The organism is Oryzihumus sp., from assembly GCF_054325275.1.
Map to the genome: position 1 here is coordinate 1 of NZ_JBTCWL010000005.1, position 55,247 is coordinate 55,247.

Below are 55,247 nucleotides of genomic sequence, written 5' to 3' on the forward strand. Positions count from 1 at the left end.
TGGTGGTGCGACGGGCACCACGTCATCCACTGGGCCAACGGCGGGGCCACCGACGTCGGCAACGCGGCCCTGCTCTGCGGGCGGCACCACACGATCGTGCACCAAAGCGGCTGGACCGCGACCGTCACGGCGACCGGGGTCCACCTGGCACACCTGAGGCCTCCGCCCCGCACCCGGCCCGCGACGGCCGGGCCAGCGGCATGCCTGACGTCCCTCGACGACCTCGAGGCCCAGGACGGTGCGCATCAGGTGAGCGGCGTGCGCTTTGCCGTCCCCCCGCAGCCGGCCGACCCAGGAATAACGCCGGGCGCGACGTCAGCGGCGGCGCCGGGCGGTGCCGAAGAGGCTCCGGGTGATCTCCCGGCCGATCACCGTGCCCGCCGACCGCAGGACCGACTTGAACATCGGGGACTCCACGACCTGCTCCACCACGGACTCCTGCGACTTCTCCGTCCGTCGGGGGGCGGGCGCAGGAGCAGGAGCGGGCACCGACGGCGCCGGCTCCTGCTCCGGCGTGGGCGCCGCCGCCAGCCGCGCCTGGAGCTTCTCGTAGGCCGACTCGCGGTCGAGGGCCACGGCATACCGCGCCTGCAACGGGGACGCCGCGATCGCCTGCTGCACCACGTCGTCCGGCGAGGGCGCCATGAGCGACTGCGGGGCCCGCATCCGGGTCCACGCCACTGGCGTCGGGGCGCCACGCTCGGAGAGCACCGTGACCACGGCCTCACCCGTGCCGAGCTGGGTGAGCAGCTCCTCCAGGTCGTAGCCGCTGTGCGGGAACGTCGACACCGTCGCCTTGAGCGCCTTGGCGTCGTCGGGGGTGAACGCGCGCAGCGCGTGCTGCACCCGGTTGCCCAGCTGGGCCAGCACGCCCGGCGGGACGTCCTTGGGGGTCTGGGTCACGAAGAACACCCCGACACCCTTGGACCGGATCAGCCGCACCGTCTGCTCGATCGCGGCGAGGAAGGCCTTGCTGGCCCCCTCGAACAGCAGGTGCGCCTCGTCGAAGAAGAACACCAGCTTGGGCTTGTCCGGGTCGCCAACCTCGGGCAGGTCGTGGAACAGGTCGGCGAGCATCCACATGAGGAACGTGGAGAACAGCGCCGGCCGGTCCTGCAGCGAGGGCAGCTCCAGGCAGGTGACCATCCCGCGACCGTCGGCCGCCACCCGCATCAGGTCCGCGGTGTCGAGCTCAGGCTCGCCGAAGAACACCTCAGCACCCTGATCGGAGAAGGCGATGAGGTCGCGCAGGATCACCCCCGCAGTCGCCGCCGACAGCCCGCCGAGCTCCTTGAGGTCGGCCTTGCCCTCGTCCGAGGTGAGGTAGCTGATCACCGCGCGCAGGTCCTTGATGTCCAGCAGCGGCAGCCCGTTCTTGTCCGCGAAGTGGAACACCAGCCCCAGGCTCGACTCCTGGGTGTCGTTGAGCCCGAGCACCTTGGCCAGCAGCGTCGGCCCGAACGAGGTCACGGTCGCCCGCACCGGCACCCCACGCCCCTCCCCGCCCAGGGAGAGGAACTCCACCGGGTATGCCCTGCCCGCCCACTGCTGCCCGACCTCACCCGCACGGGCGGTGACCTTGTCGTTCGCGACCCCGGCACTCGCCATACCGGAGAGGTCGCCCTTGATGTCGGCGAGGAAGACCGGCACCCCCTGGGCGGAGAGCTGCTCGGCCATGAGCTGGAGCGTCTTGGTCTTGCCCGTGCCGGTCGCGCCGGCGACCAGTCCGTGCCGGTTGAGGACGCCGAGCGGGATGCGCACCGGGACGTCCGGATGGGCGGTGCCGTCGGTGACGGCGGCACCGAGGTCGAGGGCGGCGCCGGTGAAGGCGTAGCCGGAGCGGATCGTCTCGAGCTGGCCCTCGGCCGGCGTGGCTGCGCTCACGATTCGACTGTAACGACGACCGACCTGCGGCTCTGCCTAAACTGACGCAGTGATCTTCAAATCCGTCGGCGACGGCCGCCCCTACCCCGAGCACGGGAAGCAGTCCGCGAAGGACTGGTCCGACGTCGCGCCGCGGATGGTGCGCCTCGACGAGCTCGTGACCACCAAGAAGGTCCTCGACCTCGGCCTGCTGCTGGCCGAGGACTCCACCTTCTACGGCGACCTGTTCGCCCACGTGGTGCAGTGGCAGGACACGCTCTACCTCGAGGACGGCCTGCACCGGGCCCTGCGCGCGGCCCTGCACCAGCGGCCGGCGCTGCACGCCCGGGTGCTCGTCCTCGACTGAGGCGTCGGTGCTTGACACCCGGCGCGGGCGCGACATGATCGCGGGGTAGCACCCGACCCTGGGGAGGTGGGCGTGACGGACCTCGACGAGGCCGACGTCGCCCTGCCCCGGCGCCGCGGCCGCCGGCGCGCCGCGATCACCCTGACCGTGGTGACCCTGCTCCTGGCGGGGGCGTTCGCCTATGCCGGGGCGTGGTTCGAGGGCTGGGTCGGCGACCACCCGGCGAAACCGGCGGCTGCGCCGGCGTGCCCAACGGCCACCCCGTCGAGCACGCTCACGCCCGGGGACGTCACGGTCAACGTCTACAACACGACCACCCACAAGGGCCTGGCCGGCGAGACCGCGTCCCGACTGAGGGATCTGGGCTACCTCGTGGCCACGGTGAGCAACGACCCGCTCCACCAGGTCGTCGCCGGCACCGCCGTGGTCAGGTACGGCCCCAGCGGGGCCGAGGCGGCGCGGGTCGCCTCCAGCCTGGTCCGCGGGGCCACGCTGCACCGGGACGGGAGGCCGGACTCCTCCGTCGACCTGGTGATCGGCGCGAAGTTCACCGGGCTGTCGAGCCCGGCGGTCGCGACCGCCCCGGCCGGCTGCTGACCGACCACCTGGTGAGGCCAGCCGGCTGCCGGGCCGCCGGCCTCACCCCAGGCTGAAGCCGAGCGCCGGCCCGGCAAGGGCCCGGGACACGATGCTGGCCGCCGCGGCCAGGTCCGGCAGCACGCCCGCGAACCGGCGGTGGTCGGCCTCGACGAGCATCAGCGAGACGTAGGTGTCGGCCGCCTGCCGCCGCCGCAGCCGGTCGAGGGTGAACGGGCTGGCCGCGTCGAGCACCTGCTCGGTCAGCTCCACCAGGGCGGTGCGCAGCCGGAACCGGTGCGCCAGGACGGAGGGGTGGGAGCCCAGGTCGCGGAACAGGACCGCCCGCAGCACCCGGGACTTCCGGCCGCCGAGGTCCAGCGCCCGGGCGAGCCGCACCAGGGAGCCCGTCAGGTCGCCGCGCTGGGCCACCGAGCCGACCCGGCACATGGGCTGCTCGGGCAGCCGCTCGGCGATCAGCGCCTCGAGCAGGCCGTCCTTGCGCGGGAAGTAGTAGAAGAGCAGCGCCTTGGCCACCCCGGCCTGCTCGGCGATGCGGGAGGTGGGGGTGGCGTCGAAGCCGTCACCGGCGAACAGCTCCTCGGCCGCGTCGAGGATGCGGGTCCGGGCGTCGGGCGCACCCGTGCCCGGCACCTCGGGGGCCGAAGTCTCGAGCGCCGAAGTCTCGAGGGCCGAAGTCTCGAGGGCCGATGCCTCGGAGACCGACGTCTCGGGGGCCGGGGGCCCGTCACCCGCGCGCGTCCCTGCTTTCCGGGCGCGGTGACGGGCCCGCCCGGTGCCGTCCGTGCGAGCCCGCACCATGGTTCCTCGCTAGTGCGCCGCAGCCACCCCGCCGCCACGGTGGGCGGAACGGGTCATCTGCAGGTCACGGGCGCCGACGGCGAGGGTGACGATCCCGACGATCCACGACGTCCAGGCGAGGGCTCGGGTGCTGGAGCCGCTGTAGCTCATCACCCATGGCGCCACGATGAACGCGATCCCGAGCACCGCCAGGGCACCCTCGGACGACATCATGTCGGGACGGGCCAGGGAGGCGATCGCCACCGCGGCCGTGAGGACTCCGAGGACGACCATGGTCCAGCTCGCCCTGGTCGTGGTCGACGTCCAGATCGGGGACAGGGCCGCGTAGACGCCAGCGATCAGCGCGACGAAGTCCTGTGGATGGGTCCACTTCCTCATGCGGACCAACCACCTTCCTGTGACTGATGGCCCGTCGTTCCGAGGCGGACCGGACACCTCCATGGTGCGCCTGCCTGACCGGTCGGTCAACGGCCGCAAAAAGGGATTCTGACCTGCGGTTTCAACCGGTATCCCGGGCGCCCGGGTCAGCCCCTCGGCGTCAGCCCCAGCCGGGCCACGAGGGCCCGGTGGTCGCTGCCCGGCAGGTCGACCACAGTGGTGTCCGTGACACCGAACGCGTCGTCGACGAGCACGTGGTCGAGGTGCAGCAGCGCCGGCAGCCGGGGCGAGGGGCTGAACGTGCGCAGCAGGCCGCTGCCGGCCAGCTCGGAGGCGTCCCGGAAGCGGGTCCCCATGAGCTCGCGCAGCTCGCTGTTGTCCACGGAGGCGTTGAGGTCGCCGAGCAGCAGGGTCGGTGTGGCGTCGTCGAGCCCGGCGGCGAAGTCGGTGGTGGCCGCGTAGTCGTCCCGGTAAGGCCGGCCGCCGTCCAGGACCACTGCCGCGGGGTGCAGGACGCCGACGACGACGGGGCGCCCCCGCAGCTCGATCGTGGCGGTGGGGGTGCGGCTCCAGGTGTGCGACCAGGTCACCGCCGCGACCGGGGTACGGCTCCACAGGCCTGCGCCGTCCGCGCCCTGCACCGCCCGCACCGCCCGGTGGGGCAGCTCACGGTCCAGCCCGGCCCGGTGCAGCGCCGAGACCGCCTGCGGGGTCAGCTCCTCCAGGGCGAGGACGTCGACCCGGTGAGCGCGGACCGCCGCGACCACGGCGGTCGGGTCGGCCTCACCCAGCCTGAGGTTGGCCGTCATCACCGTGAGGGGGGTCGCGCCCGAGGCCGGGGCCCGGTCCGGCACCCACAGGGGCACCAGCCAGGCCAGGTTGAGCGCCAGCACCGAGGCGATGGCCGCAGACGCCCGCCACGCCCGCCCCCGCAGCAGGAGGGCGAGGGCCACCGCGAGGGGCGGCACGGCATACGGGGTGAGGGACGCGGCCGCGACCAGGGCAGGGAGCGCATGGTCCCCGAGGAAGCGCACGACGGTGGGGACGACGAGCACCGCGACTGCCGCGACGGCCAGGACCCTGCGCACCACCACTCCGCTCCCCCGGCGCCAGAAGCCGGGTGCACATCCTCACCCGGGACGGCCGGGATGCGGCGGCAGCGCGCCGGGGACCTACGACTCTGGCCGCCCAGGGGGCGCCGGGCGACCGTGGCGGCAGACCGCGAGCCGTCGCGGGGCGAGCCCGGGGAGGCGTGATGGGTCTGGAGTCCGTGCCGCGCGACAGCATCGTGGTGGGGGTCGACGGCTCGCCGCACAGCCACGACGCGATCGCGTGGGGCGCCGCCGAGGCGGCGAGACGCAACCTGGCGCTGCACCTGGTGCACGTGATGCCCAACCACGAGCACGGCGCGCCCGGCCCCGGCGACCCGGACGAGCGGCGCGCCGAGGGGGACGTCGTCGCCCAGGGCTCGATCAGCCGGGCCCGGCTGGTCGAGCCCGACGTCCGGGTCACGGCACAGGCGCCCTACGGGTCCGCGGCGGCCCTGCTGGTCGAGGCCTCGGACGTCGCCGACACCATCGTCGTCGGCGCCCGCGGCCGGGGCGCGGGACGATCCGCCGTGCTCGGGTCGGTGTCCCAGCAGGTCGCCATGCACGCGGCCTGCCCGGTCGTGGTGACCCGGGAGCACGCCAGCCAGGACGGGGCCGGGGCCGGCCGGGTGGTGGTCGGCGTCGACGGGTCGGAGCTGTCCAACGCCGCGATCGCCTACGCGTTCAACCACGCGTCGATGACCAACGCCGGGCTGACCGTCGTGCACGCGTGGTGGTGGGAGTACGTCGAGGGCGTGCTGGCCGAGTCGCCCTGGGCCGGGGACTGGGAGGAGATCCGCTCCGACGAGGAGATCGTCGTGGCCGAGTCGCTGGCCGGCTGGCGGGAGAAGTACCCCGACGTCGACCTGGCCGTCCACATCGTCCGTGGCCACCCCGTCGAGCTGCTGGCCGAGGAGTCCGCCGGCGCCGACCTGCTCGTGGTGGGCAGCCGCGGCCGGGGCGGGTTCCGGGGGCTGCTGCTTGGCTCGGTCAGCCAGGGCGCCCTGCACCACGCCGGCTGCCCTGTCGCCATCGTCCGCAACCGCTGACCGGCCTGGGCCACGCCAAAGGTCAGGACCAGGGCGAAGACTTCAGCACATCCGGACGTGGTGAACCCTTCACCCGGCCGCCGGGCGCCGCGTGACGACCCAGTCGATGAGGGCCGGCCAGTCGCGGACGACCAGGCCGAGGGTGAGGCCCATGGCCGCCGCAGCGGTCGAGGCGGCGAGGGCACGCAGGTGGACGGTCATGGCGACCCCCTTCCGGCGGGTGGCCCGGGGCGCTCGCCCGGACTGGTGTGACTCAGCCTGCGGCCCGGCCGGTCACGGTGACCACCGACCCTGGGTGTGGACCCGCCCCACCCAGGTGTCGGCCAGGCGTACCAAGCGACGATCCTCGCGGCGGTCTCGGCCCGTTCTCGCGCACGAAAGGCCGCGATGATCGTCGCGTTGAGCCAGGCGGTCAGGCGCCGGCGAACTCGGCCCGCACCCCGACCAGCCGCACCGGACGGTGCTCGGCGAACATCGCCAGCGCGGCGGCGGCGCCGTCCTCGATCACCGTCGCGTCCAGCGTCGGGCCGGGCAGCGGGTGGCCGTGGGTGTGCGTGGTGAACGGCGCATAACGCACCTTGACGGTGACCCGGTCCACCGGCCGCTGCTCGGCGGCCACGTCCTGCGCGACCTGGCGCGCGACCCGAGCCACCTCTGCCTGCACCTCGGCCCAGTCGGCCACATTGACCTGGAAGGTCACCTCCCGGCTGCGGGACCGGGCCACCCACGGGGTGCCGGTCACCCGCGCCCGGCTCAGGCCCCGGCCCAGGTTGACCAGCCACGGCCCGGTTTTCGGCCCCACCTGCGCGGCGAGCGCCTCCGGGTCGGTCTCCGCGAGCTCGCGGACCGTGGTGATGCCGAGACCGGACAGGCGTTTCGCGGTCTTGGCGCCGATGCCCCACAGCACGTCCGTGGGCCGGTCGCCGAGCAGCCCGAACCAGGAGTCGTGGGTGATTCGGAAGACTCCCGCCGGCTTGCCGAACCCCGTGGCGAGCTTGGCCTGGAGCAGGTTCTGCCCGATGCCGACGCTGCAGTCCAGGCCGGTCGCCTCGCGCACCCGCCGCTGCACCTCACGCCCCAGCGCCTCCGGGTCGTCAGTGCGCACCCCGAGGAACGCCTCGTCCCAGCCGAGCACCTCGACGACGGCGTCGAACGTGCGCAGGGTGTCCATCACCGTGGTGGACGCCGCCTCGTAGACCTCCCGATCCACCGGGAGGAAGACCGCGTCGGGGCACTTGCGCGCGGCGGTGCGAAGCGGCATACCGGAGTGCACGCCGAAGGCGCGGGCCTCGTAGGAGGCGGTGCTCACCACCCCGCGCTTGCCCGGGTCCCCGTCGCCGCCGACGACGACCGGGCGACCGCGCAGCTCGGGTCGGCGCAGCACCTCGACCGCAGCGATGAACTGGTCGAGGTCGACGTGCAGCACCCACCGCGGCGCCGGCTCCATGCCGCGATTGTGGCCCGAGCAGCCGGCGCGCGCCGCCCGAACGGGCTCAGTCCTGCGGCGCGTCGGCGCGCGGGACGCAGGGGAAGTAGACCTCGGTGCGCGGGTTGGCCACGCCCGGCTCGTCGAGGTAGCACTCCCACGGGTCGCCGCTGGGCGCCATGCCCTTGGCGACGATCCAGTCCGCGACGGCCCGGTATGCCGCGCCGAGGTTGCCGTAGTCCCCGACGTGGGTCGTGTGGGCGGCCGACCCGGCGGGCAGGGTCGCCGGTTGCACCCGGCCGGTCTCGGTGGACTCGGCAGAGACGGGGAAGCCGGCCTCGACGTCCCAGCCGCCATCATCGGTCGGCCGGTAGCGTCCGAACGGTGGCCCGGCCGGGTGCAGGCCCTGCTCGCCGACGCTGCTCATCACCTCGCCGAAGGCCTGGCCGAGGAAGTCCCCGATCCCGTTGTGCCCGACGTGAGCCCGGACCACGGCGGCCGGCTGGGCGGGCAGGTGCACCAGGTCGATCTCGTACCCCATGCCCCCACCCAACCGGTCTCGCCGGGCAGCCGCCACCCCCGAAGGTCCCCCGCGCCAGCAGTCCGCGGCGACACGGACACGCAAAGCGGACACATGACACAGCAATCACGAGTAGCCCATTACGGTCAGCCCGCGCACCGGCGAGATCCGCCCGGTGCCTGACCCAACAGGGGAAACAGGTCTCGCCACCTTGCCCGCACCGTGGGGGGGCTCGCCGCCGCTGTCGTCGTCACCACCGGCTTCGCCACCTCGGCGCAGGCCGCCACGTTCCCGCACGACGGCAACCGGGCCGACGAGGACGGGGGCCGCGCGGACCAGCAGGTCATCTTCCACAAGCTCATCAACAACGGCGCCGGCAACGCTGTCGGCTACGTCGACCTCATGTACTCCGTCAACTGCCACACGGCGTGGGCCCACGTGCACAGCAGCACCACGCAGGTGAACCAGACCTGGGTCACGCACGGGACCATCCACCGCAACTACGACGACAAGGAGTACGGCTGCACCGGCACCGAGGGCTCCAACGACTGCTACACCCCGATGGTCTACGACAAGGGGATGACGTCGTCACGCCGTCGGCGCGGTCGACCCTAACGGGGCGACCGGCGCCTACTACCAGGCCAAGACCTCGAGCTACTGACCTGCCCGACAAGGGGCCGGCTCCCTTGCGGGCCCGCCCTCGGTCGCACCGGCAGGGCCACCGGCGTCGTAGCCCGGTCAGGGCAGGAAGCAGGCACAGGGCTGGATCGTGTTGCGCACGTCCTGCTCCCGGTCGGCCGCCGCGACCGCACCGCCGGTCGTGACCACGAACAACGCACACGTCGCGGCGACGAGCGCGGTGGACCTGCCATCGCGGCGCGCCCGGACGACGAGGCCGATCGCCAGCACCGCGGCTGCGGCCAGGACCAGCCAACCCAGTGCGTGCATCGGGGCGTTGCGCTCGTGGCCAGGCATGTCGTGGTCGTAGCCGGCCGTCACGGCGTGCAGCCCCACGAGCACCAGCACGACGTTCGAGACCCAGGACAACCGGGTCAGCGCCGTCAGCACATCCGCCTGGCGGTAGCGCGCAGTCGCCGGTGCGGACGTGCCGGCAAAGGCAAGGCGTCGCAAGACCTCCGTGAGCCCGCACAGCCCCGCCAGGAGCGCCCCGGCGAACAGCTCGGGCGGACCGAGCCGGGAGAAGGACAGGAGGAACAGCAGCGCGAGCGCCTCGCACGGCAGGAGGGCGAACGCGTGGCGACGCAGTGACCCCATCGCTCCCCCGGACATGACCGAAAGGTAGCGCTCAGTCGATGGTCAGGGCGGCGTCCTCGGCGAAGTCCACGCGGATGGCGGCGCGACCCGGCGCCGCACCGACCGGGATGGTGACCTCGGCCGACACCTGCCCCTGCGCGTCGCTGTCGACGGTTGCGAGCACGGTGACAGTCGCCCCCTGGACGAGGGAGACCCGGACGGCGCGCCACGCCTTCGGCGGCGACGGGGGCCCAGGGTGGTTGGTGTCCACGCACTCGCGGTCCAGATCCACCTGAACGGTGAGCCGGTCCCCCGGAGCGGGGTGACCGGAGGACAGGACCGGGCGAGGGAGGGCGCAGCTCGCTCCTGAGCCCGCGGAACACGCGGCGACCAGCAGCAACCCTGCCAGCGACGCAACGGCCCGGACCCGCGACAACCCCACCACGCCGATCGCCACCACCGCTCGAGCTGCCATCGTCGCATCACGATGCCTGCCTCGTGACGGTCCCAGCGCGAAGAGTTGACCACACCCTGACGTGGTCAACCCTTCACCCAAGCCGTATGCCGGACCTCGGCGTCACCGGCTCGAGGGGGGCGGGCGCCGGACGGTGCGCACCGCGACCGGGCTACCCGAGGTCACGTCGAACACACCCCGCGACCCCAGCGCCCGCGCCAGGTGCACCGTCACCACGTCGGCACAGTCCGGCTCGGCGGTGCCGGTCTCCGGGGTGCCTCCGCTCACCCGCAGGCTCACCCGGGTTGCCGTCTCGGCCACCGCCATCGCGTACGGACCGTGATGGCAGCGGTCCACCGACACCTGCAGGGTGCGCCCGTCCGGGGCGGGCGCCTCCGCCATCATGATCCGCAGCCGCTCTGGCTGCCCCGGCCCGGACCCACCCGGCTCGGCACCCGCACACCCCGTCGCGAGCAGCACTGCGGCCGCGACGAGGACGCCCCCACCCACGCTTCGCGACCTCATGACCCGACAGTAGTTTCCCCGCGCAGGCACGAAGCGGTTCGACATGAGCCTCCTTCTCCGGCGTCCACATGACCGGTGCACTGTTGCCCTGACGAACGTCGACTCGGACCCGCCCTTCGTCAGAGCGCCGTCACCGAGAGCGCGCTGTCTGGGGGCCCACTGCTTCAGCAGACGTCGCAGCTCTGGCCCGGTCCCGGTCCCGGTCCCGGTCCAGGTCCACTGGCCGTGCAGGCGTTTCCATCCGAGCACGGCTTCGACTGCGCAGAACGCGGCGGACACCAGGGCCCAGACCCACTTGTGGTCGGCGGCCGCGTAGACCGCGGCGCCCCCAAACAGCACGGGCACCCCCACGTACAGCGAGCACAAGACGTACAACCAGCGAGCACAAGACGTACAACGAGAACCGCAGCAACGCCTTGGGCGCCGGGTGCTCCTGCGGTCCCTGCACTGGCTCAGCCATGGGCACCCCACCCTCTTGCCCGCCCGACGCGGTCACGCGCCCTCCTCCCCGGACTGGCCGGGTTCCAGGCTTGTCCGCCCGCGGTGGGCGGTGGCGTAGGACTCCAGCGCGGCGTGCCGGTCCCGCGGGATGTGGGTGGCCACCTGTTCGCCGGTCGTCGTGGTCAGGGTCAGCGTGTCGGTCACGGCCCATCGGCCCGGGTCATGGACGGCGCGATCTGATCCCAGGTCAGAATGCGGGCACGGATGTCGCTCCTGACCCAGACACCGCTGCGAGTGACCACGGTGCGCTGGAGGCGGTACAGGCCCAGGAGCATCAGGAAGCACAGACACGCCGCAGCCTCGACCGCGCCCAGCCCCGTTAGTCATACGCCCCCCCGTCCGGGCCGGGGGGCTGCCCTGATCCGGAGGCAGCTACGCGGGGCGGCCGATCCTTGGCCCCTGGTGTGGAGGGGTGGCGGAGGGAGCCGACGTCTCACTGCCGTTCGACGTCTCCCGGCATCCACCCGCCACGCGCCAACAGGAAACCCCCGGTCGCAGAGCTCCCGGGGGTTTCCAGTTGGCGGTGGCGGAGGGATTTGAACCCTCGGTGGACTTCCGCCCACAAACGCTTTCGAGGCGTTCTCCTTAGGCCGCTCGGACACGCCACCGCGCGGAAGGCTACTAGAGACGGTGCCCCGCAAAGAAATCGAGGAGCAGCTGCGAGCACTCGGACTCCTGCACCCCACCGATGACCTCGACGCGATGAGTGGCCCTGCGGTCGCGGACCAGGTCCCACACCGACCCGCACGCCCCCGCCTTGGGGTCCCACGCCCCGAGCACGAGCCGGGCCACCCGCGCCAGCATCAGCGCACCCGCGCACATTGCGCACGGCTCCAGCGTGACGACCAGCGTGCAGTCCTCCAGCCGCCAGGTGCCGAGCTTGGCCGCGGCTTCCCGCATGGCGACCACCTCGGCGTGGGCGGTCGGGTCGCCCTGGGCCTCGCGCAGGTTGCACCCCCGGCCGATGACCTCACCGGCGGGCGAGACGACGACCGCACCGACGGGCACGTCGCCCGAGGCCAGCGCCCCGGTGGCGACCGTGAGCGCCTCCCCCATCCACGCGGCATACGCGGGGTCGTGCACTGGACCGCCTCGGAGACTCACACGATAAGTTTCGCCCATGCGCGTCCACGTTGCCGACCACCCGCTCATCGCCCATAAGCTCACGGCCCTGCGGGACAAGGACACCGACAGCCCGACCTTCCGTCGGCTCGCGGACGAGCTCGTGACGCTGCTGGCCTACGAGGCCACCCGCGACGTGCGCGTCGAGCCGGTCGACATCGTGACCCCGGTCGCGCCCACCCGCGGCATCAAGCTGGCCTCCCCCAAGCCGCTGGTCGTGCCGATCCTGCGCGCCGGGCTGGGCATGCTCGACGGCATGGTCCGCCTGCTGCCGACCGCCGAGGTGGGCTTCCTGGGCATGGTCCGCAACGAGGAGACGCTCGAGGCGACGACCTACGCCAACCGCCTGCCCGACGACCTGTCCGGCCGCCAGTGCTACGTCCTGGACCCGATGCTGGCCACCGGCGGCACCCTCGCCGCGGCGATCCGCTACCTCGTCGACCTCGGCGCCGACGACATCACCGCGATCACCCTGCTGGCCGCCCCGGAGGGCACGGCCCGGCTCGAGGAGCAGATCGCGGACCTCAAGGTGCCGGTCACCATCGTCACGGGCGCCATGGACGAGCGGCTCAACGAGCACGGCTACATCGTCCCCGGCCTCGGCGACGCCGGCGACCGCCTCTACGGCGTCGTCTGAGCCGCGTCCGAGCCAGCCCACGCCCCTCCCCCCGAAGGCCTGAAACCGTTGCGCTCCCGTCGCTTCCGCCTGCCCGCGTCCCTGCTCGCCACCACCGGTATCGCGCTCAGCCTGGCCGGGTGCTTCCCTGACGCCCGTGCCCTCCCGGACCCGGGCGCCCCGACGCCGGCGGCCTCGTCCACGGCGGTGTCCGGCGCCGGCGCCCCACGGGTCGGCTCGGGCAGCGCGGCCGCGGCCCTGCGGACGCTGAAGGTCAGGGGCCGCGCGCCCAAGACGGGCTACACCCGCGAGCAGTTCGGGCAGGCGTGGAGCGACGCGGTCGACGTCCCCGGCGGGCACAACGGCTGCGACACCCGCAACGACATCCTGCGCCGGGACCTCACCGGCGAGACGATCAAGCCCCGCACCCGTGGCTGCATCGTGCTCACGGGGACGCTGCACGACCCCTACGGCGGGGCGACGATCGCCTTCCGCCGCGGCAACGGCACCAGCACCCTGGTCCAGATCGACCACGTGGTGGCCCTGTCCAACGCCTGGCAGACCGGCGCCGGGACGTGGAGCGCGACGAAGCGGGCCGAGCTGGGCAACGACCCGCTGAACCTCATGGCCGTCCAGGGCAACCTCAACAGCGCCAAGGGTGACGGCGACACGGCCACGTGGCTGCCACCGCGCAAGGCGTTCCGCTGCACCTACGTCGCCCGGCAGGTGGCGGTCAAGGCCCGCTACGGGCTGTGGGTGACCGCGGCCGAGCACGACGCGATGGCCCGGATCCTGGCCACCTGCCCGGGCCAGCCCCTGCCCACCGAGGCCCAGGCCGCCGTCCCGGCGCCCGCCGGGCACTGACGGGTGACGCTCGGGGCGACGCACGTCACGGCATACCGGGAGGGGTCGGACGGCGCGTCACTGAGCGTGAATTCGTCCGGTTTGACACGATAGGTGCGCTTTACCCACCTGCCGCCGAACAAGGAGTCCCCCATGGTGCGCGCAAAGAAGGTCCTGATCTGGGTCCTCGGCGCGTTCGCGGTCTACGCGATCATCACCGCCCCGACGCAGGCCGCCGACATCGTCCACCAGGTGTGGGAGCTGCTCATGCAGGGCTTCGTCAACCTCGGCCACTTCTTCGACGCCCTCCTCGGCAACAAGTAGCCCGTGGCACGACCGGGCGGCCGCGGGCTGGAGCGCTACCTGCTCGACGGCGAGCGCATCGTGGTGGCGATGCACCAGCACTGGGCCAAGGTGGCCGAGCCGGTGGCCTCGGTTCTCGCCGCGCTGGTGGTGGTGACCTGGCTCGACACCGAGCTGCCGCGCGGGGCCGGGCTGTTCGCCGACCTCATCTGGTGGGCATGGTTCGCCGTGCTCGGCCGGACCCTCTGGCGGCTGGCGAACTGGCGACATGACTGGTTCATCGCCACCGACAAGCGGCTGCTGCTGACCTACGGGCTGTTCACCAGCAAGGTGGCGATGATGCCGCTGGCCAAGGTCACCGACATGTCCTACAGCCGCTCGCTGGTGGGGCGGGTCATGGGCTACGGCCAGTTCCTCATGGAGAGCGCGGGCCAGGACCAGGCGCTGCGCCGGGTGAGCTACGTGCCCCACCCGGACCGCACCTACCGGGCGATCTGCGCCGAGCTGTTCGGCGTCGAGGACCCGGAGCTGGAGGAGACCACCGAGACGGTCGAGCTGCCCGACCCGGACGTGCCGCTGCACCGGCCGATGCACCGTCCGGTCCACCGGGCCAGCGACGACTACTCGCGCGGGATCCCCGTGCACGCCCCGGCCCCGCGCCGGCACCCCGATCCGGGCGACGACACGGGGCCGATCAACCTGCTCTCCGGCGACTGAGCCTCACTCGTCGCCGGCGCTGACCAGCGTCTCCTTGAGCTTGGCGACGGCGAAGCCCCAGCCCTGGCTCAGCTTCGGCTTGGGCGGCACCGCGATCTCCTCGGGGTTGGTCAGCACGTCCAGCAGGACCGGGCCAGGCGTGGCGAGGGCGACCCGCACCGCCTCGTCGACCTGGTCGGCCTCGGTGACCCGCACGCCGGTCAGCCCCACCGCCCGCGCGACCGCGGCGAAGTCGGGGTTGTCCAGGACGGTGCCGAACTCCGGCAGGCCGCCCTGCTCCTGCTCGAGCTTGACCATGCCGAGCCGGCCGTTGTCGAAGACGACGAGCTTCACCGGCAGCCGGTGGGTCACCGCGGTGATGAGGTCGCCCATGAGCATCGACAGCCCGCCGTCGCCACAGAACGCCACGACCTGACGGTCCCGGTCCAGGGCCGCGGCACCGAGCGCCTGGGGCATCGCGTTGGCCATCGAGCCGAGGTTGAAGGAGCCGAGCAGCCGGCGCGACCCACGCATCTGCACGAACCGGCTCAGCCACACCGTCGCCATGCCGGTGTCGGAGGTGAAGATGGCGTCGTCGGCGGCGTGCCGGTCGATCGCCGCGGCCAGCACCTCCGGCCGGATGCGCTCCTCGGGGTTGTCCAGCTTGCGCCGCAGCAGCCCCTTGGGGGTGCGGTCGTATGCCGGGTCGGCCAGCCGCGCCTGCCGCTCCTGCCACTCGGTGAAGGTCTTGCGGGCGGCGTCGAGGTGGCTGCGGTCCGGCTTCACGGCGACCCGCTGCGTCAAGGCCCGCAACGTCGGCGCGGCGTGCCCGACGAGCGGGAGGTCGACCGGGATCCGGCGCCCGATGTGCTCGGGGCGCACCTCGAGCTGGATGACTGTCTTCCCGTGCGGATAGAACTCGCGGTAGGGGAAGTCGGTGCCGACCATCAGCAGGACGTCGCCACCATCGAGGGCCTGCTGGGCGGCCGGGTTGCCGATGAGCCCGGACTGGCCCACCTCGTAAGGGTTCTCGTGCTCGAGTCCCTCCTTGGCCTTGAGCGTCAGCACCATCGGCGCGCCGAGCCGCTCGGCGAGGGCCAGCACCTCCTCGCGGGCGCCGCGTGCCCCCTGGCCGACGAGCATCGTCACGGCCCCGGCCCCGTCGAGCAGTTCGACCGCCCGGTCGAGGGCCTCCGGCGCCGGCACGGTCTCGGGGTGCTCGTCGACGAACCGCGGAACGGGCGTGTGCCTGGGCAGCTCCAGCCCACCGACGTCACCGGGCAGGGTCAGCACCGCCACGCCCTGCCGGGTCAGCGCCGCGTTCACCGCCTGCTCCACCATCGCGGGGATCTGCTCGACGCTGGTCACCGTGCGGCTGAACTCGGCCACGTCGCTGAACAGCGCGTCGTTGTCGACCTCCTGGAAGAAGTCGCTGCCCAGCTCGGCCAGCGGCACCTGGCCACAGACCGCCAGGACCGGCGCGTGGGACTTCTTCGCGTCATACAGGCCGTTGAGCAGGTGGACCGAGCCCGGGCCGACCGTGCCCATGCACACCCCGAGCCGGCCGGTGAGCTGGGCCTGCGCCGCGGCGGCGAACGCGCCTACCTCCTCGTGACGCACGCCGACCCACTCCAGCCGCTCCTCGCGTCGGATGGCGTCAGTGACGGGGTTGAGGGCATCCCCGACCACACCCCAGATGGTGCGAACGCCGTGGTCGGCGAGGGCCTGGACCAGCAGCTCGGCAACGGTGGTCATGTCGTCTCCTTCGGTCGTGCGGGTGCAGGACGGGCAGGTCGGCGCGGGTGGGGTCTCCGGGTCGCCGCGCGGTCAGGGCTGGAAGCGGTCGGGGTCGGCCCGCTCCCAGTCCGCCAGCCACGACTGCGGCGGCTGCTCCAGAAGTTGCCCCGGACGCAGGTGCTCAAACAGCTGGTCGTAGCCGACGGTCGTGGTGTGGTCGATGCGCCGCCGCAGCATGTGCGGGCGCAGCTCGTGCGGGCCGTGCAGCCCCATGGACGCGATGACCTGGGTCGCCTCGGCCACCGTGGCATCGTGGAAGCGGTGCACCCGCTCGGTCTTGTCCCCGACGTCGAGCGCCCGCATCCGCCGCGGGTCCTGGGTGGTGACGCCGACCGGGCAGGTGTTGGTGTGGCAGCGCTGGGCCTGGATGCAGCCGGTCGCCATCATCATCGCCCGCGCCGCGTTGGTGTAGTCGGCCCCCTGGATGAGCCGCTTGACGATGTCGACCCCGGTGGAGACCTTGCCGCTCGCGCCGACCCGGACCCGGTCACGCAGCCCGGCCCCGACGAGGGCGTTGTGCACGGTGAGCAGGCCCTCGGTCAGCGGGCTGCCGACGTGGTCCTCGTACTCCAGCGGCGCCGCGCCGGTGCCGCCCTCGGCCCCGTCGACGATGATGAAGTCGGGGGTGATGCCCTCGGCGACCATCGCCTTGCAGATGGCGAGCACGTCGGTGCGGGAGCCGACGCACAGCTTGAACCCGGCCGGCTTGCCGCCGGCCAGCTCGCGCATCCGGGCGATGAAGTGGACCAGCTCGCGCGGGGTGGAGAAGACCCGGTGGTATGCCGGTGACACGCACTTCTCGCCCTGGGGCACGTTGCGGGCCTCGGCGATCTCCTTGCTGACCTTGGCCGCCGGCAGCACGCCGCCGATGCCGGGCTTGGCGCCCTGGCTCAGCTTGAGCGAGACCATCTTGACGTGGTCGTGGGCGGCCTTGTCACGGAACATGTCCGGGTCGAAGTCGCCGTCCTTGGTCCGGGCGCCGAAGTAGCCGCTGCCGATCTCCCAGACCAGGTCGCCACCGTGCTCGAGGTGGTACTTCGTCAGGCCGCCCTCGCCGGTGTCGTGGGCGAACCCGCCCTTCGCCGCGCCGGCGTTGAGCGCCAGGATCGCGTTGGCGCTCAACGCCCCGAAGCTCATGGCCGAGACGTTGAGCAGCGACATGTCGTAGGGCTGCGTGCAGTCCGGTCCGCCGATCCGGACCCGGTGCGGGTGCTCGGGGGTGTCGAGCGGGCGGCTGGAGTGGACGAGGTACTCGTAGCCGATGGCGTTGACGTCGCGCTCGGTGCCGAACGCCTGCTCGCCGTGGATGCCCTTGGCCCGCTCGTAGATGATCGAGCGCGTGTCCCGGTCGTAGGGCCGGCCGTCGAAGTTGCGCTCGATGAAGTACTGCTGCAGCTCGGGGCGGATCCCCTCGAGCAGGAAGCGCATGTGCCCCAGCACGGGGTAGTTGCGCAGGATGGAGTGCCGCCGCTGGAGCACGTCCCAGATCCCCAGCGCGAGGAGGAGGGCGAGCACGGCGAGCAGCGCCCACCAGCCGGGACCGCCCAGGACGGCGGCGAGCGTGACGAGCGCGCCGGTGACGAGCACTGAGGCGCCGAGGAAGAAGCGCAGCATCCGGACCTGCCTTCCCATGGGGGTTCGGCCCGACACCACAACAAGGGGGTGACAGGCGTCGGGGGAACAGGTCTACAGCAGGGGCCTGTGTTCCGCAGGTCCGTGCGGCGACACCGCACCGTGCGTCCACTCAACAAGACCGCCGTCCATGATGTGGACTACTGCAAAAGGCGCATTTTGGCTTCGTCACTATGGGCGACCCGCGCACGCTCGGTCTATGGTGTCGAGCGCTGTGCACAGGGAAGGCACACCTCACCCACAAGGAGCAGCCAGTATGAGTGTGTTGCGCACCAAGACGATCGAGCAGTCGATCGCCGAGACCGACGAAGAGGGCCACCAGCTCAAGAAGCGGCTCAGCGCGCTCGACCTCACCGTCTTCGGCATCGGCGTGATCATCGGCGCCGGCATCTTCACCGTCACCGGCAAGGCGGCGGCCCAGTACGCCGGCCCGGCCATCGTCATCTCGTTCGTCATCGGCGCGATCTGCTGTGGCCTGGCGGCCCTGTGCTACGCCGAGTTCGCCTCGACCGTGCCGGTCTCCGGCTCGGCCTACACGTTCTCCTACGCCTCCCTCGGCGAGCTCGTCGCCTGGATCATCGGCTGGGACCTGCTGCTCGAGCTGATGCTCGGCGCCAGCGTCGTGTCCCAGGGCTGGTCGGAGTACGCCGAGCTCTTCCTGGGCAAGATCGGCATCACGTGGCCGGCCTCGCTCGCGCCGGGCTCGCACTTCGACCTGCTGGCGTTCCTGCTCGTCGCCGCGCTCACGACGCTGATCGCCATCGGCATCAAGGAGTCGATGCGGGTCAACCTGGTCCTCGTCGGGCTCAAGCTCTTCATCGTGCTGTTCGTGATCTTCGCGGGCATCGGCTACGTCAAGACCTCGAACTACACCCCGTTCATCCCGCCGTCGGTCAAGGGCCAGTCCTCCAGCGGCCTCGGCGCCCCGCTGATCCAGCTGCTCTTCGGCTTCCAGACGGCCACGTTCGGCGTGCTGGGCATCGTCGCCGGTGCCTCGATCGTCTTCTTCGCCTACATCGGCTTCGACGTGGTCGCGACCACGGCCGAGGAGGCCAGGAACCCCCAGCGCGACCTGCCCCGGGGCATCATCGCCTCGCTGGCGATCTGCACCGTCCTCTACATCGCCGTCGCCCTCGTCATCACCGGCATGGTGCGCTACGACAAGATCGACGAGAAGGCAGCGCTGGCGAGCGCGTTCGCCTCGGTCGGCAAGGGCGGGTTCGCCACGATCATCGCCGCCGGCGCCGTCGCCGGCCTGACCACCGTCGTCATGACCCTGATGATCGGTGCGACCCGTGTCGTCTTCGCCATGAGCCGCGACTGGCTGCTGCCCAAGCGCCTGGCCAGGGTCAACCACAAGACCGGCACCCCGCTGACCATCACCATCGCCATCGGCACCGCTGTCGCGCTGATCGCCTCGATCACACCGATCGGCAAGCTCGAGGAGATGGTCAACATCGGCACGCTCGCGGCGTTCACCCTGGTGTCCATCGCGATCCCGCTGCTGCGCAAGCGCCGCCCCGACCTCAAGCGGGCGTTCAAGGTGCCGGGCAACCCGGTCGTGCCGATCTTCGCCGCCCTGGTCTGCTTCTACCTGATGCTCAACCTCAGCGTGGAGACCTGGCTTCGGTTCGTCATCTGGATGGTCCTCGGCTTCGGTGTCTACTTCTTCTACTCCCGCCGCAACAGCCGCCTCGAGGTGGCCGACCAGGAGGGCGTGGACGCGATCGAGCTCGGCGAGACCGCGGGCGACCCGGTCTGACCGCCGCCCCACCACGCACGATCGGTATGCCGCGCCGGGACTCCCGGCGCGGCATACCCGTGTCTGGGGACGGGCTCAGAGACCCTTGACGCTCGCGACGACCTTGGTCAGCGACTCCTTGGCGTCGCCGAACAGCAGCGTCGTCTTGGGGTCGTAGAGCAGCTCGTTCTCGATGCCGGCGAAGCCGGGGCGCATCGAGCGCTTGAGGAAGACGACCTGCTTGGCCTGGGAGACCTCGAGGATCGGCATGCCGTAGATCGGTGCGCCCGGCGTCGTCTTGGCCGCCGGGTTGACCACGTCGTTGGCGCCGACGACGAGGGCGACGTCGGTGGTCGCGAACTGCGGGTTGACCTCGTCCATCTCCTTGAGCGCCTCGTAGGGCACGTTGGCCTCCGCCAGCAGGACGTTCATGTGGCCCGGCATGCGGCCGGCGACCGGGTGGATGCCGTAGAGGACCTCGACGCCGCGCGCCTCGAGCAGCTCGGCGAGCTCACGGATCGTGTGCTGTGCCTGGGCGACGGCCAGGCCGTAGCCGGGGACGATGATGACCTTGCGGGCGTAGCCGAGCAGGATCGCGACGTCCTCCGGTGAGCCCGAGCGCACCGGCCGCTCCTCGCCCGGGCCGGCCGGGCCGGCCGCCTTCTGGCGGAACGCGCCGAACAGGATCGAGGCCAGGCTGCGCCCCATCGCCGCGGCCATGAGCCGGGTCAGGATGGTGCCGCTGGCCCCGACGAGCGTGCCGGCGACGAGGAGCAGGACGTTGTCGAGGACGTAGCCGCTGGCCGCGACGGTCAGGCCGGTGAACGCGTTGAGCAGCGAGATGACGATCGGCACGTCGGCGCCGCCGACCGGCAGCACGAACAGCACACCGACCAGCATCGACACCAGCGCGAGGGCGAGGACGAGCAGGCCGTTGACCTCGCCGTTCCGGACGTCCAGGACGATCGCGACGGCCAGCCCCACCGCGACCGCCAGGCTGCCGCCGAAGACGACCGGGCCACCGGGGAAGGTGACCGGCCGGGTCGTCATGATCTCCTGGAGCTTGGCGAAGGTGACCACCGAGCCGGCGAAGGACACCGCACCGACGAGGACCGTGAACGCGCCCGCCGCGGCAGCAACGTATGCCGTGCCGGTCACCGGAGGCACGAAGGTGCTGCCACTCAGCGGCGCGTAGGCGAACGAGCCCGTGTTGCCCATGACGAGGGCGGACACCTGCCCCACGCCGGGCAACGACATGGTGCGGGTCAGCTCGAGGCCGGCCACCAGCGCGGCCGCGGCGCCGCCGACGCCGTTGAACAGCGCGACCAGCTGCGGCATCTGGGTCATCGCCACCCGCCGCGCGGCAGGGACACCGAGCGCGGTGCCGACGGCGATGGCCAGCAGGATGAGCAGCACGTGCTTGAGGTCGGTGGACAGGAACGCCACGAGCACCGCAAGCACGGCACCGGCGGCGCCGATGAGGTTGCCGCGACGGGCCGTGGCCGGGGAGGACAGGCCCTTGAGCGCGAGGATGAAGCAGACCGCGGCGACGAGGTAGCCCAGCGAGGTCCAGGTCGTGTCGAGCAGCCTCATCGACCGGCCTCCTGCGAGGCGGCGGGGCGCTGGCCGCGGCCCTTGAACATCTCCAGCATCCGGTCGGTGACCACGAAGCCGCCGACCATGTTGACCGTGGCGAGGACGACCGCGAGCAGCCCGAGGACCAGCCCGAGGGTCGAGGTCGTCTGCCCGGTGACGATGATCGCGCCGACGAGGATGACGCCGTGGATCGCGTTGGCGCCGCTCATCAACGGGGTGTGCAGCGTCGTCGACACCTTGGAGACCACCTCGAACCCGACGAACACCGCCAGCACGAAGATCGTCAGCAGGGTGATGCCGTCCATCAGTCCTCCAGGAGAGCAGCGGTCGGGGCATGGCGGACCACGCCGTCGTGCACGATGCACGCACCGGCGAGCACCTCGTCGTCGAGGTCGAGCGTGAAGCCCTCCTCAGACAGGCCAAGGGCGAGCAGGTTGACGACGTTGCGGGCGTAGAGCCGGGAGGCGTCCACGGGCATCGCCGACGCGGGGTCGGCCATGCCGTAGACCCGGACCCCGCCGACCTGGACCTCTTCCCCCGCAACGGATCCCTCGACGTTGCCGCCGCTCTCGGCGGCGAGGTCGACGACGACGGAACCGGCCGGCATACCGGCGAGCATGTCCTTGGTGACCAGCTGCGGGGCCGGGCGGCCCGGCACCGCGGCGGTGGTGATGACCACGTCGGACTTGCTGATGAAGGGCGTCAGCGCCTCCTGCTGGCGACGGGCGCGGTCCTCGGTCAGCTCGCGGGCGTAGCCGCCTGCGCCCTCGACCACGTCGAGGCCGAGATCGAGGAACGTCGCGCCCATCGACTTCACCTCGTCGGCCGAGGACGGGCGCACGTCGTAGGCCTCGACCACGGCGCCGAGCCGCCGGGCGGTGGCGATGGCCTGCAGCCCGGCGACGCCGGCACCGAGGACAAGCACCTTGGCCGGCGGGACGGTGCCCGCGGCGGTCATGAACAGAGGGAAGAACCGCGGCAGCCGCATGGCCGCCTCGAGCGCACAGCGGTAGCCGGCGACGAGCGCCTGCGAGGTGAGCGCGTCCATGGACTGCGCGCGCGAGATGCGCGGCACCAGCTCCATGGCCAGCGCGCTGATCCCGTTGTCGCGCAACGCTTGTATGCCGGGCAGCTCGCCCGTGCCGGTCACGAACCCGACCGTGGTGCTCCCCCGTCGGAGGCGGGCGACCTGTTCGGGCAGGAGGGGGCGGACGTGCGCGACGAGGTCGGCCTCGGCGAGGACGTCACCGTCGACCACCTCGGCGCCGGCATCGCGATAGGCCTCGTCGGAGGCGAGGGCGGCGGCCCCGGCCCCGGACTCGACGCGGACGGAGTGACCCTGCGCGGTCAGCGTGGCGACGGCGTCAGGGGTGAGGGCGACCCGGCGCTCTCCGCGCCGGGTCTCTGCAGGAACGGCCACCAACATGACCCGAACCTAGGGCCTGAGGGTGTCCACTGGGCAGACTTCCGGCTCACATTCTGGTCGTGAGTGCGGTCACGTCGGGGTGCGGCGGGATGGCTGCGCGCCGCCGGGGGTGCGCTCAGACGAGGCCGAGGACGATCAGCGTCATCAGGGCGATGAGCACGACCGCGCCGAGGAAGAGGCTGGAGCCGACGTCGCGCTGGACCTCGGCGTAGGGCACCGGGCGGTGCTCCGCGTCGTACGGGTAGCGGCGGGGCTGCTGGCGGCGAAGAACACGGGTGGTCATGGCGTCTCCTGGTGGGGAGTCGGTGGCGCCGGCGCCTGGGTGCGGCGCGGTCACCGTTGGGGACACGGCAAGAATAGATTCGCTACGTTGCGTATCGCAAATCCTCTCGCCCGATGTCTTATTGCGAGAGAGTTGCAACAAGAGGGCGAGGCTCCCTAGGCTCGGACCCATGACCCTCACCGCCGCGCCCGCGACCCAGACCGGCGACGACGCACCGCGCGGCCGGTGGGGCCTGGGCCCGGCGGAGAGGCGCAGCCTGTGGGGCATGGCGGGGTTCATCGCCGCGCTGCACCTCGTCGGCTGGGGGGTGCTCATCGGGCTGGTCAGCCCGGCGCACTACCAGGTGGGCGGCCAGCTGTTCGGGGTCGGCCTGGGCGTGACCGCCTACACCCTGGGCATGCGGCACGCCTTCGACGCCGACCATATCGCGGCCATCGACAACACCACCCGCAAGCTCATGAGCGAGGGCAAGCGCCCGATGAGCGTGGGCTTCTGGTTCAGCCTCGGACACAGCTCGGTCGTCTTCGTCATGGTGGCGCTGCTCGCCTTCGGGATCCGGGCCCTGGCCGGGCAGCTGAGCAACGACCAGTCCTCGCTGCAGCAGGCGACGGGCGTCTGGGGGACCTCGGTCTCCGGCTTATTCCTCATCGCCATCGGCCTGGTCAACCTCGCGGCGCTGGTGGGCATCCTCAAGGTGTTCCGCCGGATGCGGCAGGGCCACTTCGACGAGGCGGCGCTCGAGCAGCACCTCAACAACCGCGGCTTCCTCAACCGCGTCCTGGGCCGGGTCACCCGCGCCGTGAGCAAGCCGTGGCACATGTACCCCACGGGCTTCCTGTTCGGCCTCGGCTTCGACACGGTCACCGAGGTCGGGCTGCTCGTCGTGGCCGGCGGGGCCGCCGCCGCCAGCCTGCCGTGGTGGGCGATCCTCACCCTGCCGGTGCTCTTCGCGGCGGGCATGTCGCTGCTGGACACCATCGACGGCTCGTTCATGAACTTCGCCTACGGGTGGGCCTTCTCCAAGCCGGTCCGCAAGATCTACTACAACATCACCGTCACGGCGCTGTCCGTCGCGGTGGCGCTGGTCATCGGCGTCATCGAGCTGGTCGGTCTGCTCGCCGAGAAGCTCGACATCACCACCGGGCCGCTGGCTGCGGTCGCCGCGATCAACCTCAACGACGTCGGCTTCTGGATCGTCGGACTGTTCGTCGCCACGTGGGCGCTGGCCCTCGCGGTGTGGCGCTTCGGCCGGATCGAGCAGCGCTGGGAGGCGAGCCTCGCCGACTGAGGCGAGCAACCGGCCTACCCGCCGCGACAACTTCCTCTTGATCCTGTCAATCGGCTGAGAACGGCCCTGCTCGTCCTGTTGACTGTCCGCCACTCGGGGGGACGCCGCAGTTCTCCCACGTCATGAGGAGAACGATGACGGACAGAACGATCGGGGCCAGGCTGCTAGCCCTCGCCCTCGCCGGAGGCCTGGCGACGCTGGGGGTGGCCGCCACGGGCGCCCAGGCAGCCCCTGCGCCCAAGGACCACGGACAGAAGGGCAAGGGCACCCTCAAGGCCCAGGCCCGCGGTGACAAGCTGGGCCAGCACGACCGGCAGCTGCTGGCGCAGGCGCGCCAGAAGGGCACCGCCCGGGTCACCGTGATGCTCGCGACCAAGGCCGGCGCCGCCAAGGACGTCGACGCCTCGGTCCGCAAGCTGGGCGGCTGGGTGGGCTACCGCAACGACAAGCTCGGCTATGTCCGTGTGGAGCTGCCGACCGGCAACGTCACCAAGGCCGTCGCCCTGGCCAACGTGCTCAAGGTCGACCTGAAGGAGAACGTCCAGGAGGACAACCCCCGCGAGCAGAGCTCCGCTGCGGTGCCCTCGAACGTCTCCGGGCCGGGCAGGAACACCCCGGACAGCAACCCGTACATGCCGACGAACGAGACCGGCGCGGTCGCCTTCAAGCAGAAGCACCCGACGTTCGACGGCCGCGGCATCACCATCGGCGTGCTGGACAGCGGCGTCGACCTGGACCACCCGGCGCTCGCGAAGACGACGACGGGCGAGCTGAAGATCACCGACTGGGTCACCGCCACGGACCCGCTGACCGACGGCGACGCGACGTGGCGGGCCATGCTGACGCCCGCCAGCGGCGGCTCGGTGACCTACGCGGGGGCCACGTGGACGCTGCCCGCGGGCAGCTACCGCATCAACAAGTTCTCCGAGGCGATCACCGCGGGCAGCGAGCCCGAGGGTGACGTCAACCGCGACGGCGACACCACCGACGTCTTCGGGGTGCTCTACGACCCGTCCACCCACGACATCCGCGTGGACGCCAACCAGGACCACGACTTCACCGACGACCCCGTGATGCGCCCCTACCGCGAGGGCCACCAGGTCGGGCACTTCGGGAAGGACGACCCAGCGACCAAGGACGTCGTCGAGTCGATGCCCTTCGTCGTCGAGTACCGCCAGAACGTCGACCTGGCGCCGGTCGGCCTGCCCGGCAAGGCCGACTTCGTCAACATCGGCATCCCCGAGGACGCCCACGCCACGCACGTCGCCGGCATCACCGCCGCCAACGGCATGTTCGGCGGCAAGATGAACGGTGCGGCCCCTGGCGCGAAGATCGTCTCCTCGCGCGCCTGCACGTGGGGCGGCGGCTGCACCAACGTCGCGCTCACCGAAGGCATGATCGACCTCGTCGTCAACCGGCGCGTCGACGTTGTCAACCTGTCGATCGGCGGGCTGCCCGCGCTCAACGACGGCGCCAACGCCCGCGCCGAGCTCTACAACCGCCTCATCGAGGACTACGGCGTCCAGATCTTCATCTCGGCCGGCAACAGCGGCCCGGGCATCAACACCGTCGGTGACCCCTCGGTTGCCTCGGACGCGGTCAGCGTCGCGTCGTCGGTGTCCAAGGAGACCTGGCTGGCGAACTACGGCTCTGCCGTCTCCTCCGCCATGAACGTGCACAACTACTCCTCGCGCGGCCCGCGCGAGGACGGCGGGTTCAAGCCGAACATCTCCGCGCCCGGCTCGGCGATCTCCACCGTGCCCCGCTGGCTCAAGCAGCCCGACGTGTCCGGGGTGAAGTACTCGCTCCCGGCCGGCTACGCGATGTTCAACGGCACCTCGATGGCCTCGCCGCAGGCCACCGGGGCCGCGGCCCTGCTGCTCTCCGCGAGCCGGGCAACGGACACCCCGGTCACGCCGGCCCAGCTGCGCGCGTCGCTCTACAGCACCGCGAAGTTCATCAAGGGCGTCCCGGCGATGGCGCAGGGCAACGGTCTGGTCGACGTCAACGCGGCGTGGACCCTGCTGTCACGGCGTCCGGTCGTGCAGGGCTACGCCACGTCGGCACCGGTCTGCACGCCGATCTCGCAGTACCTGACCACCCCCAACGTCGGCACCGGCATCTACAACCGCTGCGCCGTGGGGCAGGGCGGCCAGGCTGCCGGCTCGAGCAAGACCTACCCGGTCACGCTCACCCGGACGTCCGGGCGCGCCGGCAACGTCACCCACACGCTGAGCTGGGTGGGCAACGACGGCACGTTCACCGCGCCCCGCACGGTGGTCCTGCCGCTCAACAAGCCGACGACCGTCACCGTGACCGCCCGCCCCGGTGCGGGTGCCCACTCGGCCATCCTCCAGGTCAACGACCCGGCCACGCCGACGGTCGACCACGAGGTGCTGGCCACCGTGGTCGCCCCGACGACGCTGGCGTCGCCGTCGTTCGCGTCGACCACCAGCACCACGGTGCAGCGCAACCTCACCAACAGCGTGTTCGTCACCGTCCCGGCGGGCGCGAAGGCACTCCAGGTCAACCTGTCCGGCATCGCCACAGGCAGCCAGACCCGGTTCATCGCCTTCAACCCCTACGGCGTGCCGGTCGAGGACACCTCGTCACTGGGCTGCTACACCAACTTCAGCGACGCCAAGGCCTGCAACCCCACGACCCGCGCCTACGCGGACCCGCTGCCGGGGGTCTGGGAGATCGAGGTGGAGTCCCGTCGCACGTCGCCGTTCCTGACGAACCCCTACCGGCTCACCGCAGCGGCGCAGGGCGTCACGGTCTCCCCGGCAACGCAGACCCTGGACTCGGTCACGGCCAACACCCCCGCCCCGGTCAGCTGGACCGTCACCAACGGCTTCGGCCCCGTGACGATCCAGGGCCACGGTGGGCCGCTCGGCAGCGCCGCGTCCTCACGGCCCAGCATCACCGAGGGCACGCAGCAGGAGTACACCGTGGAGGTGCCCGCGGGAGCCACCCGTCTCGACGTGGCGATCGGGAACACGAGCGACGTGGGCTCGGACCTCGACCTCTACGTCTACAAGGGCACGTCGGACGACACGCTCGTGGGTCAGTCGGCTGACGGCGACGCCGAGGAGTCCGTGAGCCTCGCGGACCCGGAGCCGGGCACGTACACGGTCGTGGTGGACGGCTACGCGGTGCCTTCTGGCACCACCGCCTATGACTACCGCGACGTGTTCTACTCCCCGGACCTGGGCACGCTGGCGGTCTCCTCCTCCGCGAAGTCGCTGGGGCTGAACGGCAGCAGCACGATCTCGGGCGTGCTGACCGCACAGAAGGCACCCGCCGCGGGCCGCCAGCTGTTCGGCGAGATGACGGTGTCCAGCTCCGAGGGCGCTGTCCTCGGGCGCGGGTCCGTGCTGATCGGCTCGGTCACCCCGTGACCCGGGCCGGCTGACAGCCGGCGCAGCACCAGGGAGGCCCCGCAGGCGACACGCCTGCGGGGCCTCCTGCGTCCAGGGTCAGCGGTGGACGACCCGCTGGACCACCAGGGGCGTCCCCTGCTGGCAGGTCGTCAGGAGGTCCGGCTGGAGGACTCCCTCGACCTCGACCCGGTCGCCCGAGTGAAGTTCGCTGCGCCCCCCGAGGAGCAGGTACTCGGTGCCGCCGCTGCTCAGCGTCAGGCAGCCCGCCTCCACGCCGGCGGTGACGGTGCCGACGACCCGGATGTGCTGGCCGGACGATGGTTTCGGATGCGCCACGGTCGGGTCTCCCTCGGAGGTGTGGAAGGTCGGGGTCCCGGCGGACGCCCCGGAGGTCCCCGGCGGGGTCGCCCGGCCGCACGCCGCCAGGCCGGCACCCGCCAAGGCGACGCAGAGGCTGAGGACGACGGCTGGTGCCGTGCGGGTGGTCATGCCGGTCCGACGGGCAGGTTCGGCTCGGAGTTCCCGGAGGCACCCGGCATACATCCGGACACGGCGAAACCCGCGTTTCACGGCCCCGAAGGGTTGGAAACGCGGGTTTCGCGGTGTTCGGTCGGGGGTGGCCCTCAGGTCAGGCGGTGCCGCCCACGTCACCGTGCGGGACGGGCTGGCCGAGGCGGCCGGCGTTGTGGTCCTCGAAGGCCTGCACCAGCTCGGCGCGGGTGTTCATGACGAACGGCCCGGCCCAGGCGATCGGCTCACGGATCGGCGCACCACCGAGGATCAGCGCCTCCATGCCACCGGCGTAGCGAGCCTCCTGCGTCTGCGCCGCCGACAGCCGAAGCGCCGAGCCCCGGCCCATGACGGCGAGCTGGCCGGTGCCGATCGGCGACTGGCCCGGCCCGACGAAGCCGTTGCCGCCCATGACGTAGACGAGGGCGTTGAAGTCCTCGCGCCACGGCAGCTCGAGCTCGGCACCGGGGTGGATCGTGGTGTGGATCATCGTCATCGGCGTGTGCGTCGAGCCCGGACCGGCAATACCCGCCACGTCACCGGCGATGACGCGCAGCAGCGCGCCACCGTCGGCCGAGCTGACCAGCGCGACCTCGCCGGAGCGCAGGTCCTGGTAGCGCGGGGCCTGCAGCTTGTCGGACTTCGGCAGGTTCACCCACAGCTGGAACCCGTGGAAGAGGCCGCCGCTGACGACGAGGTGCTCCGGCGGCGCCTCGATGTGGAGGATCCCCGAGCCGGCGGTCATCCACTGGGTGTCGCCGTTGGTGATGGTGCCACCGCCACCGAAGGAGTCCTGGTGGTCGAAGATCCCGTCGATGATGTAGGTCACCGTCTCGAAGCCGCGGTGCGGGTGCCACGGCGTGCCCTTGGGCTCACCCGGGGCGTAGTCGACCTCGCCCATCTCGTCCATGTGGATGAACGGGTCGAGCAGGCGCAGGTCGACGCCGGCGAAGGCGCGCTTGACCGGGAAGCCTTCGCCCTCGAACGACGACGGCGCGCTGGTGATCGACACCACGGGGCGCTGGGTCGCGACCGGGGACAGCGCCGGCACGCGGGGCAGGACGGTCAGGTCGGACACGGACACAGCAGGCACGACACGCTCCTCAGATAGTTTCTGATTCAACTATCTACCTGAACAAGGCCGCTGGTCAACTCATTCCCCCGGCAGGCCGTATGCCGCGCCGCCCACCTCCGCGCCGAGCGCCCCGGCGCCCGGCTGCTCGGTGCCAGGCCGCTCGTCGCCCGGCTGCTCCGCCTCGGCCGCGGACGCCTTGGCGGCCTTGCGTGCCTCCCGCCGGGCCCGTGCCTCCTCGGCGGCGGCCTCGGCCCGGGCCCGGGCCAGGGAACGCCGGGCCGAGCGGACCGTCCCGCCGATGACCGACGCGGCCAGCCAGGTCAGGGCCAGCGCCCCGGCCACGCGGGCCACGAGCTGCGGCACCGACAGGTTGCCGTCGAGCAGCAGCAGCTCGGCCGGCACGACGAGCAGCAGCGCGATCGTCACGGCCTCGCGCGGCGGCGCCGCGCCGACCTTGCGCGCACCCTTGCCCGGACCAGCGCCGGCACCCTTGGCCTTGCGGCTCATCGTTCTGCCTCCAACCGTGCGGTGAGCAGGTCGGCCCACACCTCGACCGTGGCGCGGCGACCGTCCAGCAGCCCGACCGGGACCGGGCACTGCGTGAGCACCGAGGCGGGGTCGGCCGTGGCCGCGACGTGCTCCAGGGCCAGGGCGTCGACCTGGCCGAGGCGCGCGGCCCAGCGGGCGACGTCCCCGGGCTTGCTCGAGGCGTGCACCACGCCCCAGGTCAGGGTCGGCGCCAGCGCGGCCAGCACCCCGTGCGCCCAGCCGCGCAGGTCCGGCAGCATCGGGGCGTCGACGACGACGACCTTGCTCGGCCGACCCTGCCCCCAGCTGCGGCGCTGGGCGGCCACCGCCGCCGCGTCACCGAAGACCCTGGCCAGCGGGACGCCCTGCACCGACGACGGCGAGGGCGTGACCACGAAGATGTCCCACTGGGCGGCGCCGATCTCGCGGGCCAGCGCCCCGGCCACGCGCAGGGCGGCGGGTAGCTCGCCGGCGAGCGCCAGCACCTGCCCGGGTGCGTGGGCCGGCAGCGGCGGGGCGGGGAAGGACTCCAGCCAGGCCGCGAGCCGGCGGTAGCGCACGACCGGGTCGTGGGCACCGACGAGCACGGTCGGCGGGATGCCCAGGGCCTCGGCCCGGCCGGTCAGGTCGGGGAAGACCCGTGGCGCGGTCCGAGGGACGGGCGCCGCCGCCTCCGCCACGGTGTCGTGGAGCCGGGCGAGGACGTCGGCGAACGCCGGGGTCTCGGTGGACACCTCCGGGGACGGCGCCGCACCGGCGCGCAGGGCGTCCTCCTGCGCGCTGACCCGGTCGGCCAGCTCCAGCAGCGAGGTGGCCGGCGCGGGCGGGGCGAGCACCGGCCCGGAGACGGTGCCGTCCGGGGCGACCCCGGACCGGACCTCGACCTGGCCGGGGCGCGGCGTCACCTCGATGACGAGGTGGAACCGCTCCCGGGCGAAGAAGCCGCCGACCCCGCCGCGGCGGACCCGTTCGGCGGAGACGATCCTCGCGCTGTTGCCGTACTCGGCACGCACCTGCTCCACCAGCGTGGGCAGGTGCGGGCCCTCAAGCTGTCGGCGCATGGGCGACCTCGACCACGCCGACCGTCGTCAGGGTGAGCGACCCGCCGAGCTCGGGGTAGGCCAGGACCGGCAGGCGCGGCGCGGCCGCCTCCAGCAGCCGGCGCACCGGCAGGCGCAGCGGTGCGGCGCAGACCAGGACCGGCGCCTCGCCGCGCTGCTCGGCCGCCTCGGCGAGGCGGGCCGCCTCGAGGACCAGACGCTCGGCATACATCGGGTCGAGCATGAGGAAGCCGCCGTTCTCCCCCGAGCGCAGCGACTCCAGCAGGTTCTGCTCCAGCAGCGGGTCGAGGGTGATGACCGGCAGCTTGCCGTCGACAGCGTGCGCCGCGGAGATCGCCGGGCCCAGCGCGGCGCGCGCCGCCTCGGCCAGGCCGTCCGGGTCGGTGCTGACCCGGCCGCGCGCGGACAGTGCCTCGAAGATGCGGACCAGGTCGCGGATGCAGATCCGCTCGGCGAGCAGGGCCTGCAGGGCGCGCTGGACCTCGCCGAGCGTCAGCGGGGTCGGGGTGAGCTCCTCGACGACGACCGGGTGCGTGGCCTTGACCATGTCGACCAACGCCTTGACGTCCTCGCGGCCGAGCAGCTGGTGGGCGTGGGTGCGCACGATCTCGGCCAGGTGCGTCGTCACGACCGAGGAGCGGTCGACGACGGTGGCGCTGGTCAGGCCGGGGTGGCGGCGCAGCTCGGCCGGCACCCACTTGGCGTCCAGGCCGAAGACCGGCTCCTTGGTGACCGTGCCGGGCAGGCTGGCCAGGTCGTCGCCGATGGCCAGGATCATCCCGGCCGGGGCCTCGCCGCGGGCGACCTCGACGCCGTGCAGCTTGATCGCGTAGGTCCGCGGCGGCAGGTCGAGGTTGTCCCGCGTGCGCACCAGCGGGATGACGATGCCGAGCTCGAGGGCCAGCTTGCGCCGCAGCGCCTTGACCCGGTCGAGCAGGTCGCCGCCGACGGTGGAGTCGACCAGGTCGATGAGGTCGTAGGCGAGCTCGAGCTCCAGCGGCTCGACCCGCATGTCGTTGGCGATGGCCTCGGGGCTGTCCGGCGACGGTCCCGCCGCCGCGGCGGCTGCCGCCTCGGTCTCGGTCGGGGTGGGCTCGCCGGTGGACTGCTTGGGCAGGCGCTGTGCGATCAGCAGGACCGACCCGCCGACCAGCATGAACGGCAGCTTGGGCAGGCCCGGGATGAGCGCCAGGAACAGGATCGCGGAGCCGGCGACCTGCAGGGCGCGGCGCTGCTGGCCGAACTGGTGCAGCAGGTCGCTGCCCATGTCCCGCTCGGTCGTCGCCCGGGTGACGATGAGGCCGGTGGAGATCGAGATGAGCAGCGCGGGGATCTGCGAGACCAGGCCGTCACCGACGGAGAGCAGGCTGTAGGTCGAGATGGCCTCGCCCATCGACTGGTGCCGCTGCACCACGCCGACGATGAACCCGCCGAGCAGGTTGACCACGGTGATGACGATCGCCGCGATCGCGTCGCCCTTGACGAACTTGGACGCACCGTCCATGGCGCCGTAGAAGTCGGCCTCCTGGGAGACCTCCTGCCGGCGGCGGCGTGCCTCGTCCTCGTCGATCAGGCCGGAGTTGAGGTCGGCGTCGATCGCCATCTGCTTGCCGGGCATCGCATCGAGGGTGAACCGCGCCGCGACCTCCGCGACCCGGCCGGCGCCGTTGGTGATGACGACGAACTGGATGACGATGAGGATGACGAAGATGACCAGGCCGACGACGATCGAGCCACCCACCACGAAGTGGCCGAACGACTCGATCACCTTGCCGGCGAAGCCGTTGAGCAGCACCAGGCGGGTCGCGCTGACGTTCAGCGCCAGCCGGAACATCGTCATGATCAGCAGCAGCGACGGGAACACCGCGAAGTCCAGCGGCTTGGTCACGTAGAGGCTGACGAGCAGGATCAGGACGGCGCCGGTGATGTTCACGGCGAGGAGCAGGTCGAGCAGCATCGTGGGCAGCGGGACCACCATCATGACGACGATGGAGATGATCGCTGCGGGGATGCCGATCTGACCGACGCGGCTGGACTTCACGAGACCTCACGGGATGGGGGCCAACCATCCGTGGCTGCTCCGGGTGCCGTCCTGGCGGGGCCCTATCGGCACGGCCGGCCCCGACCTGAGGATCAGGGCGTGGGCACCAGGCCCCGTGGCACCGGGCTGCGGTGCACCCCCACGGCGGTTCCGCGCAGGCGCAGCGACATGACGAACGCCAGCACCCGGGCCACCGCGTCGTAGAGCGCGACGGGGATCTCCTCCCCCACCTCGCACGCGGCATACAGGGCCCGCGCGAGCGGCACGTCCTCGACCATCGGCAGCCGGTGCGTGGCGGCCTCCTCGCGGATCCGCGTGGCCACCGCGCCGGCGCCCTTGGCGACCACCCGCGGGGCGCCGCTGCCGCTCTCGTACTTCAGCGCCACGGCCACGTGGGTCGGGTTGACCATCACCACGTCGGCGTCGCGGACGTTGCTGATCATCCGGTTGCGGCTGAGCTCGCGCTGGCGGCCGAGCCGGGCCCCCTTCTGGTGCGGGTCACCCTCGGACTGGCGGGCCTCGCGCTTGATCTCCTCGCGGCTCATCATCATCGACTTCTCGACCCGGCGGCGCTCGACGAGGTAGTCGGCGGCCGCGATGACCAGGCCGACGACCGCGACGACCCGCAGCAGGTGCTGGGCCGCGTCGACCGCCCCGAGCATCGCCGACGACAGCGACCACGCGGTGCCGGTGAACTGGGCGACGACGCCCTTGAGCAGCATCCACGCGACGACGCCGAGCAGGCCGAACTTCAGCAGCGTCTTGGCCAGCGACCAGGCCGCCTGCGCCCCCACCATCCGCTTGATCCCCTTGGCGACGTTGAGGTGCTCCCACTTGGGCTTGAACCGCTTGCTGGACACGCGCAGCCCGCCCTGGGCGACGTTGCCGACGAGCGCGACCACGACGGTGCCGAACAGCAGCGGCGCCAGCGCCCCGAGCATGCCGGTGACCGCGCCGCTCATCAGCTCGGTGGCGCGCTGCGGCTGCGGGTCGGCGATGACCTGCTGCACCTGCCCCATGAGCGTGGTGAACAGCTCGCGGGTATGCCGGACGGTCACCGGGGCGAGGAAGCTCACCGCGAGCACGGTCAGCCAGGCCGAGACGTCGGCGGAGCGGGCGATCCGCCCCTCCTTCACCGCCTCGCGGCGGCGTTGCGGGGTGGGCTTCTCGGTCTTCTGCGACTTGTCGCTCACGCCGCCCCCAGGATCCTCAAGGCAGCGGCCACATCGGTGGTGATCCGGTCCAGCAGGGCGCTGACGGCGCCGGGCAGCAGCCCGATGGCGACCCCGGCCAGCGACAGGGTGAGCAGGATCTTCAGCGGGAAGCTCATCGCCAGCACGTTCAGCGAGGGCACGGCGCGGCTGACGAGGCCGAGGGCGAGCTCGGCGAGGAAGAGCACGACCACGACGGGGGCGGCGATCTCGAGGGCGGCGACGAAGAAGCGCCCGACGTTGCTCGTGACCGTGCCGGCCAGCGCGCCGATGCTGACCACCCGCAGCGGCAGCACCTCGAAGGAGGTCAGGAAGCCCCGGATCAGCAGCAGGTGCCCGTTGAGGGCGAAGAGCAGGGTGACGGCGAGCAGCTGCTGCACTCGGCCGAACATGCTGCTGCTGACGTTGGACAGCGGGTCGTAGAGGCTGGCCAGGGTGAAGCCGCTGGCGAGGTCGATGAGCTCGCCGGCGGCCTGCACCGCGGAGAAGAGCAGCTGCGCCAGGAAGCCCAGGCTCAGGCCGACCGCCACCTGGAACAGGACGGCGCCGATGAGCGGGAACAGCTCCAGCGGCGGCGCCTGGCCGGACAGCCGCGGACCGACCGGCAGGGCCAGGGCGAAGGCCAGCGCCACCTTGACCATCGTCGGGATGGCGCGGGTGTTGAACGGCGGGGCCACGGCGAGCCACGCGCTGGCGCGGACGGTGGCGAGCAGGACCGCGAGCAGGGTGGCCGTGGGGACGGCGAAGTCCATCAGCCGCTCAGCAGCTGCGGCAGCGTGTCGAAGAGCTGGCGCGTGAAGTCGACGACCTCTCCGAGCATCCAGTGGCCGCTCAGCAGGATGACGATGGCTACGCCGAGCAGCTTGGGCACGAAGCTGAGCGTGACCTCCTGGATCTGGGTCACCGACTGCATCAGCGAGATGCCGAAGCCGATGGCGAGGCTGACGATGAGGATCGGCGCGGCGAGCTTCATCGCGATGATCATCGACTGCACGGCCAGGTGCACCACGGCGCTGTCGGTCATGACCTGTCCCTCCTCACGTCAGTGATAGCTCGTGACGAGCGACTTGGCGACCATGTCCCAGCCGTCCACCATGACGAAGAGCAACAGCTTGAACGGCAACGAGATCAGCACCGGCGGCAGCATCATCATGCCCATCGACATCAGGGACGAGCTCACGACGAGGTCGATCACCAGGAACGGGATGAAGATGACGAAGCCGATGATGAACGCCGACTTCAGCTCCGAGAGGACGAACGCGGGGATGAGCGTGGTCATCGGCACGTCGGCCGGCCTGGCCGGGGGCTTCTCCTTGCTGAGCTTCACCATCGTCGCCAGCTCGTCCTTGCGGGTCTGCCGGATCATGAAGTCGTGCAGCGGGGCGGAGGCGCGCTCGTAGGCCTGCTGCTGGGTGATCCTGCCGGCCAGGTAGGGCTGGACCCCCTTCGCGTTCATCTGGCCCAGCACCGGAGCCATGATGAACAGGCTGAGGAACAGGGCCAGCCCGGCCAGCACCTGGTTCGGTGGGATGGTCGGGGTGCCGAGGGCGTTGCGGGTCAGCGACAGCACCACGATGACCTTGGTGAACGAGGTCGTGAGCACCAGCAGGGCCGGGGCGACCGAGAGCACGGTCAGCAGCAGGATGATGCTCACCGTCTGGCTCGGCTTGCCGCCGACGGGGTCGACCTTGACCGAGACGTTGCCGGTGCCCTTGCCCGGGCTGGGGGTGGGCGCGGCCGGCAGCGCACCGAGGGCGGTCACGGCGGGGTGCGCGGCGACAGCCAGGGGCGCGGCGTGCGCGGTCGCAGCCGCCGAGACCGGCACGAACAGCGCGGCCAGGAGGAACAGGAGCACGACCAGCGGCTTGGCCCCCCGCGTGCGGGTGGGATCCTGCCGTGCGGTGCGTGCCGGGGACTGCGGCTCAGCCACGACGGGTCGTCTTCTCGCGCAACGACTCCAGCATCACGCCGAAGTCCAGGCCCGGCGCGGACCACTGGCTGCGGGGGCGCTCCCCCTCGACGCCGTCGGCCGTGTCACCGGCAGCGGGTCGACGCTGGCGCAGCCCGGCCGCCAGGCTGGAGGCCAGTCCCGACTGCAGCGTCGAGGTGAGGCCGGATCCGAGCCCGGGCAACGCCGGCTCCGGCGCGGCATACGACAGCTCTGCGGGGTCCAGCTCGCGCAGGACCTCCACCGAGCTCTCGGTGACCCCGAGGACGAGCACGTGCTCACCCACCTGGACCACCGAGACGGACGCGGTGCGGCTCAGGCCGTGGCGCGCCAGGACCTGCAGCGGCAGCTGGGGACGCGGGCGTGCGCCACCGAGCCCGAGCTGGCGCCGGCGCAGCAGCCGCGCCGCCAGGACCATGAGGCCGAGCACCAGCGCCAGGGAGAAGGCCAGCCGCACGAGCGTGGCCACGGCCGAGCCGTCGCTCATGCCCCAAGCCGGCCGTCGAGGTCGGGGGCGACGATCTCGGTGACGCGGACGGCGAACTCCTCGTCGACCACCACCACCTCGCCGCGGGCCATCAGGGTGCCGTTGACCAGCAGGTCCACAGGGCTGCCCGCCGCGCGGTCGAGCTCGACGATCGCGCCGGGGGTCAGGGACAGAAGCTCGCGGACGGTCATCCGGGTCCGCCCGAGCTCGACGCTGACGCCCATGACGACGTCGCGCAGCAGCTGCAGGCGGCGCGGGTCGACGACCGGGGCGCTCGAGCCCGCGAGGGGCTGGAAGGTGGCGGCCTGGACCGGCGCGGCCTGGGCCTGCGTGGCCCCCGCGTCCGCGGTCACGACGATGGCGGCGACCAGGGAGGTGCCGTCGAACAGGCCGGCCACCTGCTGCAACTCGCCGACGCCCACGCGCACCACCGTGGCGGCGTCGACCTCGCGGAAGGCCTCCTTCTGCAGCGCGCCGACCTGCACCCCGAACGCGGACACGACGTCCTCGAGGGCGGACTCCCACGTGGCCAGGGTGCCCGTCGCGCCGGCGGGTCCCTCGGCCAGGGCGGCGGCGGCCTCGGGGCCGACGATGAGCGCGATGTCCGCGGTCATCGGGCCGGAGACCCGCACCGCGAGGGCCACGGCGCCGGCGCCCTGGGTGAAGGTGCCCCGCTCGAGCGCGTTGAGCACCCGGGCCTCGAGCTGGCCGGCGGCGGGGATGCGCGCGGCGATGCTCTGGGCAGCGGTCTGCAGCGCGGTGGTGTCCACGGGGGAGGCGATGGCAGTCACGGTGGTCCTTGGTGAGGTGCGGGGCGGGAGTGGTGCGGGGCGGGGTGTGGCGTGCGGGACGGGTCAGGCGGAGACGACCTGGCAGGCCAGGCGCTGGCCCTGGCTGCCCGGCACCGCGGCGGCGACACGGATGCCGTCGGTCGCGACGCTGAGCGGCTCGGCGACGGGGTGGCGCAGCGGCAGCACATCGCCGACGGCCAGCGCGAGGACCTCCGAGGAGGTGAGGCTGACCTCGCGGAACGCGACGGTGACCTCGACCGGCACGGCATACAGCCGTTGCTCGACCTGGCGGGCCGCGACGCTGTCCGCGCCGGTGCGAGGGGTGCTCGTCCGGGCACCGACCTTGTCCAGCGCGGGCTGGAGTGTGGCGAACGGCAGGCACAGCGTGGAGACCGCCTGCTGGTCACCGATTCGGATGTCGAAGCGGGAGAGGATGACCGGCTCCGCAGGAGGGGCCAGCTGCATGAACTGCGCGTCGGACTCGAGGTTGACCACCTTGGGGTGGACCACGAGGTCGAGGGACTCGAAGGAGTAGGTCAGCTCCAGGACGATGCGCTGGACGAGCCGGCGGACCAGGCCGGTCTCGATGTCGGACAGGGCACGGGAGGGCTGGTTGCCCCCGCCGGGACCGCCGAGGAGCCGGTCGACGACGCCCATGACGATGTCCATGGGCAGCTGGAAGACGCCCTGCCCCGGCAGCTCGTCGAAGGAGAGCACCGCGAGCAGCGACGGGTTGGGCACGGAGGCGACGTACTCGTCGTACGTCGTCTGGCCCACGGAGCTGACGCTGGCCTGGGAGACCACGCGCAGGGTCGTCGAGAGCACGGTGGCGAACTGGCGCGCGAACGTCTCGTTGACGATCTGCAGCGCCCGCACGTGCTCACGGCTGAACCGATTGGGACGACGGAAGTCGTAGGCGTCCGACGAGGGCATCACAAAGTCACAGATCGGCCGAAACGGTCACGACCTGAGGAAGTCGGCGGAGGTCTGTCAACGCGACCCTCCGGGCGACGAGTCACTGCATGAGGAACTCCGTGAAGTACACCCCCAGCACCCCACCGGTGTAGCGCTTGTTGACCTCCTTGAGCAGCGCCCCCTGGGCCTTCTCGCGCCCGCCGGCGGCGAGCAGCTGGCCGTAGGTGCGGCGGCCGAAGACCGTGATGACCGCGTCCTGCGCCTTGGCCGGGTCGAACGTCACCGCGCCCTCGGTCGAGGCCCCCTCGGCCACCTGCGTGGGTGACGCCTTCTTGCTCAGCTGCAGGGCCACCCCGACCTTGAGGTAGCGGCCGTCGGCGAGGTTGACCGTCATCGAGTCGATCTTCTCGATGGTGCCGGGCACCGTGGCCGGGTCTGGCTCCTTGGCCGCGGGCGAGGCGAACACCTTCATGCCGACGACGGCTCCGGCGGCGAGCACCACCACGGCCACGACGGCCAGGATGACGCGCTTGCGCGACTTCCCCGGGGCGGCGGGCGCCTCGGCCTGGGCGGCGCCGTGGTTCTCGTGCAGGGCGGCGGTGGACTGGGACACGTCAGGCTCCGGGGACGGGGGTGGCGACCGACGGGAAGGGGTCCTGGCCCGGGGTCTGGGAGGTCATGGACATCACCACGATCGCCACGCGGCGGTTGCGGGCGCGGTGCAAGGCGGTGTCGTTGGCGACGATGGGCCGCTGGTCGGCGTAGCCGGCGGCAGAGGAGCGGCTCGGCGCCAGGCCGTGGCCGAACAGGTAGCGCAGGACAGTGGTCGCTCGCTCGGTGGACAGCTCCCAGTTGGAGGCGAACCGCGCGCTGCTGATCGGCGCGTTGTCGGTGTGCCCCTCGACCGTGACGTGGTTAGGCAGCCCCTTGAGCGCCGGCGCGATCGCGTCGAGCACGTCCCGGCCCTCGGCCCGCAGGTCGGCCTGGCCGAGGTCGAACAGCACCCGGTCGGTGACGACGTTGACGGTCAGCCCGCGCTCGTCGCTGCTGAACTGCACCGCGTCGACGAGGCCCTTCTTCGCGAGCGCAGCGGTGATGAGCGCCCGGATGCGGTCCATCTGCTCCTTCTCGCGGGCCGCGGACAGCTGCTGCTGCCGCTGGCGGGCCAGCGCGACCTGCGCCTCGTGGGACTCGTCGGGGACCGGGGCCTGGTTCTGGCTGCCCTGGAGGATGCCCTGGCCGCCGTCGACGACGGTCGGGGTGCCGAACGAGGCGGCCAGACCGTCGTGCAGCTTGTTGAACTTGCCCTGGTTGGTCTCGCCGATCGCGAACAGCACGATGAACAGCACCATGAGCAGGGTGATCATGTCGGCGTAGGTCAGCAGCCAGCGCTCGTGGTTCTCGTGCGCCTCCTCGTGGGCGCCGTGGCGGCTGCGGCGGCGGGCCATCAGGCCGCCTCCTTCACCGGCACCGCGCCCTTGACCGCCTTGTCACCCTTGACCGGGGCGGCGGGCAGGATCGAGCGCAGCTTCTTCTCGACCAGGCGCGGGTTGGTGCCGGACTGCACGGCGAGGACGCCCTCGATGAGCATTTCCATGTGCGCCGCCTCGAGCTCGCTGAGCCGCTTGAGCTTGTTGGACAGCGGCAGCCACAGCGCGTTGGCGGTGAGCACGCCCCACAGGGTGGCCACGAAGGCACCGGCGATGAGGTGGCCGAGCTTGGACGGGTCCGAGAGGTTCTCCAGCACGTGCACCAGACCCATGACGGTGCCGATGATTCCCAGGGTCGGCGCGTAGCCGCCCATGTCGCCGTAGAACTTGATGCCGATCTTGTCGGCCGCGCGCTTGCTGGCCACCTCGGCCTCGAGGATGTCGGCGATCTCGTCGCCGTCGGTGCCGTCGACGGTCATCTCGATGCCCCGCTTGAGCAGCGGGTCCTCGACGTCGCGGGCCATGTCCTCCAGGGCCAGCAGCCCCTCACGGCGCGCCCGGTCGGCCATACCGACGATGGTCGCGACGACGTCCTGGCCGTCGGGGACCTTGGCGGTGAAGGCCTTCTTGGTCTGGGCCAGGACGACGGTGAGGTCCTTGATCGTGTTGCCCGCCATCGCGGCGCCGAACGTGCCGAGGAAGACCAGCATCATGGCCGGGATCATGATCAGGGAGCCGGGGTTGCCCCCCTCCATGACCATCGAGCCGATGACCGCGACGAAGATCGCGACGATGCCACCGACGGTGCCGAGCTCCACCTCAGCGCTCCAGGTCCGTGACCGAACGCAGGTGGCCCGGTCGGTGCGGCTCGGGAGTGACCTGCCCGGCGGTGGCGAGGATCGCGGCGCGGAACTCGCGCACCTGCTCGATGATCTCGTCCACACCCTCGGACACGACGTACTTCGTGCCGCCGACGAGCGTGATCACGGTGTCCGGGGTCGCCTCAACCCGCTCGATGAGGTCGGGGTTGAGGGCGAAGGCGCTCCCGTTGCGCCGGGTGACCATGATCATGGCGTCGTCCATCCGTGGGCAGTGACAGGCGGGGCCGTCCGTGGTCCCGCACAGGTGCCTATCGGCACCGGCCCGCCGCTCCTTAGCCCACCCGCCCACGACGACGGCGCAGGCACGCCGGGGACCGCCCGGCATACCTGCGCCGCCTGTATGACGGGCGCGCGGCCCCCGGGTGCTCACCCGAGGGCCGCGCCCACCGTCAGTGCTTCATGTTGACCAGGTCCTGGAGGATCTCGTCGGAGGCGCTGACCACGCGGGAGTTGGCCTGGAAGCCGCGCTGGGCGACGACGAGGTTGGTGAACTCCTGCGCGAGGTCGACGTTGCTCATCTCCAGGGCGCCGCTGGCCAGGGTGCCGCGGCCACCGGAGCCGGCGGTGCCGACGGCCGGGGTGCCGGAGTTGGAGGTGTCGCGGTAGAGCGAGCCGCCGACCTTCTCCAGACCGGGCGGGTTGTTGAAGTTGGCCACGGCGACCCGGCCCAGGGACTGCTTCTGGCCGTTGCTGAAGATGCCCAGCAGGGTGCCGTCGGGCGAGAGGGTGAAGGACTGCAGGCTGCCGAGGGCCGAGCCGTTCTGGTCCAGCGCCGAGACCGTGTTGGCAGAGGCGAACTGCGTCAGCGGGTTCGTCGTGGTGCCGAGACCGACCGTCATCTTGTCCGAAGCGAGCGTGCTGAACGTGTAGCCCTTGGCGTTGGCTGCCGTGACGTCCAGGTCCAGGGAGGACTTGTCGAAGTCCTGCGTGCCGGGACGCCAGTTGATGGTGGCCGTGGCCGGGTTGAGCAGGTCGACCGTCTTGGTGGCGTCGGTGGGGTCCGGCACCGTGATCTGCACGGTCCACTGGTCCGCCGTCGCCTGCTTGGTGTAGGTGAACGTCGCGGCTATCGCCTTGCCCTGCTTGTCGAAGATGTCGAGGGAGCTGACGAGCTTGTCCCCGGCCTTGGCGTCGGACGGCAGGTTCCCGCCGACATTGATGGACGTTGTCTGCTTGGGGTCCTTGATCTGGCCGATCGGCAGCTTGAGGCCGGTCATGGCGGCGTTGGGGTTGATGTTGCCGCTACCGTCGGCCTGCCAGCCCTGGACGATCGCGCCGTCGGGGTTGACCAGGTTTCCGAGCGCGTCGAAGGAGAAGGCGCCGGCGCGCGAGTACAGCGTCTGCCCGTCCTGCTTGACGACGAAGAAGCCGTCGCCCTGCAGCGTGATGTCGGTCGAGCGGCCGGTCATCTGGGTGGCGCCCTGGGCGAAGTTGGTCATGATGCCGCCGACGCGCACACCGAGGCCGACCTGCGCGGGGTTCGTGCCACCGCTGGTGCCCTGCGGGGAGCCGGCGGCCTTGAGGGCCTGGCTCAGCGTGTCCTCGAACACCACCTGGCTGCTCTTGTAGCCGGCGGTGTTGATGTTGGCGATGTTGTTGCCGATGACGTCCATCATGGTCTGGTGGCCGCGCAGGCCGGAGACGGCCGAGAAGAGCGAACGAAGCATGTCGGGTGTCCTTGTCTTCTGGCGCCGAGAGGGGCGTTCTTCGAGCTTTCGAGGGGTCTCAACCCCGGGAACGTCCTCGTCGGCGGGTGGAAAAGCGGAAGTCAGTGGGTGGTGTGCGGACTGGTCAGGACGAGCGGACCTCGGTGACCGCGGTGAGCGGCACCTCGGTGGAGCCGATGGTGAGCACGGGCCCACCGGGGCTGAACCGGACGGAGCTGACGACCCCGCTGGCGGCGTGACCGTTGTCCGAGTAGGCCACGGTGCGGCCGACGAGGCCGACCGAGGCGAGCGTCTGCTGCTCGGCGAGCAGCTGGGTGTTCTGGTCGGCCATCTGCTGGAGCTTCTCGACCATCTGGAACTGCGCGGTCTGGCCCAGCATCTGGGTGCCGTCCGCCGGGTGGCTGGGGTCCTGGTACTTCAGCTGCGCCACGAGCAGCTTGAGGAACGCGTCGCTGCCCATGGCGTTGAAGCCGGTCGCGGACGTGCCCGAGCTCGAGGTCGTGCTGGCGGCGGCCGCGGCGGCGTACGCACCGGTCGCGCCGATGGCATCGGTCATCTGGGTGCCTCACATTCTCAGGTCGAGCGCGCCGGCGGCCGCCGGTGCGGTGGTGGGGTGGCTGGGGGGACCGGCCGGGGCCGGGGTCCGGCCCGGCGCCGGCAGGTCCGGTCGCACGGGCTGCTGGCGTCCGGTGCCCTGGTCGGCCGACCCGGCGCTGCCGGTGTCGACCTGCAGGGCCCCGGCCCGCAGGCCCTGGTCCTCGAGCTGCTGGCGCAGGTCGGGCAGGTGGTCGCGCAGCAGGTCGGCGGCGGCGCCGTCCGCGGCGTGCAGGTGGATGGCCACCTCGCCGCGGCGCAGCTCCACGGTCACGTTGACGGCGCCCAGGTCCTGGGGGTGGAGCTGGAGCCGAAGCGACTGCTCGCCGTCCGGGCCGCGCAGCAACGGCGAGACCGCGGTAAACACCTGGTGGTGCGGCAGCTCCGGTGCCCCGGCCGGCGCCTGGGCGGTCGGCGCGGCCGGGTCGACCGTGGTCACGTGCACGGGGGCCGCCGGGTGGAAGGCGGGCGTCCCGGGCGGGGCGAGGACGGTCCGCGGGCGGTCACCGGAGGCCGACGAGCCGGTATCCCGCGCCTCACCACCGCCGCCGGGCGCCGCCGCGGCACCGCTCACCCCTGCGACCGGCAGCGCCGGATCCGGTTGCGGTGCAGGCGTTTCGACTGCCGGCTGCCGGTCGCCCGGACCCGGCACCACGAACGCGGCGGCGGTCGGGGCGGGCACGAAGGCGGGGGCCTGACCCGTCACGACGGCGCGGGCCTGGCCTGTCGCATCGGTCGCCGCGGCCGTCCGGCCGTCGGCAGGCACGGGTCCCGCAGCGGAGGCGTCGGGACCGGCGGCCGGGGATGCCGGGGCGAGCCACTGCACGCCGGCAGCCTGGGCGGTCGCGGGCACTGCACCCGCCGACGCGGCGACCGGCCCCGTAGGTGCCGGGGCACCCCGTACCGGAATTGCCGCTGCCGGAGCTGCCGGTGCCGGAGCTGCCGGTGCCGGAGCTGCCGCCGCCGGGGCTGGCGGTGCCGGGTCCGCCGCCGGGGCCGCCGGTTCGGGGGCGGCGGGTGCCACGAAGGCCGGTCCGCCGGGCAAGGCAGAGGTGGCCGCCGAAGCCGCCACACCCCCTGCCGACGGCACCCCGGCAGGTCCGGCTGCCGGAGCCGGCGTCGGGGGGTCCTGCGGCACGGGCACCGGGAGCACGGCCGACAGGGCAGCCAGGAACGCCACCGACGTCGCGTCGGTCGCCGGGTCCGCGCCGGCCCGGCCCGACGCGGACCCGGGCAGCACCGGACCTGCCCCGGCGGGGATCGCAGCGGTCACGCTGCACCTCCGTTCTGGTAGGCCAGCACCCGCTGCACGTAGGCGCGGGTCTCGGCATAGGGCGGGACGCCGCCGTAGCGGCGGACCGCGTCCGGGCCGGCGTTGTAGGCGGCCAGCGCCAGCTCGGTCGAGCCGAACGTGCGCAGGTCCTGCGCGAGCAGCCGGGCCGCACCGTCGACGGCCTGGCCCGGGTCGAGCGGGTTGACGCCGAGGCTGCGCGCGGTGCCGGGCATGAGCTGCATGAGGCCGAGCGCGCCGGCGCGGCTGACCGCCGAGGGGTTGAACCCGCTCTCCGCGCGCGCCACCGACGCGAGCAGGTTCGCCGGCACGCCGTGCCGGGCGGCTGCCGCGGTGAACAGGTCCCGGTAGGCCGCGGGCGCGGCTGCCAGCGCACCCGTCGCCGAGCCGGCATACGCCGTCGTCGAGGAGGACGCAGCGTCCGGCAGGATCCGCCGGATCGCGGTCGGGGTGCGGTAGACGGCCTCGACCTTGACCACGTCCCCGGTCTTGGGGGCCACGACCATCTGGCCGTTGCCGGCGTAGATGCCGATGTGGTCGACCGGGTCACCGAAGGCGAGCAGGTCGCCGGGGCGGGCCTGCGCGAGGGAGGCCACGGGCGTCCCCTGCCGGGCCTGGTCCGCCGCGACCCGGGGTAGGTCGACGCCGAGGTCGGCGTAGACCCGCTGCACCAGCCCGGAGCAGTCCAGGCCCTGCTGCGGGTCGGTGCCGCCCCAGACGTAGGGAACGCCGAGGTAGCGGCGCGCGTCGGCGACCACCTGGTCACCGGTGGCGGAGTTGGCGGCCGACGCCGGGTCGGCGCCACCGACGGCCGAGCCGGTGCCCGTGTCGGCAGTGGCGACCGCCAGCCGCGTGGCGAACGTGTCGGCCGAGCCGGCGGCGGGCGCGGCTCCGGAGGCGGCAGCGAACCGGCTCTGGATGGTCAGCATCCGGGACTGGACCGCGACCAGGCCGGACAGGTCGACGCTCATCGCCCCTCCCCCGCCCGAGTGGCGGCGATCTCCTCGGCCACCTGCTGGTCCTGGGCGAGCTGGGCGAGGCGCTCGGCCTCACGGGCGCGCTCCTCCAGCCGTTCGATCGCGGTCATCCGCTGCGCTGCCTCGCTCCAGAGGCAGCGGCTCTCCTCCAACGCCTGACGGGAGGCGGCCTCGGTGACGACGGCGCGGTGCACCGACGCGGCACGGGCCTCCATCCGGGAGCGGCCCCACAGGAACTGCTCCACGGGGGCGGGGGCGTCGAGGGCCGAGGCGTCGGCCAGCTGCTCCCGCGAGCGCCGCAGCGCCGTGGCGGCCAGGGCCTGCTGGGCGGCGGCGGCACCGAGCTGGGCGCGGGCGGCCTCCTCGGCGATCCGGCGCACCCGCAGCAGCGTGGCCAGGCGCGAACGCGGACGGCGGCTCACGCGGACACCGCCAGGTAGTGCAGGGCGGCCCACGCGTCCGACAGGCCGGTGACGTCCTCGACGTCCTGGCGCAGGAAGCCGTCGATGGCGTCCGCCTGGCGCAGGGCCCGGTCGACCAGCGGGTTGGACCCGGCGACGTAGGCGCCGATCTCGACGAGGTCCTTGGCGTCCCGGCGTGCGGCCAGCAGCTGGCGCAGTGCGGTCGCGTCGGCGCGCTGGTCGCGGCTGGTGATCGCGTTGACGCTGCGGGAGATCGACTCGAGCACGTCGATGCTCGGGAAGTGCCCGGAGGTCGCGAGCCGGCGGTCGAGCACGACGTGGCCGTCGAGGATCGACCGGGCGGCGTCGGCGATGGGGTCGTTCATGTCGTCGCCCTCGACGAGGACGGTGTAGAGCCCGGTGATGCTGCCCCGCTCGGCGGTGCCGGCGCGCTCCATCAGCTGCGGCAGCAGGCCGAAGACCGACGGCGGGTAGCCCCGCGTGGCCGGCGGCTCCCCGGCCGCCAGGCCCACCTCGCGCTGGGCCATGGCCACGCGGGTGACGCTGTCCATGGCCAGCAGGACGTCCTCGCCGCGGTCGCGGAACCACTCGGCGATCCGCGTCGCCGTCGAGGCGGCGCGCAGCCGGACCAGCGCCGGCTCGTCGGAGGTGGCCACGACGACCACCGACCGGGCCAGGCCCTCTGGCCCGAGGTCGCGCTCGACGAACTCGCGCACCTCACGGCCGCGCTCGCCGACGAGGGCCAGCACGCACACCGGCGCCTGGGTGCCCCGCACGATCATGGACAGCAGGCTGGACTTGCCGACCCCGGACCCGGCGAAGATGCCGATGCGCTGGCCCCGACCGCAGGGGACGAGGGTGTCCAGCGCCCGCACGCCGAGGCCGAGCTGGGTGTCGATCCGGCTGCGGCGCATGGCCGGCGGGGCGGTCCCCTCGATTCCGGTCAGCGTCACGTCGGTCGGAGCAGGTCCACCGTCCATCGGCCGGCCGAGCGCGTCCACGACGCGGCCGAGCAGGCCCGGGCCGACCGGCACGCGCAGCGGGCCGCCGGTGGTGATCACCGGTGCGCCGCGGCGCACCCCACGCAGGTCCGAGACCGGCATACAGGTGGCGACGTCCTCACGCAGGGCGACCACCTCGGCGAGGATCGGGCCGTCGTCGCCGGCGATGGACACGGCCTCGCCGACGGCGAGGTCGAGCCCCGCGACGTCGATGGACAGGCCGACCGCGCGGGTGACGTGCCCGGTGACCTCCGGCGCTGCGGCGCGGACCAGGGCGTCCAGCAGGGCGCTCACGACTCGAGCACCGCCCGGACGCGCTCCAGCGCCGGCCCGATCTGGCCGTCGATACGGCGCTCGCCGGCGTCGACGACGCACCCGCCGCGCTCGACCTGCGGGTCGGCGACGAGGGTCAGGCTGCGGTCGGGTGCGAGCGGGCCGCGGGCGGCGACGGCCTCGACGTCGTCGGGGTGCAGGCGCACCACCGCGACGCTGCCGGCCGGCGCGAGCGAGAGCGCCCGCTCGACGGCGTCGCGGGCCGGGCACTCGGCGACCTCGAGGTGGCGGCCCACGAGGGCCTCGGCGATCTCGACCGCCATGACGGCACCGTTGCGGTGCAGCTCCTCCACGGCCGGCGCCTCCCGCTGCGCGAGGGCGGTGGCCGCCTGGGCCAGGGTGGCAAGGGTGGCGGCCAGCTGCGCCGCGCGCACCTGCCGCTCCTGCTCCTCGCGGGCGGCGACGGCGGCGAGCTCGGCCTCGAGCTCCAGCCGGGCCTGCTCCCGCCCCTGCTCGAGCCCGGCGCGCAGGCCGTCCTCGAAGCCGGCGGTGCGGGCCTCGTCGGCGGCGGTGCTGGCCGCCTCGGCCACGACCGCCTCGAGCGTCGGGTCGCACAGGCGCGGGTCGGCGCCGTGCGTGCTCACCCACGGGGTGGAGCGCAGGTCGGCTCCGATGCGGGCGGGGCGCACCGCGCGGGCGTCCGACCCGCGCATGACCACCGTGCGCGGGAGGCTCTCAGACCACGAACTCATCGCTGCCCCCTCGCGAGATCAGGATCTCCCCGGCCTCCTCCAGCTCGCGGATCTGCCGGACGACGACGGCCTGGGCCTCCTCGACCTGCTTGAGCCGCACCGGGCCGAGCACCTCCATGTCCTCCACCAGTGCGGTGCCGGCCCGCTCGGACATGTTGCGGATGATCTTGTCCTTGACGTCGGCCTTGACGCCCTTGAGCGCCACGGCCAGGTCCTTGGTCTCGACGTGGCGGAGCAGGACCTGCACCGAGCGGTCGTCGAGCATGACGATGTCCTCGAACATGAACATCTGGGCCCGGACGTTCTCGGCGAGCTCGCTGTCGCGCACCTCCAGGCCCTGCAGGATGAGCCGCTCGGTGGCCCGGTCGGAGTGGTTGATGATCTCCACGAGCGGCTGCAGGCCACCGACGGCCGAGTAGTCGCTGCTCTGCAGGACCGTCGAGAGGCGGCGCTCGAGGTGAGCCTCGACCTGCTTGACGATCTCCGGCGAGGTGCGGTCCATCACCGCAAGGCGGTGGGCGACGTCGGCCTGCAGGTCCTCCGACAGGCCGGAGAGCACGACCGCGGCCTGATCGGCCGCCATGTGCGCCAGGACGAGGGCGATCGTCTGCGGGTGCTCGTCCTGCAGGAACGACAGCACCATCCGGGGGTCGATGCGGCGCAGGAACTCGAACGGCATCTCCACCATGGTGGAGGTGAGCCGGGCCAGCACCGCCTTGGCCTTGTCCGGGCCGAGGGTGGCCACGAGGACCTCCTCGGCGTAGGCCATGCCGCCCTGGCTGTAGTAGTGGCGGGCGGCGGCCAGCTCCTGGAACTCGCGCAGCACCGCGTCGCTGGTCTCGACGTCGATCTCCTCGAGCCGCGCGATCTCCGCGGTGAGGGCCTCGACCTCGGGCTCGCGCAGGCCCTTGAGGATCTGCGCGGACTGCTCCTTGCCGACCTGGACGAGCAGGACGGCCGCCTTGCGCAGCCCCGAGAGGTTCTCGATCGAGGTCATGGTCAGGGCCTCCGTTCGACGAGCCAGCCGCGCACCAAGCGGGCCACCTCGTCGGGCTGGTCGTCGATGAACTGGCTGATCTCGTCGTGCATCGCGGCCCGCATCTCGGCCTCGGGCGAGATCGGCTTCGGCGCCTCCAGCACGGCCGGGGAGCCCAGGCCGGAGTCGATGGCCAGGGTCTGCGGCCGGGCGAGCTGGGCCCGCTCCTCGCGGTAGGCCTCGAGCTCGCCGAGGTCGACCGGGGTCCGCTCGACCTTGCGGCTGCGGCGGGCGAAGACGAACAGCGCCAGGGCCAGCAGCAGGACCAGGCCGACGGTCTTGGCGAGGTTGATGAGGTCGGACGTGCGCTTGTCCGACTCGGCCTGGGCCAGCTCCTTGGCCGCGGCGGCGGCGGCCTTGGTGTCGAACGGCAGCTTGTCTACCGTGACGACGTCGCCACGGGCGGTGTCCAGGCCGGCCGCGGAGGCGACCAGGGCGCTGATCTGCTTGGGGTCGGCCGAGCCCGTGGTGGCCGCGTCGAGGACGACCGCGACCGTCATCCGCTTGACCTGCCCCGGCGCCGCCGTGGTGTGGGTCTTCTGCGTGCCGACCGCGTTGGTCTGGTCGCCGGACTCCTTGGTGTACGTCGAGGCGGAGCCTCCGGTGCCGCTCGGCACGGAGATGTTGTCGGGCCCGAGCACGCCGCCGACGGCGGACCCGTTGCCCTTGAACGTCTCCTTGCTGGTGCTGACCGTCAGCGGGACCTGCTTCTTGTCCACGAGGTACTCCTCGCGGTCGACGGTCTGCTGGTCGTAGTTGAGCGAGGTGTCGACGCGCACGACCGCGTGGCCGGGGCCGACGACCTTGTCGAGCATCGACTGCACGGCGGCGGCGGTGGCGTCGGAGGCGGTGCGGCTCTGCTGGGCACGGGCGTCGTTGAGGGCCGAGGAGGCCCCGTCCTGCCCGGCGGCGCTGAGCACCTGGCCGCTGGCGTCGGCGACGGTGACCGCCGAGGCGTCGAGCTTGGGCACGGCCGAGGAGACCAGGTGCACCACGGCCTCGACCTGGCTGCTGGTCAGCGAGGTGCCCGGCGCGGTCTTGACCAGCACCGAGGCGGTGGGCTTGGCGGCGTCGCTGGTGAAGACGTCCTGCTCGGGCAGCGCCAGGTGCACGACCGCGGCCTGCACCCCGTCGATCGACTCGATCGTCTTGCGCAGCTCACCCTCCAGCGCCCGCTGGTAGGTGACCTTCTGCTGGAAGTCGGAGGTGGTCAGGCTCTGCTTGTCCAGCAGCGAGTAGCCGTCGCCGTTGCCCCCGCCGGCGGGCAGGCCCTGACCGCTGAGGTTGATCCGCTGCTGGTAGACGTCGGCCTGCGGCACGAGCACCGTGGTGCCGCCGTCGGCGAGCTGGTACGGCTCCTTGGCCTCGGTGAGCTTGGCGGTGATCGCGGCGGCGTCGGTCGAGGACAGGCTGGTGAACAGCGGGGCGTACGTCGGCTGGGAGACCCACGACACGAAGAAGGTGCCACCGACGACGGCCGCCACGACGGCGATCGCCGTCATCGCCTTCTGGCCGGTGGTGAAGCCGGAGAAGAGGTTGCGGGCGCGGGCCATCAGCGCCTTGGGGTCGAAGCCGTTCACATCTGCATCCGCATGATCTCGGTGAAGGCGTCCACGGCCTTGTTGCGCACGGCCACGGTCAGGCTCGTGGCCACCGAGGCCTCATTGGACGCGATCATGTAGTCGTGGATGTCGGTCAGGTCACCGGTGGCGGCCTTGACCGCCAGGTTGTCGCTGGTGCTCTGCAGGTCCTGCAGCTGCTGCAGGCTGTTGGACACGAGGCCACCGAAGTCGACGCCGGGGGTGGCGGTGGCGGCAGCAGGGGCGGCCACCTGGGGCACGGGGAGCGCGCCGATGGCGGAGATGGGAGGGATCATCGCGTCACTTCCCGAGTCCGAGCGCGGCTTGGTAGGCGTCCTGCGCCCGCTGCACGACCGACAGGTTCGCCTGGTACGCGCGCTGGGCGATGATCAGCTGGCCCATCTGGTCGGCGAGGTCGATGTCGGGCACGCGCACGTTGCCGTCCTTGTCTGCCAGCGGGTTGTCCGGCTGGTAGACGAGCCGGCCCCCGGCGCTGCCGAGCTCGATCCCGCCGACCTTGGCGCCACCGGCGTTGCCGTAGTCCTGTGCCTGCGCCACGACGTAGCGCGCCTGGAACGCCGGCCCGCTCGTCGGCGAGACGTCGTTGATGTTGGAGACGTTGTCGGACACCGCGTCCAGCCACTTGCGGTAGACCACGAGCCCGGAGCCGGCGTTGTTGATCGCGTCGAACATGCCCATCAGTTGCTCCCGATCGCCATGCGCAGCTGGCTGAACTTGGCCGTCATGGCCTCGATCGCAAGCGAGTAGGACAGGTTCGTCTGCTCGCCGGCCAGCGTCTCCTCGTCGAGGTTGACGTTGTTGCCGTCGGTGCGGGTGGGCTCCAGCGAGCGCGCGAGGCTCGGCGTGGCGGCCGCCGGGTCACCCCCGGCCGCGAGCGTGCTGCGCAGGCTGTCCTCGAAGTCGACCTTGCCGGCGAGGAAGCCGGGGGTCTCGATGTTCGCGACGTTGTCCGCGATGGTGCGCTGACGCAGGGCGAGGCCCGAGAGCGCCTGGTGCAGCGCGCTCATGGTGACGTCGCCGAGAGGCTCCGGCATTGAGGTCATTCCTCCAGCAGCGGTCGACGGATCAGGCCCCTCGGGAGGGGCCTGTGGGCAGGGGTTCACCGCCTGTCCGTGGCAGCTGCTGGTCTTCCGTGACCGGGCCCCTCATCGGCGCTGCCCCCGGCGACCTGAGGAGTTGTGCCAAGTCCTGGCACAACGCGGTATGCCGCGTGGTCGCCTGGAGGGCCGCTCGTGGCCCGAATCCCTCACCTGCGGCCCGTGCCCGCCGATAGGTGGGGCGGACCGCAACGCACGGACGCGACGCGCGAGGAGCTCGAAGGAGGGACCGTGTTCGAGCTTTCCGAGATGAAGGAGATCGTCCAGGAGTTCCTGGTCGAGTCCCACGAGAACCTCGACCAGCTGGACCGCGACCTGGTCGAGCTCGAACGTGACCCCGGGTCCCGCGAGCTGCTGGCGGGCATCTTCCGCACCATCCACACGATCAAGGGCACCAGCGGCTTCCTCGCCTTCGGCCAGCTCGAGCAGGTCAGCCACGTCGGCGAGGGCCTGCTGAGCCGGTTGCGTGACGGCGAGCTGGATCTGGACTTCGAGCGCGCGGCGGCCCTGCTGGACCTGGTCGACGCCATCCGGACCGTGCTGGCCTCGATCGAGGCGACCGGCGCGGAGGGCCAGCACGACTTCTCCGCCCTCGTCGCCCAGCTGGAGCGGCTGCAGAGCGCGGACCCCGACGCGATGCAGTCCGGGAAGTCCCGTCCGGCCGCGGTCCCCGCGCCGGAGCCCGCCGACCACGACGGCGGCGAGACCGAGGTGGACAGCCGCCGGGGCGTGGCCGACCACACCATCCGCGTCGACATCGGCGTGCTCGACGAGCTGATGCAGATGGTCGGCGAGCTGGTCCTGACCCGGAACCGGATCGTGCAGCAGGCGGGCACGATCGCCGACCCCGCCCTGATGCACACCGCACACCGCCTCGACGTCATCGCCGCCGGGCTGCAGGAGGGCGTCATGAAGACGCGCATGCAGCCGATCGGCAACATCTGGAGCCGGATGCCGCGCGTGGTGCGCGACCTCGGCGTCGTCTGCGGCCGGCAGGTCCGCGTGGAGATGGAGGGCCGCGAGACCGAGCTGGACCGCTCGCTGCTCGAGGCGATCAAGGACCCCCTGACGCACCTGGTCCGCAACGCCGTCGACCACGGCATCGAGCCCCCGCAGGAACGCGTCGCCCTCGGCAAGCCCGCCGAGGGCGTCATCTGGCTCCGGGCCTACCAGCAGGGCGGCAAGGTCCACGTCGAGATCGCCGACGACGGCCGGGGCATCGACCCGGAGCGGGTCGGTCTCAAGGCGGTCGAGCGGGGCCTGCTCACCCCCGAGCAGCTGGCCGCGCTCTCGCCGGAGGAGACCACGTCGCTGGTGTTCCAGCCGGGCTTCTCCACCGCCGAGGCGGTCAGCAGCGTCTCCGGTCGCGGCGTCGGCATGGACGTGGTGCGCACCAACATCGAGCAGGTCGGCGGGACGGTCGCGCTGCGCAGCGTCCCCGGCCTCGGCAGCACCGTCACCCTGCAGATCCCGTTGACCCTGGCCATCATCCCCGCCCTGACCGTCGCCACCGGTGGCCAGCGCCTGGCCATCCCCCAGCTCAGCCTGGTCGAGCTGGTAGCGGTCCCCTCCGGCGAGGTGCGCACCACGATCGAGGACGTCTCCGGCGTGCCCGTGCTGCGGCTGCGCGGCCGGCTGCTCCCGCTGGTGCACCTCGACGCGGCGCTGGGCCTGACGTCGTGCCGGCGCGCGGACGGCACCGTCTCGGTCGTGGTCGTGCAGAGCGAGGGTCGTCAGTTCGGCATCGTCGTCGACCGGGTGGTGGACACCGAGGAGATCGTGGTCAAGCCGCTCAGCTCCCAGCTCGCCGGCATCGGGCTGTATGCCGGGGCGATGGTCTCCGGCGACGGTGCGGTGGCGCTGATCCTGGACGTCACGGCGCTGGGGCACCGCAGCGGGGTGCTCGGCGCGGCCCGGGACCTGGCCGCCTCCGCCGAGCCCGGGCAGGTCACCGCGGAGCAGGAGCGCGAGGCGTTCCTCATCGTGGGGGTCGGGCCGGACCGCCGGGTGGCGGTGCCGCTGGCCGCGGTGCACCGGATCGAGGAGCTGTCCACGGCGACGCTGGAACAGGTCGGCGGCCGGGAGGTCATCCAGTACCGCGACGGCATCCTTCCCCTGGCCCGGCTGGCGCGGGTGATGGGCGTGGCCGAGGACCCCGGTCCGCAGGAGCGGGTGCAGGTGGTCGTGTACAGCGAGGGCGGGCGCAGCGTCGGCCTGGTCGTCAGCGCCATCCACGACATCAGCGACGACTTCGACGGCGTGAGCAGCGACCTCGGCGGTCCGGGCCTGAACGGCTCGGTGGTCGTGGGCCGCCAGGTCGCCGAGCTCCTCGACGTGCGTGGCGCCGTGCTGGCTGCCGACCCCCTGTTCTACGAGCCGGCCGCGCCGGCGACCCTCGACTGGATGGCGGTGCCCTCGTGAGCGGCACCCGCCAGCTGTCCTCGTTCACCGTCGACGACGGGCTGTTCGGCCTGGACGTCGAGCACGTCCAGGAGGTCATCCGAACCCCGCGGATCACCCCGGTCCCGCTCGCCCCGCCGGCGGTGCTCGGGCTGGCCAACCTGCGCGGGCAGGTCGTCACCGTCGTCGACCTGCGCGCCCGGCTGGGGCTCGAGCCGCGACCGGAGCCCGGTGCGGTCACCGTCATGGTGCGGCACGACGGTGAGGTCGTCGGGCTCGTCGCGGACGCCCCCGGTGACGTCCTCGAGGTGAGCGCGGACCAGCAGGACCCGCCACCCGAGGCGCTCACCGGACCGCCTGCCGACCTCATCAGCGGCACCTGCCGCCTGCCGGACCGGCTGCTGCTCGTCCTGGACATCGAGCAGGCGGTGCGGGTCACCGCGCCGGCCTGACCCGGCATACCGACCCCCCTGCGCGCGCGGCGCGCACCCCAGACCACGGATGGACAACGAAAGGACCACGGCCATGGCCGACACGACGCCCACGGACGGGCAGACGACGCCGGAGGTGGAGGACGTGCAAGCGACGGTCCCGCGGCGACGCAAGCGTGACCGGTTCCGCGGCTGGTTCGCCAACCGGCGGATGAACACCAAGATCCAGATGGTCGTGCTGCTCGTGACGCTGGTGTCCATCGGCGTGGTGGTGCTGTCGGTCGTCAAGCTGGACACGGTCAACTCCTCCGTGCACAGCCTCCAGCGCGACAACCTCGTGCCGACCATGGAGCTCGCCGCGATGCAGAAGCAGGCGCAGCAGAGCTGGATCGACATGTCCAACCTCGCCGAGGCGACGACGGCGTCGTCGCGCCAGGACTGGCTCAACCGGATCCACCAGCAGGACACGGTGCTCGACGACGCGATGACCGCCTACATGGCGCACTCGGCGCGCAAGGACCTGGTCATCAAGTTCCAGAGCGTCTGGAGCGACTACCGCCTCACCCGCGACTCCTCGGCCATCCCGATGGTCATCGCCGGCGACCGCGTCAAGTACGCCCAGTTGCGCGAGGACAAGCTGGCGCCGGCCACCCAGCAGGCGTTCTCACTGATCGACCAGATGACCGCGGCGGAGCAGGCCGACGCCAACGCCACCGTGACGAAGTCGGATGCCACGTTCCACAACGCCGTGGCCTTCATCGTCGGATGGCTGCTGATCGGCGTCGCCCTCGCGGTCGGCCTGGCGCTGTTCCTGGCCCACCTGGTCACCAGCCCGTTGCGCCGGGTCAGCAGGGTGCTGCGCGCCGTCGCCGAGGGCGACCTGACCCAGACCGCCCGGGTCGACTCCCACGACGAGGTCGGCACCATGGCCCAGGACCTCAACACCGCGGTCGCCAGCCTGCGCCAGGCGATCGCCACGATGGCCACCAGCGCCGGCACCCTGGCGATCAGCTCCGAGGAGCTGTCGGCCACCAGCCAGCAGATTGCCGCCAGCGCCGAGGAGACCTCGGCCCAGGCCAACGTCGTGGCCGCCGCGTCGGAGCAGGTCAGCCGCAATGTCCAGACCGTCGCCGCCGGCTCGATGGAGATGGGCGCCTCGATCCACGAGATCGCCCAGAACGCCACGGAGGCGGCGCGGGTCGCGCAGTCCGCGGTGGTGCACGCGGCCGAGACCAACGCGCAGGTCGGCAAGCTCGGCGACTCCTCCCAGGAGATCGG

The 55,247-nt window shown here is 72.3% G+C and carries 60 protein-coding genes and 1 tRNA gene (1 of these 61 running past the window's edge); 14 read left to right on the forward strand and 47 right to left on the reverse strand.

Annotated elements, in window-relative coordinates:
* Positions 1–315 precede the first annotated feature (315 nt).
* On the reverse strand, positions 316–1,884 hold the full coding sequence (locus tag ACXVGS_RS01805; RefSeq protein ID WP_458533979.1) for a helicase HerA-like domain-containing protein: 1,569 nt from the start codon (positions 1,882–1,884) through the stop codon (positions 316–318).
* Between the two features lie 49 nt (positions 1,885–1,933).
* Between ACXVGS_RS01805 and ACXVGS_RS01810 the strand changes: the two genes are divergently transcribed.
* Positions 1,934–2,230 (forward strand): type II toxin-antitoxin system VapB family antitoxin, encoded by a 297-nt coding sequence (locus ACXVGS_RS01810; protein ID WP_141790364.1) that lies wholly within the window; start codon positions 1,934–1,936, stop codon positions 2,228–2,230.
* Between the two features lie 72 nt (positions 2,231–2,302).
* Positions 2,303–2,827, forward strand: a complete 525-nt coding sequence (locus ACXVGS_RS01815; protein WP_458536569.1) for a LytR C-terminal domain-containing protein — start codon at positions 2,303–2,305, stop codon at positions 2,825–2,827.
* A gap of 42 nt (positions 2,828–2,869) precedes the next feature.
* Here the strand turns inward: ACXVGS_RS01815 and ACXVGS_RS01820 are convergent, their stop codons facing one another.
* From ACXVGS_RS01820 to ACXVGS_RS01830, 3 genes are all read right to left on the reverse strand, one after another.
* Positions 2,870–3,460, reverse strand: a complete 591-nt coding sequence (locus ACXVGS_RS01820; RefSeq protein ID WP_458530961.1) for a TetR/AcrR family transcriptional regulator — start codon at positions 3,458–3,460, stop codon at positions 2,870–2,872.
* Positions 3,461–3,637: 177 nt separating this feature from the next.
* Positions 3,638–4,006: an SPW repeat domain-containing protein gene (locus tag ACXVGS_RS01825; RefSeq protein WP_458530962.1), complete on the reverse strand. Its 369-nt coding sequence runs from the start codon at positions 4,004–4,006 to the stop codon at positions 3,638–3,640.
* Between the two features lie 146 nt (positions 4,007–4,152).
* Complete coding sequence (locus tag ACXVGS_RS01830; protein ID WP_458536570.1) at positions 4,153–5,097, reverse strand: endonuclease/exonuclease/phosphatase family protein; 945 nt, start codon at positions 5,095–5,097, stop codon at positions 4,153–4,155.
* A 164-nt stretch (positions 5,098–5,261) separates the two neighbouring features.
* Here ACXVGS_RS01830 and ACXVGS_RS01835 point away from each other — a divergent pair, with 164 nt between their 5' ends.
* Positions 5,262–6,143 carry a universal stress protein gene (locus ACXVGS_RS01835; RefSeq protein ID WP_458530964.1) on the forward strand — a complete coding sequence of 294 codons (882 nt, stop codon included), beginning with the start codon at positions 5,262–5,264 and terminating at the stop codon, positions 6,141–6,143.
* 69 nt (positions 6,144–6,212) lie between these two features.
* Here ACXVGS_RS01835 and ACXVGS_RS01840 read toward each other — a convergent pair whose 3' ends face one another.
* The 3 genes from ACXVGS_RS01840 to ACXVGS_RS01850 all read right to left on the reverse strand — a co-directional run bounded on the left by ACXVGS_RS01840 (position 6,213) and on the right by ACXVGS_RS01850 (position 8,110).
* Positions 6,213–6,344, reverse strand: coding sequence for a hypothetical protein (locus ACXVGS_RS01840; protein ID WP_458530965.1), 132 nt, complete (start codon positions 6,342–6,344; stop codon positions 6,213–6,215).
* 211 nt (positions 6,345–6,555) lie between these two features.
* The gene (locus ACXVGS_RS01845) at positions 6,556–7,590 is read right to left on the reverse strand and encodes a DNA polymerase IV (protein WP_458530966.1); all 1,035 of its coding nucleotides are present in this window, start codon (positions 7,588–7,590) and stop codon (positions 6,556–6,558) included.
* Positions 7,591–7,636: 46 nt separating this feature from the next.
* Positions 7,637–8,110, reverse strand: a complete 474-nt coding sequence (locus ACXVGS_RS01850) for a GyrI-like domain-containing protein (RefSeq protein WP_458530967.1) — start codon at positions 8,108–8,110, stop codon at positions 7,637–7,639.
* A gap of 201 nt (positions 8,111–8,311) precedes the next feature.
* Between ACXVGS_RS01850 and ACXVGS_RS01855 the strand changes: the two genes are divergently transcribed.
* Positions 8,312–8,704, forward strand: coding sequence for a DUF2690 domain-containing protein (locus ACXVGS_RS01855; protein WP_458536571.1), 393 nt, complete (start codon positions 8,312–8,314; stop codon positions 8,702–8,704).
* A gap of 123 nt (positions 8,705–8,827) precedes the next feature.
* On the opposite strand, the gene ACXVGS_RS01860 is transcribed toward ACXVGS_RS01855, so the two are convergent.
* From ACXVGS_RS01860 to ACXVGS_RS01885, 6 genes are all read right to left on the reverse strand, one after another.
* Positions 8,828–9,379: a hypothetical protein gene (locus ACXVGS_RS01860; protein WP_458533083.1), complete on the reverse strand. Its 552-nt coding sequence runs from the start codon at positions 9,377–9,379 to the stop codon at positions 8,828–8,830.
* A gap of 16 nt (positions 9,380–9,395) precedes the next feature.
* Positions 9,396–9,818, reverse strand: a complete 423-nt coding sequence (locus ACXVGS_RS01865; RefSeq protein ID WP_458536572.1) for a hypothetical protein — start codon at positions 9,816–9,818, stop codon at positions 9,396–9,398.
* A 102-nt stretch (positions 9,819–9,920) separates the two neighbouring features.
* The gene (locus tag ACXVGS_RS01870; RefSeq protein ID WP_458528470.1) at positions 9,921–10,322 is read right to left on the reverse strand and encodes a hypothetical protein; all 402 of its coding nucleotides are present in this window, start codon (positions 10,320–10,322) and stop codon (positions 9,921–9,923) included.
* Between the two features lie 492 nt (positions 10,323–10,814).
* A complete protein-coding gene (locus ACXVGS_RS01875; RefSeq protein ID WP_458528471.1) occupies positions 10,815–10,967 on the reverse strand; it encodes a hypothetical protein in 153 nt (50 codons plus the stop codon).
* A gap of 374 nt (positions 10,968–11,341) precedes the next feature.
* Positions 11,342–11,431: transfer RNA gene (locus ACXVGS_RS01880), tRNA-Ser, on the reverse strand.
* Between the two features lie 13 nt (positions 11,432–11,444).
* The gene (locus ACXVGS_RS01885; protein WP_458536585.1) at positions 11,445–11,879 is read right to left on the reverse strand and encodes a nucleoside deaminase; all 435 of its coding nucleotides are present in this window, start codon (positions 11,877–11,879) and stop codon (positions 11,445–11,447) included.
* Between the two features lie 64 nt (positions 11,880–11,943).
* On the opposite strand from ACXVGS_RS01885, the gene upp reads away from it, so the two are divergent.
* From upp to ACXVGS_RS01905, 4 genes are all read left to right on the forward strand, one after another.
* On the forward strand, positions 11,944–12,582 hold the full coding sequence (gene upp / locus ACXVGS_RS01890; RefSeq protein WP_141790355.1) for a uracil phosphoribosyltransferase: 639 nt from the start codon (positions 11,944–11,946) through the stop codon (positions 12,580–12,582).
* Between the two features lie 48 nt (positions 12,583–12,630).
* Positions 12,631–13,425, forward strand: a complete 795-nt coding sequence (locus ACXVGS_RS01895; RefSeq protein WP_458535055.1) for an HNH endonuclease family protein — start codon at positions 12,631–12,633, stop codon at positions 13,423–13,425.
* A gap of 132 nt (positions 13,426–13,557) precedes the next feature.
* Positions 13,558–13,728 (forward strand): hypothetical protein, encoded by a 171-nt coding sequence (locus tag ACXVGS_RS01900; protein ID WP_185746265.1) that lies wholly within the window; start codon positions 13,558–13,560, stop codon positions 13,726–13,728.
* A 3-nt stretch (positions 13,729–13,731) separates the two neighbouring features.
* Positions 13,732–14,424, forward strand: coding sequence for a PH domain-containing protein (locus tag ACXVGS_RS01905; protein ID WP_458528473.1), 693 nt, complete (start codon positions 13,732–13,734; stop codon positions 14,422–14,424).
* Positions 14,425–14,427: 3 nt separating this feature from the next.
* On the opposite strand, the gene ACXVGS_RS01910 is transcribed toward ACXVGS_RS01905, so the two are convergent.
* Together ACXVGS_RS01910 and ACXVGS_RS01915 are read right to left on the reverse strand one after the other, a co-directional pair.
* Positions 14,428–16,158, reverse strand: a complete 1,731-nt coding sequence (locus ACXVGS_RS01910) for a thiamine pyrophosphate-dependent enzyme (RefSeq protein WP_458536573.1) — start codon at positions 16,156–16,158, stop codon at positions 14,428–14,430.
* 72 nt (positions 16,159–16,230) lie between these two features.
* On the reverse strand, positions 16,231–17,814 hold the full coding sequence (locus tag ACXVGS_RS01915; RefSeq protein ID WP_458531600.1) for an FMN-binding glutamate synthase family protein: 1,584 nt from the start codon (positions 17,812–17,814) through the stop codon (positions 16,231–16,233).
* A gap of 274 nt (positions 17,815–18,088) precedes the next feature.
* On the opposite strand from ACXVGS_RS01915, the gene ACXVGS_RS01920 reads away from it, so the two are divergent.
* The gene (locus ACXVGS_RS01920) at positions 18,089–19,594 is read left to right on the forward strand and encodes an amino acid permease (RefSeq protein WP_458536574.1); all 1,506 of its coding nucleotides are present in this window, start codon (positions 18,089–18,091) and stop codon (positions 19,592–19,594) included.
* Between the two features lie 75 nt (positions 19,595–19,669).
* Here ACXVGS_RS01920 and ACXVGS_RS01925 read toward each other — a convergent pair whose 3' ends face one another.
* From ACXVGS_RS01925 to ACXVGS_RS01940, 4 genes are all read right to left on the reverse strand, one after another.
* Complete coding sequence (locus ACXVGS_RS01925) at positions 19,670–21,166, reverse strand: NAD(P)(+) transhydrogenase (Re/Si-specific) subunit beta (protein WP_458531599.1); 1,497 nt, start codon at positions 21,164–21,166, stop codon at positions 19,670–19,672.
* The gene (locus tag ACXVGS_RS01930) at positions 21,163–21,474 is read right to left on the reverse strand and encodes an NAD(P) transhydrogenase subunit alpha (RefSeq protein WP_458528478.1); all 312 of its coding nucleotides are present in this window, start codon (positions 21,472–21,474) and stop codon (positions 21,163–21,165) included. Before ACXVGS_RS01930 ends, ACXVGS_RS01925 begins: the two co-directional genes overlap by 4 nt.
* A complete protein-coding gene (locus ACXVGS_RS01935) occupies positions 21,474–22,595 on the reverse strand; it encodes a Re/Si-specific NAD(P)(+) transhydrogenase subunit alpha (RefSeq protein WP_458528479.1) in 1,122 nt (373 codons plus the stop codon). The genes ACXVGS_RS01930 and ACXVGS_RS01935 overlap by 1 nt, the downstream gene beginning before the upstream one ends.
* Positions 22,596–22,710: 115 nt before the next feature.
* Entirely contained in the window at positions 22,711–22,878 is a 168-nt protein-coding gene (locus tag ACXVGS_RS01940; protein ID WP_458528480.1) for a hypothetical protein, read from the reverse strand.
* Between the two features lie 169 nt (positions 22,879–23,047).
* Here ACXVGS_RS01940 and nicT point away from each other — a divergent pair, with 169 nt between their 5' ends.
* Together nicT and ACXVGS_RS01950 are read left to right on the forward strand one after the other, a co-directional pair.
* On the forward strand, positions 23,048–24,166 hold the full coding sequence (gene nicT, locus ACXVGS_RS01945) for a Nickel transporter NicT (RefSeq protein ID WP_458536575.1): 1,119 nt from the start codon (positions 23,048–23,050) through the stop codon (positions 24,164–24,166).
* A gap of 134 nt (positions 24,167–24,300) precedes the next feature.
* The gene (locus ACXVGS_RS01950; RefSeq protein WP_458528482.1) at positions 24,301–27,567 is read left to right on the forward strand and encodes a S8 family serine peptidase; all 3,267 of its coding nucleotides are present in this window, start codon (positions 24,301–24,303) and stop codon (positions 27,565–27,567) included.
* A gap of 78 nt (positions 27,568–27,645) precedes the next feature.
* On the opposite strand, the gene ACXVGS_RS01955 is transcribed toward ACXVGS_RS01950, so the two are convergent.
* The 28 genes from ACXVGS_RS01955 to flgB all read right to left on the reverse strand — a co-directional run bounded on the left by ACXVGS_RS01955 (position 27,646) and on the right by flgB (position 51,075).
* Complete coding sequence (locus ACXVGS_RS01955; RefSeq protein WP_458531598.1) at positions 27,646–28,038, reverse strand: hypothetical protein; 393 nt, start codon at positions 28,036–28,038, stop codon at positions 27,646–27,648.
* Between the two features lie 139 nt (positions 28,039–28,177).
* Positions 28,178–29,152 (reverse strand): pirin family protein, encoded by a 975-nt coding sequence (locus ACXVGS_RS01960; protein ID WP_458531597.1) that lies wholly within the window; start codon positions 29,150–29,152, stop codon positions 28,178–28,180.
* A gap of 60 nt (positions 29,153–29,212) precedes the next feature.
* A complete protein-coding gene (locus ACXVGS_RS01965) occupies positions 29,213–29,641 on the reverse strand; it encodes a hypothetical protein (RefSeq protein ID WP_458528485.1) in 429 nt (142 codons plus the stop codon).
* Positions 29,638–30,723, reverse strand: a complete 1,086-nt coding sequence (locus tag ACXVGS_RS01970) for a hypothetical protein (RefSeq protein WP_458528486.1) — start codon at positions 30,721–30,723, stop codon at positions 29,638–29,640. The genes ACXVGS_RS01965 and ACXVGS_RS01970 overlap by 4 nt, the downstream gene beginning before the upstream one ends.
* Positions 30,707–32,764, reverse strand: coding sequence for a flagellar biosynthesis protein FlhA (gene flhA, locus ACXVGS_RS01975; protein ID WP_458528487.1), 2,058 nt, complete (start codon positions 32,762–32,764; stop codon positions 30,707–30,709). Before flhA ends, ACXVGS_RS01970 begins: the two co-directional genes overlap by 17 nt.
* A 92-nt stretch (positions 32,765–32,856) precedes the next feature.
* The gene (locus ACXVGS_RS01980) at positions 32,857–33,957 is read right to left on the reverse strand and encodes an EscU/YscU/HrcU family type III secretion system export apparatus switch protein (protein WP_458534460.1); all 1,101 of its coding nucleotides are present in this window, start codon (positions 33,955–33,957) and stop codon (positions 32,857–32,859) included.
* Entirely contained in the window at positions 33,954–34,727 is a 774-nt protein-coding gene (locus ACXVGS_RS01985) for a flagellar biosynthetic protein FliR (RefSeq protein ID WP_141790343.1), read from the reverse strand. Before ACXVGS_RS01985 ends, ACXVGS_RS01980 begins: the two co-directional genes overlap by 4 nt.
* On the reverse strand, positions 34,727–34,999 hold the full coding sequence (fliQ, locus tag ACXVGS_RS01990; protein WP_458528489.1) for a flagellar biosynthesis protein FliQ: 273 nt from the start codon (positions 34,997–34,999) through the stop codon (positions 34,727–34,729). The genes ACXVGS_RS01985 and fliQ overlap by 1 nt, the downstream gene beginning before the upstream one ends.
* A gap of 18 nt (positions 35,000–35,017) precedes the next feature.
* Positions 35,018–35,905: a flagellar type III secretion system pore protein FliP gene (gene fliP, locus ACXVGS_RS01995; RefSeq protein WP_458528490.1), complete on the reverse strand. Its 888-nt coding sequence runs from the start codon at positions 35,903–35,905 to the stop codon at positions 35,018–35,020.
* A complete protein-coding gene (locus ACXVGS_RS02000) occupies positions 35,898–36,410 on the reverse strand; it encodes a flagellar biosynthetic protein FliO (RefSeq protein ID WP_458528491.1) in 513 nt (170 codons plus the stop codon). Before ACXVGS_RS02000 ends, fliP begins: the two co-directional genes overlap by 8 nt.
* Positions 36,407–37,201, reverse strand: a complete 795-nt coding sequence (gene fliN, locus ACXVGS_RS02005; RefSeq protein WP_458531595.1) for a flagellar motor switch protein FliN — start codon at positions 37,199–37,201, stop codon at positions 36,407–36,409. Before fliN ends, ACXVGS_RS02000 begins: the two co-directional genes overlap by 4 nt.
* 63 nt (positions 37,202–37,264) lie before the next feature.
* Positions 37,265–38,134, reverse strand: a complete 870-nt coding sequence (gene fliM / locus ACXVGS_RS02010) for a flagellar motor switch protein FliM (protein WP_458528493.1) — start codon at positions 38,132–38,134, stop codon at positions 37,265–37,267.
* 82 nt (positions 38,135–38,216) lie between these two features.
* The gene (locus ACXVGS_RS02015; protein ID WP_458536576.1) at positions 38,217–38,729 is read right to left on the reverse strand and encodes a flagellar basal body-associated FliL family protein; all 513 of its coding nucleotides are present in this window, start codon (positions 38,727–38,729) and stop codon (positions 38,217–38,219) included.
* Between the two features lies 1 nt (position 38,730).
* Positions 38,731–39,564: an OmpA family protein gene (locus ACXVGS_RS02020; RefSeq protein WP_458531594.1), complete on the reverse strand. Its 834-nt coding sequence runs from the start codon at positions 39,562–39,564 to the stop codon at positions 38,731–38,733.
* A complete protein-coding gene (locus ACXVGS_RS02025) occupies positions 39,564–40,364 on the reverse strand; it encodes a motility protein A (protein WP_458528496.1) in 801 nt (266 codons plus the stop codon). Before ACXVGS_RS02025 ends, ACXVGS_RS02020 begins: the two co-directional genes overlap by 1 nt.
* A gap of 1 nt (position 40,365) precedes the next feature.
* Positions 40,366–40,629 carry a flagellar FlbD family protein gene (locus tag ACXVGS_RS02030; protein ID WP_458528497.1) on the reverse strand — a complete coding sequence of 88 codons (264 nt, stop codon included), beginning with the start codon at positions 40,627–40,629 and terminating at the stop codon, positions 40,366–40,368.
* 187 nt (positions 40,630–40,816) lie between these two features.
* Positions 40,817–42,094: a flagellar hook protein FlgE gene (locus ACXVGS_RS02035; RefSeq protein ID WP_458528498.1), complete on the reverse strand. Its 1,278-nt coding sequence runs from the start codon at positions 42,092–42,094 to the stop codon at positions 40,817–40,819.
* Positions 42,095–42,218: 124 nt separating this feature from the next.
* The gene (locus ACXVGS_RS02040; protein WP_458528499.1) at positions 42,219–42,650 is read right to left on the reverse strand and encodes a flagellar hook assembly protein FlgD; all 432 of its coding nucleotides are present in this window, start codon (positions 42,648–42,650) and stop codon (positions 42,219–42,221) included.
* 9 nt (positions 42,651–42,659) lie between these two features.
* Positions 42,660–43,262 (reverse strand): flagellar hook-length control protein FliK, encoded by a 603-nt coding sequence (locus ACXVGS_RS02045; protein WP_458536577.1) that lies wholly within the window; start codon positions 43,260–43,262, stop codon positions 42,660–42,662.
* A gap of 695 nt (positions 43,263–43,957) precedes the next feature.
* Complete coding sequence (locus tag ACXVGS_RS02050) at positions 43,958–44,950, reverse strand: transglycosylase SLT domain-containing protein (protein WP_458528501.1); 993 nt, start codon at positions 44,948–44,950, stop codon at positions 43,958–43,960.
* On the reverse strand, positions 44,947–45,378 hold the full coding sequence (locus ACXVGS_RS02055) for a hypothetical protein (protein ID WP_458528502.1): 432 nt from the start codon (positions 45,376–45,378) through the stop codon (positions 44,947–44,949). Before ACXVGS_RS02055 ends, ACXVGS_RS02050 begins: the two co-directional genes overlap by 4 nt.
* On the reverse strand, positions 45,375–46,673 hold the full coding sequence (locus ACXVGS_RS02060; RefSeq protein WP_458531591.1) for a FliI/YscN family ATPase: 1,299 nt from the start codon (positions 46,671–46,673) through the stop codon (positions 45,375–45,377). Before ACXVGS_RS02060 ends, ACXVGS_RS02055 begins: the two co-directional genes overlap by 4 nt.
* Entirely contained in the window at positions 46,670–47,404 is a 735-nt protein-coding gene (locus tag ACXVGS_RS02065; RefSeq protein ID WP_458531590.1) for a FliH/SctL family protein, read from the reverse strand. Before ACXVGS_RS02065 ends, ACXVGS_RS02060 begins: the two co-directional genes overlap by 4 nt.
* Positions 47,388–48,401, reverse strand: a complete 1,014-nt coding sequence (gene fliG / locus ACXVGS_RS02070; protein WP_458528505.1) for a flagellar motor switch protein FliG — start codon at positions 48,399–48,401, stop codon at positions 47,388–47,390. Before fliG ends, ACXVGS_RS02065 begins: the two co-directional genes overlap by 17 nt.
* 2 nt (positions 48,402–48,403) lie before the next feature.
* A complete protein-coding gene (gene fliF, locus ACXVGS_RS02075; RefSeq protein ID WP_458528506.1) occupies positions 48,404–50,020 on the reverse strand; it encodes a flagellar basal-body MS-ring/collar protein FliF in 1,617 nt (538 codons plus the stop codon).
* Positions 50,017–50,316: a flagellar hook-basal body complex protein FliE gene (fliE, locus tag ACXVGS_RS02080; RefSeq protein ID WP_141790326.1), complete on the reverse strand. Its 300-nt coding sequence runs from the start codon at positions 50,314–50,316 to the stop codon at positions 50,017–50,019. Before fliE ends, fliF begins: the two co-directional genes overlap by 4 nt.
* 4 nt (positions 50,317–50,320) lie before the next feature.
* A complete protein-coding gene (locus ACXVGS_RS02085) occupies positions 50,321–50,719 on the reverse strand; it encodes a flagellar basal body rod protein FlgC (protein ID WP_458528507.1) in 399 nt (132 codons plus the stop codon).
* Positions 50,719–51,075 carry a flagellar basal body rod protein FlgB gene (gene flgB, locus ACXVGS_RS02090; RefSeq protein WP_458528508.1) on the reverse strand — a complete coding sequence of 119 codons (357 nt, stop codon included), beginning with the start codon at positions 51,073–51,075 and terminating at the stop codon, positions 50,719–50,721. Before flgB ends, ACXVGS_RS02085 begins: the two co-directional genes overlap by 1 nt.
* 294 nt (positions 51,076–51,369) lie before the next feature.
* Between flgB and ACXVGS_RS02095 the strand changes: the two genes are divergently transcribed.
* The 3 genes from ACXVGS_RS02095 to ACXVGS_RS02105 form a co-directional block, all read left to right on the forward strand.
* Entirely contained in the window at positions 51,370–53,559 is a 2,190-nt protein-coding gene (locus ACXVGS_RS02095) for a chemotaxis protein CheA (protein ID WP_458533091.1), read from the forward strand.
* Positions 53,556–53,990, forward strand: a complete 435-nt coding sequence (locus ACXVGS_RS02100) for a chemotaxis protein CheW (protein WP_458533092.1) — start codon at positions 53,556–53,558, stop codon at positions 53,988–53,990. Before ACXVGS_RS02095 ends, ACXVGS_RS02100 begins: the two co-directional genes overlap by 4 nt.
* Positions 53,991–54,063: 73 nt before the next feature.
* Positions 54,064–55,247, forward strand: the 5' portion of a protein-coding gene (locus tag ACXVGS_RS02105; protein WP_458528511.1) for a methyl-accepting chemotaxis protein. The gene runs 490 nt beyond the window's last position; 1,184 of the gene's 1,674 nt are visible here — the first part of the coding sequence; it begins with the start codon at positions 54,064–54,066; its stop codon lies beyond the right edge, outside the window.

Coding starts and splice junctions, on each gene's coding strand:
- fliM (WP_458528493.1), bottom strand. CDS start 38,134: ATGCCCTCGTCGGACGCCTACGACTTCCGTCGTCCCAATCGGTTCAGC.
- ACXVGS_RS02000 (WP_458528491.1), bottom strand. CDS start 36,410: ATGAGCGACGGCTCGGCCGTGGCCACGCTCGTGCGGCTGGCCTTCTCC.
- ACXVGS_RS01955 (WP_458531598.1), bottom strand. CDS start 28,038: ATGACCACCCGCACGGCACCAGCCGTCGTCCTCAGCCTCTGCGTCGCC.
- ACXVGS_RS02040 (WP_458528499.1), bottom strand. CDS start 42,650: ATGACCGATGCCATCGGCGCGACCGGTGCGTACGCCGCCGCGGCCGCC.
- ACXVGS_RS01870 (WP_458528470.1), bottom strand. CDS start 10,322: ATGAGGTCGCGAAGCGTGGGTGGGGGCGTCCTCGTCGCGGCCGCAGTG.
- ACXVGS_RS01920 (WP_458536574.1), top strand. CDS start 18,089: ATGAGTGTGTTGCGCACCAAGACGATCGAGCAGTCGATCGCCGAGACC.
- ACXVGS_RS01970 (WP_458528486.1), bottom strand. CDS start 30,723: ATGCGCCGACAGCTTGAGGGCCCGCACCTGCCCACGCTGGTGGAGCAG.
- ACXVGS_RS01825 (WP_458530962.1), bottom strand. CDS start 4,006: ATGAGGAAGTGGACCCATCCACAGGACTTCGTCGCGCTGATCGCTGGC.
- ACXVGS_RS01930 (WP_458528478.1), bottom strand. CDS start 21,474: ATGGACGGCATCACCCTGCTGACGATCTTCGTGCTGGCGGTGTTCGTC.
- ACXVGS_RS01840 (WP_458530965.1), bottom strand. CDS start 6,344: ATGACCGTCCACCTGCGTGCCCTCGCCGCCTCGACCGCTGCGGCGGCC.
- fliG (WP_458528505.1), bottom strand. CDS start 48,401: ATGACCTCGATCGAGAACCTCTCGGGGCTGCGCAAGGCGGCCGTCCTG.
- ACXVGS_RS02065 (WP_458531590.1), bottom strand. CDS start 47,404: ATGAGTTCGTGGTCTGAGAGCCTCCCGCGCACGGTGGTCATGCGCGGG.
- ACXVGS_RS02050 (WP_458528501.1), bottom strand. CDS start 44,950: ATGAGCGTCGACCTGTCCGGCCTGGTCGCGGTCCAGTCCCGGATGCTG.
- ACXVGS_RS01885 (WP_458536585.1), bottom strand. CDS start 11,879: ATGGGGGAGGCGCTCACGGTCGCCACCGGGGCGCTGGCCTCGGGCGAC.
- ACXVGS_RS01950 (WP_458528482.1), top strand. CDS start 24,301: ATGACGGACAGAACGATCGGGGCCAGGCTGCTAGCCCTCGCCCTCGCC.
- ACXVGS_RS01940 (WP_458528480.1), bottom strand. CDS start 22,878: ATGACCACCCGTGTTCTTCGCCGCCAGCAGCCCCGCCGCTACCCGTAC.
- ACXVGS_RS01900 (WP_185746265.1), top strand. CDS start 13,558: ATGGTGCGCGCAAAGAAGGTCCTGATCTGGGTCCTCGGCGCGTTCGCG.
- nicT (WP_458536575.1), top strand. CDS start 23,048: ATGACCCTCACCGCCGCGCCCGCGACCCAGACCGGCGACGACGCACCG.
- ACXVGS_RS01860 (WP_458533083.1), bottom strand. CDS start 9,379: ATGTCCGGGGGAGCGATGGGGTCACTGCGTCGCCACGCGTTCGCCCTC.
- fliQ (WP_458528489.1), bottom strand. CDS start 34,999: ATGACCGACAGCGCCGTGGTGCACCTGGCCGTGCAGTCGATGATCATC.
- ACXVGS_RS01845 (WP_458530966.1), bottom strand. CDS start 7,590: ATGGAGCCGGCGCCGCGGTGGGTGCTGCACGTCGACCTCGACCAGTTC.
- ACXVGS_RS01865 (WP_458536572.1), bottom strand. CDS start 9,818: ATGGCAGCTCGAGCGGTGGTGGCGATCGGCGTGGTGGGGTTGTCGCGG.
- ACXVGS_RS01910 (WP_458536573.1), bottom strand. CDS start 16,158: ATGACCACCGTTGCCGAGCTGCTGGTCCAGGCCCTCGCCGACCACGGC.
- ACXVGS_RS02020 (WP_458531594.1), bottom strand. CDS start 39,564: ATGGCCCGCCGCCGCAGCCGCCACGGCGCCCACGAGGAGGCGCACGAG.
- ACXVGS_RS01985 (WP_141790343.1), bottom strand. CDS start 34,727: ATGGACTTCGCCGTCCCCACGGCCACCCTGCTCGCGGTCCTGCTCGCC.
- ACXVGS_RS01850 (WP_458530967.1), bottom strand. CDS start 8,110: ATGGGGTACGAGATCGACCTGGTGCACCTGCCCGCCCAGCCGGCCGCC.
- ACXVGS_RS01915 (WP_458531600.1), bottom strand. CDS start 17,814: ATGCTGCGCTTCTTCCTCGGCGCCTCAGTGCTCGTCACCGGCGCGCTC.
- ACXVGS_RS02030 (WP_458528497.1), bottom strand. CDS start 40,629: ATGGACGACGCCATGATCATGGTCACCCGGCGCAACGGGAGCGCCTTC.
- ACXVGS_RS01925 (WP_458531599.1), bottom strand. CDS start 21,166: ATGAGGCTGCTCGACACGACCTGGACCTCGCTGGGCTACCTCGTCGCC.
- ACXVGS_RS01835 (WP_458530964.1), top strand. CDS start 5,262: ATGGGTCTGGAGTCCGTGCCGCGCGACAGCATCGTGGTGGGGGTCGAC.
- flgB (WP_458528508.1), bottom strand. CDS start 51,075: ATGCCGGAGCCTCTCGGCGACGTCACCATGAGCGCGCTGCACCAGGCG.
- upp (WP_141790355.1), top strand. CDS start 11,944: ATGCGCGTCCACGTTGCCGACCACCCGCTCATCGCCCATAAGCTCACG.
- ACXVGS_RS02035 (WP_458528498.1), bottom strand. CDS start 42,094: ATGCTTCGTTCGCTCTTCTCGGCCGTCTCCGGCCTGCGCGGCCACCAG.
- ACXVGS_RS02085 (WP_458528507.1), bottom strand. CDS start 50,719: ATGGGCATGTTCGACGCGATCAACAACGCCGGCTCCGGGCTCGTGGTC.
- ACXVGS_RS01965 (WP_458528485.1), bottom strand. CDS start 29,641: ATGAGCCGCAAGGCCAAGGGTGCCGGCGCTGGTCCGGGCAAGGGTGCG.
- ACXVGS_RS01935 (WP_458528479.1), bottom strand. CDS start 22,595: ATGTTGGTGGCCGTTCCTGCAGAGACCCGGCGCGGAGAGCGCCGGGTC.
- fliE (WP_141790326.1), bottom strand. CDS start 50,316: ATGATCCCTCCCATCTCCGCCATCGGCGCGCTCCCCGTGCCCCAGGTG.